This is a genomic window from Pseudomonas sp. NBRC 111124 (assembly GCF_001320245.1).
In the GTDB taxonomy this organism is placed as follows: domain Bacteria; phylum Pseudomonadota; class Gammaproteobacteria; order Pseudomonadales; family Pseudomonadaceae; genus Aquipseudomonas.
Window position 1 is genome coordinate 1 of sequence record NZ_BCBA01000014.1, and the last position, 56,679, is coordinate 56,679.

Here is a 56,679-nt window from a genome sequence, read left to right on the forward strand (position 1 = left end):
GTTACCACTGGTTGGCTTGAAGCAGCCTTGCAATCAAAGCCACTTCAAAAATGGTGGACTCAGCAGGATTCGAACCTGCGACCGCTCGGTTCGTAGCCGAGTACTCTATCCAGCTGAGCTATGAGTCCAGTCTTGCCGCGCATGATAGTTCGCTGAAACATTTTTGCAAGAACTTTTTCGTTTAACTTCAACGACTTAGCGTTCTTACTGCTTACAGCGCCCTACGCAAATAATGGCGGTGAAGGGGGGATTCGAACCCCCGATACCCTTATGAGGTATACTCCCTTAGCAGGGGAGCGCCTTCGGCCACTCGGCCACCTCACCGCAACACGAGGCGAATATTAAACAGGCTCTTCCTCGTTTGCAACCCTTTTTTTGAAAAAAACTTCAAAAAAATTAAAGGCTTGGCTCTTCGTCCTTCTCTTTCTTGATCCGCAGGTAGATTTCTTCGCGGTGAACGGCCACTTCCTTAGGGGCGCTGACGCCAATACGCACCTGGTTGCCTTTCACGCCGAGCACCGTCACGGTGATCTCGCCGTCTCCAATGATCAGGCTCTCGGCGCACCGACGAGTCAGAATCAACATAGCTTTCTCCTTACACCAAACATTCAGGGATAACAGTCTTGGGATGTCAGGGCCTTGCCGTGGACGACGGCACAGGACCTGGATGATCGCCCCGCTGGCAGGCCAGGGCCTGCGTGGCGACCAGAAACGCGAAGGGCGCGGCTAAGCCGCGCCCTCCGGGCAACGCCTTACTCGCCCTGTCGGGCCGGAGCGTCGAGTTCGAACGCGGTGTGCAGCGCGCGTACGGCAAGCTCCAGGTACTTCTCTTCGATAACGACCGAGACCTTGATCTCGGAGGTGGAGATCATCTGGATATTGATGCTCTCCTTGGCCAGGGCTTCGAACATGCGGCTGGCAACGCCCGCGTGGGAGCGCATGCCAACACCGACGATCGATACCTTGGCGATCTTGGTGTCGCCGATCACTTCACGGGCACCGATTTCACGCGCGGTGTTTTCCAGCACGCTGTAGGCCTTCTCGTACTCGTTGCGGTGTACGGTGAAGGTGAAGTCGGTGGTGTTATCGTGCGAAACGTTCTGCACGATCATGTCCACTTCGATGTTCGAAGCGCTGATCGGGCCGAGGATCTTGAAAGCAACGCCCGGGGTGTCCGGCACGCCGCGAATGGTCAGCTTGGCCTCATCACGGTTGAAGGCGATACCGGAAATGATCGGCTGTTCCATGGATTCCTCTTCATCAATGGTAATGAGGGTACCTGGACCCTCCTTGAAGCTGTGCAGCACGCGCAGCGGAACGTTGTACTTGCCGGCGAACTCCACCGAGCGGATCTGCAGCACCTTGGAACCGAGGCTGGCCATTTCCAGCATCTCTTCAAAGGTGATCTTCTCCAGGCGGCGGGCCTGTGGCACAACGCGCGGGTCGGTGGTGTAGACGCCATCGACGTCGGTGTAGATCTGGCACTCGTCAGCCTTCAGCGCAGCCGCCAGGGCCACGCCGGTGGTGTCGGAGCCACCACGGCCGAGGGTGGTGATGCTGCCGTGCTCGTCGACACCCTGGAAACCGGCTACCACAACCACGCGACCTTCCTTGAGGTCGGCACGGATCTTCTGGTCGTCGATCTGCAGGATGCGCGCCTTGTTGTGCGCGCTGTCGGTGAGGATGCGCACCTGGTTGCCCGTATAGGACACCGCTGGCACACCGCGCTTGATCAAGGCCATGGTCAGCAGGGCAATGGTGACCTGCTCACCGGTCGACACGATCACATCCAGTTCACGCGGAACCGGTTGATCGGTGATCTGCTTGGCCAGATCGATCAGGCGATTGGTTTCACCGCTCATGGCCGAGAGCACAACCACCAGGTCGTCGCCCGCTTCACGGTGTTTCTTGACCTTTTCGGCTACCTGCTCGATCCGTTCGATGGAACCGACAGAGGTGCCGCCAAATTTCTGTACGATCAACGCCATTTCAATGGTGCCTCAGCCCGTACCGGGCCTCAAAAAAACCATCCAACATGAAGGAGCCGGCGACTAGACCGCCGGCCCCTTCATCTCAAAGTCCCTGCTCTGCGAACGGCACGGCCAGCGCCAGGGCCTGGTCCAGTGCAGCGACGTCGACGCCACCACCCTGAGCCATGTCCGGACGGCCACCGCCCTTGCCGCCCACTACCGCAGCGGCTTGTTTCATCAGGTCACCAGCCTTGAGTTGGCTGGAGAGGTCCTTGGTCACGCCGGCCACCAGCACGACCTTGCCCTCATGCTCGCTGCCCAGCAGGATCACTGCGTGGCCGAGCTTGTTCTTCAGCTGATCGACCAGGGCCAGCAGGGCCTTGCCATCCTGCCCATCCAGGCGGGCGGCAAGCACCTTGGCTCCCTTGACCTCAACGGCCGCATTGGAGAGATCGTCCCCGGCGGCGCTGGCGGCCTTGGCCTGCAGCTGCTCGAGCTGCTTTTCCAGCTGGCGGTTGCGCTCGAGCACAGCCGACAGCTTGTCGATCAGGTTGTCACGGTTGCCCTTGACCAGCTGCGCGGCTTCCTTGACCTGCTCTTCGGCAGCGTTCAGGTAGGCCAGTGCAGCGGCACCGGTCACCGCTTCGATACGGCGCACGCCCGAGGCCACGCCGCCTTCGCTGATGATCTTGAACAGGCTGATATCGCCGGTGCGCTTGGCGTGGATACCGCCACACAGTTCGACGGAGAAATCGCCGCCCATGCTCAGCACGCGCACGGTATCACCGTACTTCTCGCCAAACAGGGCCATGGCGCCCTTGGCCTTGGCGGTTTCGATATCGGTCAGCTCGGTTTCAACCGGAGTGTTCTTGCGCACTTCACGGTTGACGATGTCTTCGAGGGCCTTGATCTGCTCCGGTTTCACCGCTTCGAAGTGGCTGAAGTCGAAACGCAGGCGCTGACTGTCGACCAGCGAGCCCTTCTGCTGTACGTGCTCGCCCAGTACCTGACGCAGTGCTTCGTGCAGCAGGTGAGTGGCCGAGTGGTTCAGCGAGGTGGCGTGCTGCACGTCGGCATCGACCTTGGCCTCGACGGGCGAGCCGATGACCAGCGGACCGCTGGCGACTACGCCGTGGTGCAGGAAGGCACCGCCGGTCTTCGTGGTGTCGCGCACGTCGAAGCGCGCAGCGCCGGCCTGCAGGAAGCCACTGTCACCGACCTGGCCACCGGATTCGGCGTAGAACGGGGTGCGGTCGAGGACCACCACGCCCTGCTCGCCTTCACCCAGCTGGTCGACGGACTGGCCGTCCTTGTACAGGGCGATGATCTTGCCCTGGCCTTCGGTGGCGTCATAACCGAGGAACTCGGTGGCGCTGTCGACCTTGACCAGGCTGTTGTAGTCCATGCCGAAGCTGCTGGCGGAACGGGCACGCTCACGCTGAGCTTCCATTTCACGCTCGAAGCCGGCTTCGTCGATGGTCAGCTCGCGCTCGCGGGCGATGTCGGCGGTCAGGTCCATCGGGAAGCCGTAGGTGTCGTACAGTTTGAACACCACGTCGCCCGGCACCACGTCGCCTTTCAGCTGGGCCAGGTCCTGCTCGAGGATGCGCAGGCCTTGCTCCAGGGTCTTGGCGAACTGCTCTTCTTCAGCCTTGAGCACGCGCTCGATGTGCGCCTGCTGGTTCTTCAGCTCTGGGAAGGCCTCGCCCATCTCGGCCGCCAGGGCGGCGACGATCTGGTAGAAGAAGCTGCCCTTGGCGCCCAGCTTGTTACCGTGGCGGCAAGCGCGGCGGATGATGCGGCGCAGCACGTAGCCACGACCCTCGTTGGACGGCAGCACGCCGTCGGCAATCAGGAAGCCGCAGGAGCGGATGTGGTCGGCAACCACTTTCAGCGAAGCCTGGCCGTCATTGCTGCAACCGATGGCCTTGGCCGCAGCAGACAGCAGGTTCTGGAACAGGTCGATCTCGTAGTTCGAGTGCACGTGCTGCATGACCGCACTGATGCGCTCCAGGCCCATGCCGGTGTCCACCGACGGCGCTGGCAGCGGGTGCAGCACGCCGTCGGCGGTGCGGTTGAACTGCATGAAGACGTTGTTCCAGATCTCGATGTAACGGTCGCCGTCTTCTTCCGGCGAACCGGGTGGGCCGCCCCAGATGTCGGCGCCGTGATCGTAGAAGATCTCGGTGCACGGGCCGCAGGGGCCGGTGTCGCCCATGGTCCAGAAATTGTCGGAGGCGTACGGGGCGCCTTTGTTGTCGCCGATGCGCACCATGCGCTCGGCCGGCACGCCGACTTCCTTGGTCCAGATGTCGTAGGCTTCGTCGTCAGACGCGTAGACGGTGACCCAGAGCTTTTCCTTGGGCAGGTTCAGCCACTTGTCGGACGTCAGGAAGGTCCAGGCGAAGGTGATCGCGTCGCGCTTGAAGTAGTCGCCGAAGCTGAAGTTGCCCAGCATTTCGAAGAAGGTGTGGTGGCGCGCGGTATAGCCGACGTTTTCCAGGTCGTTGTGCTTGCCACCGGCACGCACGCACTTCTGGCTGCTGACAGCGCGGGTGTACGCGCGCTTCTCGGCACCGAGGAAGCAGTCCTTGAACTGGTTCATGCCTGCGTTGGTGAACAGCAGGGTCGGGTCGTTGTTCGGGATCAGCGAACTGGAGGCGACTCGGGTATGGCCCTGCTCTTCGAAGAAGCGAAGGAAGGCTTCACGGATTTCTGCGCTTTTCATAGGTTCTTCCACGGAAACGGCGGCCCTTGGGGGCAAACACGTCGACGAAACGACGGCAAAGGGCCGCATTATATCGGTCCTGCAAGCAAGGTGCAGTGTGTTTATGCGATAGAAAGCGTCGATTGGACGGCTTTTAAGGCGCTTGCAAACGAAAATGACATGAGCGGATGCTAATTGCAGCCTTTCGCCACTGGCAAGCCAATTACCGCCCAAGGGAAGGGAAAATGGAACAGGCGGTGAATTAAAAGGTTTTCATCCGGGATCGGATCCGAAAAACAGCCGCCGCTTTCAGCGGCGGCTGCGGTTTCAGCCCAGGCGCTGGCCCGAATCAGGCACGATCAGGATGCCGGCGCGCAGGCCATTCTTGACCCTGGGATTGGGGAAAATGATCCGCGCGCCCTCCTCCTCGACCACCCAGCGCATTTCGGCCAGGTCCTCGGCCAGCAGGTAACCCTTGCTCAGCTCGGAGAAGTTTTCGATGTCCGCCGGCAGGTGCAGGTGGAAGCTGTCACTGTGCTTGATGATCTCGCGGGCGACGCTGAACAGCTTCAAGCCGTCCAGCGAGTCGTCGATCTCGGGCTCGGTACCTTCGATGATGTGGATCAGGCGCTCTTCGAGCTTGTCCAGGTTGACCTGCTCGTTCTGCCCGAACGGCCGCGCCTTGCCCAGCTCCAGCGTAAATGCCTCGGCACCCAACTGTTCGTAGGTGAAGGCACTGAAGGTGATCGACGACTTGCTCTGCAGCAGCACCGCCTCCATACCGGCTGCCGCCAGGCGGGCCAGTTCGCGGCGAGAATGCTGGCGCCCCTCTTTATAGGGGTACAGGGCGAACTGCTCGATTTTCGAACCGCGGATGGCGGTATGCAGGTCGTAATGCAGGCGAGTGCGCTCTGGCTTGCTGAAGAACACCCGGGCGAACTGCTCCAGCTCAGCCGCACGCAGCGCCTCGAAGCCACTGGTGAGTTCGTGACGGCCGTTGAACAGCCGGTTGATATCCTGCTCGACGAAACGCTCACCCTTGCGGATCGCTACCGGGTTGCCAAACAGGAACAGAATGCGCGCACGCGGCTTGATCTTGCCGTTGGCCACACCATGCAGCAGCCGTTCGAGCAATTCGATCGGCGCCGTCTCGTTGCCGTGAATACCGGCCGACAGCAGCAGGTCCTGCCCACAATCTTCGTTTTCGGGCGGCCGCACTTCCAGTGCGCCCTCCCCCAGCCAGCGCAACCGCGCGCCCTTGGGTGTCACTTGAGTCTTCTCGGCCGGCTCGTGATCGGTCAGGGTCAGCTCGAGCAATTTGCCAAGGGCGAGCATAGGCGCTTCCTTAGTGGTGGTGGCCGCAGTCGGGGCCATGAACGTGATCGTCATCTTCGCCGACTTCTGCCGGCTCCATTTCCAGCTGCAGGCTGACCAGATTGGTGGCCATCGGGCGCAGCAGCAGGTTGGCGTATTCAGCATCGCCTTCCTCGACATCCACGCCGATCAGCAGCTGGCCACGGCCGTCCTGCTGAACCCACACTTCCTTGCCTTGCCAGACGATGGCAAAACGGGTGCAGGAGGTTTCCAGCTGGGTGCCGTCTACATCTTCGAGGATCAGGCGCAGGGCGTCGGTCATTGCAAATTCTCTCTTCAAGGTTGGCGTTGGAACGGGTACACCGAGCCCAACTTCAGGATCTGGGTCAATTCATCCAGTGCGGTACGGCACTCCAGCAACAGCTGCGGGTCGGCAAGGTCGGCTTCGCCAAGGCGATCGCGGTAATGCTTGTCGACCCACTGCACCAGGGTGTCGTACAGCGGGGCGGTCATGATAACGCCTTGATTGACCGCCGCCAGTTCCGATTCCTTCAATGCCACGCGCAAACGCAGACAAGCCGGGCCACCGCCGTTCTGCATGCTCTGCTTGAGGTCGAACACCTTGACCTCCTTCACCGCGCCACCCTGGGCGGTCAGCTGGCCCAGGTAGGCCCAGACCCGCTCGTTGTTGCGGCACTCTTCCGGCACCACCAGCAGCATCGAACCATCGTCGCGGCTGAGCAGCTGGCTGTTGAACAGGTAGGAACGCACTGCATCCTCTACCGCTACCGCCGCGCGAGGCACACGGATAGCCTGGAAGTTGCCGCCCTTGCTGGCCAGTTTAGCCTGCAGTTGGCCAAGCACCGCGTCAGTCTCGAGGAAAGCGTCCTCGTGGTAGAACAGCACTTCACCATTACCGACCGAAATCACATCGTTGTGGAACACCCCCTGGTCGATCACCGCCGGGTTCTGTTGAGCGTAGACCACACCGTCATCGCTCAGGCCGTGCAGCCTGGCCACGGCCTGGGAGGCCTCCAGGGTCTGCCGCGCCGGGTACTTCTGCGGTGCGGGGTAGCGGCTGTCGAACGCGCTGCGGCCATAGACGAAGAACTCCACCCCGGCCTCACCGTATTCGCGGCAGAAGCGTGTGTGGTTGGCTGCGCCCTCGTCGCCGAACTGTGCCACGGCTGGAAGTGCCTCGTGGTGGGCAAAGTGTTTCTCGTTGTTGAACATCGCCGCCAGCACGCGGCTGGTGGTCGGGTGCTCAATGCTGCGGTGGTACTTGCAGTTGAGGTTGGCGGCGGTGAAATGCACGCGGCCATCGGCGGTGTCGGCACTCGGGCTGACGGTGGCGGCGTTGGCCACCCACATGCTTGAGGCCGAGCAACTGGCGACCAGTAGTGGCATGGCCTCCTTGGCGGCACGCTGGATCACCTCGGCATCGCTGCCGCTGAAGCCCAGGCGGCGCAAGGCAGCCACATCAGGGCGCTCCTGCGGCGCCAGTACGCCCTGCTTGAAGCCCATGTCGGCCAGCGCCTTCATCTTGGCCAGGCCCTGGCGCGCCGCTTCTCGTGGGTTGGACCCTTGCTGGCTGTTGCTCTGCGAAGCCACGTTACCGTAGGACAGGCCGCCGTAGTTGTGGGTAGGCCCCACCAGGCCATCAAAATTCACTTCATAGGATTTCATCGGCTAGGCTCCGTGACCTGTTGTTATAGGGTAACGCCCGGCGTCAGGGTCGCCGGCAAGGCAAGGCTGGCGGTCTCCAGCGAAGCCACGGGATAAGCGCAGTAGTCGGCTGCGTAATAGGCACTGGCGCGGTGGTTGCCACTGTTGCCCACGCCACCGAACGGCGCACTGCTGGCGGCGCCGGTCAGCTGCTTGTTCCAGTTAACGATGCCAGCGCGGCTGCGCAGCCAGAAGTACTGGTAGCGGGCACGGGAATCGGACAACAGGCCGGCGGCCAGGCCGTACTGGGTGTTGTTGGCCTCGTCGATGGCGGCATCGAAGTCGGCGTAGCGGATTACCTGCAGCAGCGGACCAAAGAACTCTTCGTCCGGGCGCTCGGCCACGGCAGTGACGTCGAGAATGCCGGGCGTCAGCAGCGCGGCGTCGGCCTGAGGCTGCCTCATTTCCAGCAGCTTCACGGCACCTTTGGCCAACAGTTCGGCCTGGGCGGCGATCAGTGCCTGCGCTGCTTGCAGCGAGATCACCGAGCCCATGAACGGTGCCGGCTGTTGATCGAAGGCGCCGACGGTGATGCTCTGGCACACCTCGACCAACCGCGCGACCAGCGCATCGCCCCATGCACCTTGCGGCACCAGGAGACGACGCGCACAGGTGCAGCGCTGGCCGGCAGAAATGAACGCCGACTGGATGATGGTGTACACGGCAGCATCGAGGTCCTTGACCTCATCGACCACCAGCGGGTTGTTGCCGCCCATTTCCAGGGCGAGGATCTTGTCCGGGCGACCGGCGAACTGTTGGTGCAGCAGGTTGCCAGTGCGGCTGGAACCGGTGAAGAACAGGCCGTCGATCCCCGGGTTGGCAGCCAGCGCCACGCCGGTTTCACGGGCGCCCTGCACCAGGTTCAGCACACCGGCCGGCAGGCCGGCGGCGACCCAGCAATTGACCGTCAGTTCGGCGACCTTGGGGGTCAGCTCGCTGGGCTTGAACACCACGCAGTTGCCCGCCAACAGCGCCGGGACGATATGGCCATTGGGTAAATGGCCGGGGAAGTTGTACGGGCCGAACACCGCCACCACACCATGGGGCTTGTGCCGCAGCACCGCCGTGGCATCGGCCAGCGGGCCGCTTTTCTCGCCGGTACGCTCGCGGTAGCTCTGCACCGAGATCGCCACCTTGTTGACCATGCTGGTCACTTCCGTGGCCGACTCCCACAGCGGCTTGCCGGTTTCCTCACCGATGCAGTGGGCCAGCGCCTCGGCATGTTGCTTGAGTTGCTCGGCGAATTTTTCCAGCACGTCGATACGCGCTTCCAGGCTCAGTTGCGCCCAGGCCGGGAATGCCTGGCGGGCCGCCTTGATGGCTGAATCAACCTGACCGGCGTCGGCACCCTGCCCTTGCCAGACAACGGCTTGGGTTACCGGATTGAGCGACTGCAGGGCTTCGCCCTGGCCAGCCTGCCAGTTGCCTGCGATGTAATGCGTGGTCATTTTACTGGGCCTCCCGGCTTGCCGACAGCGGCACGGCGCGCACGTTGTCGCCGGCGCCCATGCGCAGGCGCTTGGCGGTCTGCGGGTCGACCACCAGGGTACCGGCGGCCAGGCGCGCAGGTGCGGCGGTAATGCGGCAGTCGTCGCGCTTGCGGTTGTGGATGATGTAAGGGGTGGCGTCATCACCTGGTGTGCCCACGGCCAGCACCAAGGTCTCGCTCTCGCGCACGGCGCGGATCTTCGAGGTTTCGCATTCGATGGCCGGGCCGGCGTCGAAGATGTCGACATAGCCCTGATAGCTGAAGCCCTCCTGCTTCAGCATCGCCAGCGCAGGCTCCGTGTCGGTGTGCACGCGGCCGATGACGTTGCGCGCGGCTTCGGACAGGAAGCAGGTGTACAGCGGGAACTTGGGCATCAGCTCGGCGATGAACGACTTATTGCCCACGCCGGTGAGGTAGTCGGCCTGACTGAACTCCATCTTGAAGAAATGCCGGCCCAGGCTTTCCCAGAATGGCGAACGGCCTTGCTCGTCGGACATGCCGCGCATTTCAGCGATGATCTTGTTGCCGAACAGTTCGGGGAACTCGGCAATGAACAGCATGCGCGCTCGCGACAGCAGGCGGCCGTTGACCCCGGAACGGTAGTCGCTGCGCAGGAACAACGAGCACAGCTCGGAGTTGCCGGTCAGGTCGTTGGCCAGGAACAGCGTAGGGATTTCGCGGTAGATCTTCAGCTCTTGGGAGGCGCTGACCGTCAGGCCGACCCGGTAGTTGTACCAGGGCTCACGCAGGCCAACGGCCCCAGCGATAGCGCTGATGCCGACCACCAGGCCTTCGTCGTTTTCCAGCACGAACAGGTAATCGGTGTCGCCACGCTCGGCTTCGCCACGGAAGCTCTTCTCGGCCCAGCCGACACGGTGACCGAGGCGCTCTTCGTTGGCTGGCAGGGTCGTCAGCCCGGTGGTGCCGGTGCTGCGGGCCAATTCGATCAGCGCGGGTAAATCGCTGCTGCGTACAGGACGAACGATCATGCTATCTCCTTGTGCGGCGGCCAGTGCCTGCCGCGAAACTCAACGTTCCGGCGGGTGCGCCGACGCTCAGGCAGCAACCAGGCGCACGCTGGCACCTTCGCCTACACCCAGAGCCTCGGCCGCCTGGCTGCTCAGGCTGACCGGCTTGCCCGGCACCCAGTCCAGCTCCAGCAGCACTGCGCGGTAGTCCTGCAATTGGCCGTTGCACACCAGGTACGGGCGCCCGCCTTTGACCGGGGTGTCGTCCACCTTGACCGGCACCACGCGGCTCTGGGCGATCGAGCGGATGCCCGAGGCACGCGCATGCAGGGTCGGCCCGCCGTCGAAGATGTCGATGTAATGCTCGGTCTCGAAGCCTTCGCGCATGAGGATGTCGAAGGTGATCTGCGCCCGCGGATGCACCTGACCCATGGCTTCCTGGGCCTCATCGGGCAACAGCGGCACGTAGATCGGGTAGTGCGGCATCAGCTCAGCGAGGAAGGTGCGGCTCTTCAGGCCGCACAGACGCTCGGCGTGGGCGTAGTTGAGGTCGAAGAAGTTGCGACCGATGGCATCCCAGAACGGCGATTCACCCTGCTCGTCGCTGTAGCCGACGATTTCGGTGACTACCGAATCGGCGAAGCGCTCCGGGTGCGAGGCCATGAACAGCAGGCGGCCACGGGAGTTGAGCTCGGCCCAGCCACTGTTCACCAGCTCCGGCAACACATAGAAGCTGGTCAGCAGGCTGTTGCCGGTGAGGTCGTGGCACAGCGACAGGACATGGATCTTGTTATGGATCTTCAGCTCGCGCGAGGCGTGCACGAAGGTCTCGTTACGGAAGCTGTAGAACGGCTCGGAGTAGCCAGCCGAGGCGACAATGGCCGAGCAGCCGGCGAGCTGGCCGGTTTCGCTGTCTTCGAGCACGAAGAAGTAGCTCTCCTCACCGTTGAAGCTGACCTCAGCGGCAAAAGAGGTTTCCGACGCGGCAATCTTGTCGCCCAGGCGGGCGGCATCGTCCGGCAGCGAGGTGACACCAACGGGGCTGTCGGCAGCCATGCGCTGCACTTCGTTCAGATCAGCCATTTGCGCGGGGCGCATCACCAGCATGGTGTCACTCCTTTGGAAAAACGGGCCATTCAGGACGGCACGGAAAAACGGCGGGCGCAGCGGCACCCGCACTGGAATTCGGGTTTCACCGGCCCGGCGCCTCAAGGCATGCGGACCGGTGAAAGGACTGCGGGCCGATCAGCCCTTGGTCAGTTGCGCTACAGCGCGCTCGAAGCGATCCAGCCCTTGGTCGATGTCGGCATCTTCGACCACCAGGCTTGGGGCGAAGCGGACCACGTCAGGGCCGGCCTGCAACACCATCACGCCTTCTTTTTCAGCGGCGTTGAGCACGTCCTTGGCCTTGCCCTTCCAGGCTTCGGTCAGCACGCAGCCGATCAGCAGGCCGACGCCACGCACCTGGCTGAACAGGCCGTACTGCTGGCCGATCTTTTCCAGGCGGGACTTGAAGCGCTCGTGCTTGGCCTTGATACCAGCCAGGGTTTCCGGCGTGTTGACCACGTCCAGCACGGCGCAGGCGACGGCGCAGCCCAGCGGGTTACCGCCGTAGGTGGTGCCGTGGGTGCCGACGGCCAGGTGCTTGGCGATGTCAGTGGTGGTCAGCATGGCGCCGATCGGGAACCCGCCGCCCAGGCTCTTGGCGCTGGTCAGGATGTCCGGGGTCACACCGTAATGCTGGTAGGCATACAGCGAACCGGTACGGCCAACGCCAGTCTGCACTTCGTCGAAGATGAGCAGGGCATTGTGCTCGTCACACAGCTTGCGTGCGCCTTCCAGGTAGGCCTTGTCGGCCGGTACCACACCGCTCTCGCCCTGGATCGGTTCGATCACCACGGCGCAGGTCTTGTCGGAAATCTGTGCCTTCAGCGCTTCCAGATCGTTGTAGGGCACGTGGCTGATGCCGGTGATCTTCGGGCCGAAGCCGTCGGAGTACTTCGGCTGACCACCAACGCTGACGGTGAACAAGGTGCGACCGTGGAAGCTGTTCACGGTAGCGATGATCTCGTGCTTCTCAGGGCCGAAGCGGTCGTGGGCGACGCGACGGGCCAGCTTGAAGGCGGCCTCGTTGGACTCGGCGCCGGAGTTGCAGAAGAACGCACGGTCGGCAAAGGTGGCGTCGACCAGCTTGTGCGCCAGGCGCAGGGCCGGCTCGTTGGTGAAGACGTTGGAGACGTGCCAGAGGGTGTTGGCCTGCTCGGTCAGGGCCTTGACCAGTGCCGGGTGGCAATGGCCCAGGGCGTTCACCGCGATACCGCCGGCAAAGTCGATGAGCTCGCGGCCCGACTGGTCCCAGACGCGGGAACCCTCGCCTCGCACAGGAATGAAGGCCGCCGGAGAATAGTTGGGGACCATGACCTGGTCGAAATCGGCACGTTGCACCGGGGCTTGCTCAACGGACATCTGAGTCTCCTGAAGAGGAACGCTGGCCTGGAAGTGGCGAGCGATGGGGGGATTGTAAGGACTGATCCGCGCCTGTCCTTGCGGCCAAGCGACAACTTGTTACAGCGCAAAACCCAGTTTTACCAAGGCTTTCGGCAATGCGACAAACACTGTCGCAATCGCGCAGTGTACGGGAGAGAGGGGGCTGGGTGAACGGGTGTGCACATTAACAAGAAGGCAGCCTGTACCGGCCTCTTCGCGGGCACGCCCGCTCCCACAGGATCGGTGCAGGGCTTGAAGCTTGTGCAATACCTGTGGGAGCGGGCATGCCCGCGAAGAGGCCGGTACAGGAGGTAGTAGAATCAGCCTTTTTCGGCAGGCGCCGAGCTCAGTTCGAACGGGCTGCTGCTGCGCCGCTGGTTGCGGTCTTCCCGCGGCGTGGCGCCGAAGAAGTTGCGATAGGCGCTGGAGAAATGCGGCCCCGAGGAGAAGCCACAGGACAAGCCGATCTGGATGATCGACTTGCTGGTCTGCATCAGCATCTGCCGCGCCTTGTTCAGCCGCAGCTCCAGGTAATACTGGCTCGGCACGCGGTTCAGGTACTGCTTGAAGATCCGCTCCAGCTGCCGGCGCGATACGCACACGTGCTGGGCAATCTCGTCCGTGGTCAGCGGCTCTTCGATATTGGCTTCCATCAGCAGCACAGCCTGGGTCAGCTTCGGATGGCTCGAACCAAGGCGGTTCTGCAATGGAATGCGCTGGCGCTCGCCCCCTTCGCGAATGCGCTCTACCACCAGCTCCTCGGACACCGCCCCCGCCAGCTCGGCCCCGTGATCGCGGGCCAGCACCGCCAGCAGCAGGTCGGTCACGGCCATGCCGCCACAGGCGGTGAGGCGGTCACGGTCCCAGTCGAACAAGTGGCTGGTTGCGATCACCTTGGGGAAACGCTCGGCAAAGTCGTCCTGCCAGCGCCAATGCACCGCAGCGCGATAACCATCAAGCAGACCGAGCATGGCCAACGGGTACACCCCCGCGGACAGGCCACCGATCATGCAGCCACTGCGCGCCAGCTGCTTTAGCGCCGCCGACAGCGCCGAACCCACCGCCTGGGGCAGATCATCGGCCAGCAGGAACAGTTTGTGAAAACCCTCCATTCGCCCATTCCACGGCTCGCCCGGCAGGCGCCAGGCGCCCTCTTCGGCCGGTTCCGCCTGGAGGAAGGCCAGTTCGTAGACCACTTCCGGATGCACCCGCTGGGCCACCTGCAACACTTCCTCCGCCAGCGCCAGGGTCAAAGGCTTGGTGCTTGGCCAGATGAGAAAACCGATTCGCTGGGTGGTCATAGGGTGCGGTCCGAAACCTTGGGATCGTTCGAGTCTGAGGCGCCAGGGCAGGCTGCGCTCGCTGCGCAGCATGCCCTATTCTGGTGCAAAGGTGCAGCCTTTTACTTCAGGCTGCCGGAGAGAAACTGCTTGAGCCGCTCCGATTGCGGGTTGGCCAGCACTTCACGCGGGCAACCGGTTTCTTCGACCAGGCCCTTGTGCAGGAACACCAGCTGGTTCGACACTTCGCGGGCAAAGCCCATCTCGTGAGTCACCACCACCATGGTGCGGCCTTCCTGGGCCAGCGCCTGCATGACCTTGAGCACATCACCCACCAGCTCAGGGTCGAGCGCCGAGGTCGGCTCGTCGAACAGCATGACCTCTGGCTCCATGGCCAGCGCACGGGCAATGGCCACACGTTGTTGCTCACCGCCGGACATGTGCCCGGGGAAGGCGTCCTTGCGATGCGCCACACCCACCTTGGCCAGGTAGTGCTCAGCCTTCTCCAGCGCTTCTTTCTTGTTCATGCCCAGCACGTGCACCGGGGCTTCGATGATGTTCTCCAGCGCAGTCATGTGCGACCACAGGTTGAAATGCTGGAACACCATCGACAGGCGCGAGCGCATGCGCTGCAACTGGCGCGGGTCGGAGGCCTTGAGCGCACCGTCCTTGCCAGGCACCAGCTTGAGCGCTTCATTGTTGAGCAGGATCTTGCCCGCGTGCGGCTGCTCGAGCAGATTGATGCAGCGCAGGAAGGTCGACTTGCCCGAACCGCTGGAGCCGATGATGCTGATCACGTCGCCTGCCTTGGCCGCCAGGGACACGCCCTTGAGCACTTCATGGCTGCCGTAGCGCTTGTGCAGGTCTTGGACTTCGAGTTTGTACATGCTGTCGGTTCTCACAGAGCGTTCAGTGCTTGCGCGGCGCCAGGTAGCCGAGCCAGCGGCGTTCGGCCATCTTGAACAGGCGCACGAGGATGAAGGTCAGGCACAGGTAAAACACGCCCGCCGTGATATAGGCCTCGAAAGGCAGGTAGTACTGGGCATTGACCGTGCGCGCGGCGCCAGTGATGTCGATCAGGGTGACGATCGACGCCAGGCTGGTGGTCTGCAGCATCATGATCACTTCGTTGCTGTACTGCGGCAGCGCACGGCGCAGGGCCGACGGCAGCAGAATGCGGCGGTACATCTTCATGCGCGACATGCCCATGGCCTTGGCCGCCTCGATCTCGCCATGGGGCGTGGCCTTGAGGCTGCCGGCGATGATCTCTGCGGTGTAGGCGCTGGTGTTGACGGCGAAAGCCAGGCAGGCGCAGAAGGTGGCGCTGGACAGCCACGGCCAGAAGATACTCTCGCGCACCGCCTCGAACTGGGCCAGGCCGTAGTAGATCAGGAACAGCTGCACCAGCATCGGCGTGCCACGGATCACATAGGTGTACAACCAGGCACTCAGGTTCACCAGCGGTTGCTTGGACACGCGCATCAGGCCCAGCGGAATGGCCGCCAGCAGGCCGAACAGCAGCGACAGCGCCAGCAGCTTGAGGGTGGTCAGCAGGCCGCCAATGTACAGCGGCATGGCCTCCCAGACGACGTTGTAGTCGAAGATCATAGTTCAGCCACCTTGACGCCTACCGAATACCGGCGCTCGAGATACTTCAGCGCCAGCAGCGAAATACTGGTGATCACCAGGTACAGCGCGGCCACCGCCAGGAAGAAGGTGAACGGTTCGCGGGTGGCATCGGCTGCCTGCTTGGCCTTGAACATCATGTCCTGCAGGCCGACCACCGAAATCAGTGCCGTGGCCTTGGTCAGCACCAGCCAGTTGTTGGTAAAGCCAGGGATGGCCAGGCGGATCATCTGCGGCACCTGGATGCGGAAGAACACCTGGCGCGCGCTCATGCCATAGGCCACGCCTGCTTCGGCCTGGCCCTTGGGGATACCGAGGAACGCTCCACGGAAGGTTTCCGACAGGTATGCACCAAAAATGAAGCCCAGCGTACCGATACCGGCCACCAGCGGGTTCAGGTCGATGTAGTCGTCATAACCGAGCAGCGGCGCCACCCGGTTGATGATGTCCTGGCCGCCGTAGAAAATCAGCAGGATCAGGACCAGGTCGGGGATGCCACGGATCACCGTGGAATACAGATCCCCCAGCCAGGCCAGCCAGCGCACCGGCGACAAACGCAGCGCCACGCCGATCAGGCCGAGGACGATGGCCAGGGCCATCGACGACAGGGCGAGCTGTAGCGTCAGCCACGCCCCGTCGAGGATGACTGCCCCATAGCCTTTCAACATGATTCGGATTCCTCAGGGCTTGGGAATGAAAAATGGTGCAAACCTCAGAGCCTCTGCTGTTTGCACCATTGCACAGGTGAAACTCGATGTCTTAGTTCGAGTCTGGACCGTAGATGTCGAAGTTGAAGTACTTCTTCTCGATTTCTTTGTACTTGCCGTTGGCGCGGATGGCGTCGATGGCCTTGTTGATGCGCTCGCGGTTGGCGTCGTCGCCCTTGCGCACGGCGATGCCGACGCCGTCACCGAAGTACTTCACGTCGGTGAACGATGGGCCGACGAAAGCGAAGCCCTTGCCGGCGTCGGTTTTCAGGAAGCCGTCTTCGAGCAGCGTGGCATCAGCCACGGTACCGTCCAGGCGGCCGGCCGCGACGTCCAGGTAGATTTCGTTCTGGGTGCCGTACGGCACCACGGTGGCGCCTTTCGGAGCCAGCACTTCCTTGGCGAAGCGGTCGTGGATCGAGCCGCGCTGCACGCCGATCTTCTTGCCCTTGAGCTCGTCGAGGCTTTCGCTGACGGTGGTGCCTTCCTTCATGACCAGGCGCGCCGGGGTCAGGTAGTAGCGCTTGCTGAAATCGACCGACTTCTTGCGATCATCGGTGATCGACATGGACGACAGGATGGCGTCGATCTTGCGCACTTTCAGCGCCGGGATCAGGCCGTCGAACTCTTGCTCGACCCAGGTGCACTTGGCCTTCATCTCTTCACACAGGGCGTTGCCGATGTCGTAGTCGAAACCGGCGATGCTGCCGTCCGGCTGCTTGAAGGCGAACGGTGGGTAGGCAGCCTCGATGCCGATCTTCAGCGGTTTTTCATCGGCCTGCGATACCAGGGAAAACACGGAAAGCGCCAGGGCGCCAAGCAGTGCGAGCTTCTTCATCAGGTAACTCCATCGGTACGGGGCAATACGAGGCAGGGGTAACAGCTGCCCGATATGCGAATGGGTACAACGCGAGCCGCGCAGGGTTCGACCTAGGCCGCAGACCACGAGCGAGTGAGTGGCATTTTAACGACAGCCCGGTAGTCGATATTTCTTCAAAGCGACAACTACTTACAGAAGCGCTTGAAATCGCGGCGGGCGATGTTGACAGCTTTTGCAAATCATGCAAGAGCTCGAGAGAAATAACCTGTAAGCCAAGCAATTACCGGGCCTATTATTGGCAAAGCCTTGCCGTACAGCAAGTGCAGCGTTTCACCTTGCTGAAAATGCCCACGCGATCGCACCACAAGCGATCAGAAATGTTTCCTTGCGCCCCGATCCTGTGCGAAATCGGTGACAGAAGAGTTACCGATGATTGTCGGGTAACAGTAAAGCAAAAACCCCGCCGGTTGCCCTGGCGGGGTTTTGCACCATCCTTGACTCGGGATTATCAGGCCGACGCCAGGCTCATCGCCTTGTGGGTATCGATCAGGTGTTGCACCACGCCTGGATCGGCCAGGGTCGAGATGTCACCCAGGGCATCGTACTCGGCCGTGGCGATCTTGCGCAGGATACGCCGCATGATCTTGCCCGAACGGGTCTTGGGCAGCCCCGGCGCCCACTGGATCACATCCGGCGAGGCAATCGGGCCGATCTCCTTGCGCACCCAGTTCTTCAGCTCCAGGCGCAGCTGTTCACTCGGCTCGATACCGGCATTGAGGGTGACATAGACGTAGATGCCCTGGCCCTTGATGTCGTGCGGCACGCCGACCACCGCGGCCTCCGCCACCTTGGCGTGGGCGACCATGGCGCTTTCGATCTCGGCGGTACCCATGCGGTGGCCGGACACGTTGAGCACGTCGTCAACGCGACCGGTGATCCAGTAGTAGCCATCCTCGTCACGACGGGCGCCGTCACCGGTGAAGTACATGCCACGGAAGGTCTTGAAGTAGGTGTCGACAAAGCGGTCGTGGTCGCCATACAGCGAACGCGACTGCCCCGGCCAGGAATCGAGGATCACCAGGTTGCCTTCGGCGGCGCCCTCGATCAGGTTGCCCAGGTTGTCGACCAGCGCCGGCACCACGCCGAAGAACGGCCGGGTCGCCGAGCCTGGCTTGAGGGCCGTGGCACCCGGCAACGGGCTGATCAGCACGCCCCCGGTCTCGGTCTGCCACCAGGTGTCGACGATCGGGCAACGCTCCTTGCCGACGGTCTTGTAGTACCAGTTCCAAGCCTCGGGGTTGATCGGCTCGCCCACTGACCCCAGCAGGCGCAGGCTCGAGCCGTCGGCGCCGGCAACGGCAGCCTGTCCTTCGGCCATCATGGCGCGGATGGCGGTCGGTGCGGTGTAGAGGATGTTGACCTTGTGCTTGTCAACGATCTTGGACACGCGGGTGATGTCCGGGTAGTTCGGCACGCCTTCGAACAGCAGCGTAGTGGCGCCGTTGGCCAGCGGACCGTAGACGATGTAGCTGTGGCCGGTGACCCAGCCGACGTCGGCGGTGCACCAGTAGACTTCGCCCGGGCGGTAGTCGAACACGCGCTCATGGGTCAGTGCGGCGTACACCAGGTAGCCACCGGTGGTGTGCAGCACGCCCTTGGGCTTGCCGGTGGAGCCGGAGGTATAAAGGATGAACAGCGGCTCTTCAGCGCCCATTTCCTTCGGCGCGCAATGGCTGGAGGCAACCTTCATCAGGTCTTCGTACCAGATGTCGCGGTGCTGGTGCCAGGCGATGTCGCCACCGGTGCGCTTGCACACGATGATCTTCTGCACGCTGTTGGTTTCCGGGTTGGTCAGCGCCAGGTCGACGTTACCCTTGAGCGGGGTGCGTCGGCCGCCACGCAGGCCTTCGTCAGCGGTGATGACGACCTTGGACTTGCAGTCAATGATCCGACCGGCCAGTGCTTCCGGCGAGAAGCCACCGAATACCACCGAGTGGATCGCGCCGATGCGGGCGCACGCCAGCATGGCCACCACAGCTTCGGGGATCATCGGCATGTAGATGGTCACCACATCGCCACGGTGCACGTCCTGGCCGCGCAGCGCGTTGGCGAACTTGCAGACCTGCTCGTGCAGCTCGCGGTAAGTGATGTTGCGGTGCTCGGAAGGGTCGTCGCCCTCCCAGATGATTGCCAGCTGATCGCCGCGCTCTTCGAGGTGGCGGTCCAGGCAGTTGGAGGAAACGTTCAGAGTGCCGTCGGCAAACCATTTGATGTCGACATGGTGGTCGTCGAACGAGGTCTGCTTGACCTTGGTGAACGGCTTGATCCAGTCCAGACGCTGGGCCTGCTCACGCCAGAAGCCGTCCGGGTTGATCACCGATTGCTGGTACATGGCCTTGTAGGTGGCCTCGTCGGTCAGGGTAGTGGCCGCAACCTCGGGACGAACGGGATACAGTGGAGCCGCACTCATCTGTGTTACCTCGGTGTAATAGTTGTTTTTGTATGGAATCGTTTGTAACTGTACCAGAGCGGGAAAAACCATACGACGATGGTAGTAGCGTGACGGGAAAATCTTCATGTGAACGGTGCGGAAGGCTCTAGCCCGGCGCCGCCAGCCCGGCGAGGGAAAAATACGATCACCCCTGAAGGGGGATTGTTACAGAATTTGGAAAAAGGCAAAAAAACTTTATCAAAACGCCATCTGTTTCCCTTAGTTGCTCAGGCATAAGATTCACCTCGCCAGCAACGGCAAGGCGATTAACTAATGGAAACAGCCCCCACGAAGGCAATCGGTTAATCCCCCTCTAATCCCGATAGTTGAACTTTGGCAGTACTCGCGGCGCCACAAGTGCCGCGTGCCCCCTCACGACCTTAGACAGGTAAAATGAAAATGAAAGCTTTACTGGTATTGGTACTTGGCAGTCTTTGCGGCGCGGCGATGGCCGGCGAAGCAAACAATGTCGAGCAGATTCCGGTTGAACAGTACAGTTACTCGCAGCACCTGGACATTGCCCGCGTCATCTCCATGAGCGAAGTGCCCAACGTCTGCGAAGTCGTGCCCGCCCGCATGACCTACGAGGACTCCAAGGGCCAGAAGCACATTCTCGAATATCGCGTGATGGGGAACGGCTGCTCCAACGGCTGATACCTTGAATCGGGGCCCTTGTGGGCCCCATTCGCGTTCTTGCCCGCTCACAACTTTCGAACCGCCATCAACGTTAACGGGCCATTAAATAACCGCTATTAATCCGCTGACTTGCCAAGGGAATAATCCCGCAACTTGTTGGCAATCGTCGTATGGGAAACGCCCAGGCGTTTACCCAATGCCCGGCTACTTGGAAACTCGCCCATCAAACTTTCCAGTACCGCCTTTTCAAAGCGTCCGACAATCTGCGCAAGATCCCCGTCCAGCGAAAACTCGCCCAACGGCTGGCGCACGCCATAGTCCGGCAGACGGATATGCTCGCTTTTCACCACCCCGCCTTCGCATAACGAAACCGCCTGGAACAACACGTTCTCCAGCTGCCGCACATTACCCGGCCAGTGATACTGGCTGAGCTTGTCCATGGCCGCTGGCGCCAGGCGCGGCATGGCGCAGCCAATCTGCCGGCTGGCCTGGTCGAGGAAGTGCTGCACCAGGCCTTCCAGCCCGTCCATACACTCGCGCAGCGGCGGAATGTGCAGCGACAGCACGTTGAGCCGGTGATACAGATCCTGGCGGAACTCGCCACGGGCGCACAGCTCGGACAGGTCGACCTGGGTGGCGCAGATCACCCGCACATCCAGATACACCTCTTCATCACTGCCGACGCGGCGGAAGCAACCGTCCTGCAGGAAGCGCAGCAACTTCACCTGCAGGCGCGGGCTCATCTCACCTACCCCATCCAGGAACAAGGTACCGCCCGCCGTCAGCTCCAGCAGCCCCAGCTTGCCCTCGGCACGCGCCCCTTCGAATGCCCCCGGGCCATACCCGAACAGCTCGGTTTCGGCCATCGACTCTGGCAGGCCGGCACAATTGAGGGCCATCAAGGGCGACTGGCCACGCGGGCTGGCCAGGTGGCAGGCGCGGGCCAGCAGCTCCTTGCCGGTGCCCGTCTCGCCTTCGATCAGCAGGGGTGCATCCAGCGGCGCCATGCGCCGTGCCTCGCGCACCACCGCCGCCATCACCCGCGAACTCTGGAAGATGCTGTCGAAGCCGCGCAACTCCTGCTTGCGCACGTTATAGATGCGCTCACCGATGCGGTCAGCGCGGTGCAGAGTCAGCACGGCACCGGCCAGGGCCTCGCTGTCGTCGTGCTCGGATTGCAGCGGCGCGATATCGGCCAGGAACACATCGCCCTTGACCTTGACGCGCAGGCCGTTGATGCGTGACTTGTTGGCCCGCACCAGCTCCGGCAGATCGAAATCCTCGACATAGCGCGCCAGTGGCATCCCGGGCACTTCGTCGACCCGCACCCCGAGCAACTGCGCTGCAGTGCGGTTGGCGGCGACGATGCTGCCGCCCATGTCGATCGACAGCACCGGGAAATCCAGCGCACCGAGCAACGCATTGAGCTCCATGTGCCGGCGCTCGCTGGGCATCAGGCCGACGCGCTTGACCCCGAATACGCCGGCAATCGACTCGAACTTGGGCCGCAATGCCTGGAACTGCAGATTGATCAAGTTCGGGCAGTGCAGGTAGATGGCGTTGCCATGGTCACCTCCCACCTCACCGCGCAGCACGTTGATGCCGTACTCCACCAGCAGGTTGAGAATGTCGCGAAGGATGCCGATGCGGTTCTGGCAGTGCACTTTGATACGCATGGATGCTCTCTAAGCGGCGAAGTTTTTCAACCTCGCACAGAAAAGTCGTAAAGATAAGCTGACAAAAACGCTACAAGGGGCAGCTTGATGAGCCGGATTTTCCGGCATGCCGCGCATTTTGTAAAATTATCGTTACGCAAGACAGGTCAAACGGCCCCCCGCCAGCAGGGCCTGCCCCCGTGCAAATAAACCGCTGTAGGGATATTCCTAAGCCATGTCGTGGACATAACAAGAAAAGCCCTCACCAGGAGAGCCACATGAAACAGACGCAATACGTGGCACGCGAGCCCGATGCGCACGGTTTTATCGATTACCCGCAGCAAGAGCATGCGGTATGGAACACCCTGATCACGCGCCAGCTGAAAGTCATCGAAGGCCGTGCGTGCCAGGAGTACCTGGACGGCATCGACCAGCTCAAGCTGCCCCATGACCGCATTCCGCAGCTGGGCGAAGTCAACAAGGTGCTGGGCGCCACCACCGGCTGGCAAGTTGCCCGGGTACCGGCACTGATCCCCTTCCAGACCTTCTTCGAACTGCTGGCGAGCAAGCGCTTCCCGGTGGCCACCTTCATCCGCACCCCGGAAGAGCTGGACTACCTGCAGGAACCGGACATCTTCCACGAGATCTTCGGCCACTGCCCGCTGCTGACCAACCCGTTCTTCGCCGAATTCACCCACACCTACGGCAAGCTAGGCCTGGCGGCGACCAAGGAACAACGCGTGTACCTGGCGCGCCTGTACTGGATGACCATCGAGTTCGGCCTGATGGAAACCGCCCAGGGTCGCAAGATCTATGGCGGCGGCATCCTCTCCTCGCCGAAGGAGACCGTCTACAGTCTGTCTGGCGAACCTGAGCACCAGGCCTTCGACCCGATCGAGTGCATGCGCACGCCGTACCGTATCGACATCCTGCAGCCGCTGTACTTCGTGCTGCCGAACATGAAGCGCCTGTTCGACCTGGCCCATGAAGACATCATGGCCATGGTCCAGCAAGCCCAGCAGCTGGGGCTGCACGCACCCAAATTTCCACCCAAGGTCGCCGCCTGAGCGCCTTGCCGATAACAACTCGAAGCGGAAAACACACCATGAATGCCTTGAACCAAGCCCACTGCGAAGCCTGCCGCGCTGACGCACCCAAGGTCACCGACGAGGAACTGGCGGAACTGATCCGCGAGATCCCGGACTGGAACATCGAAGTCCGCGACGGCCACATGGAACTGGAGCGCGTGTTCCTGTTCAAGAACTTCAAGCAGGCCCTGGCATTCACCAATGCCGTGGGCGAGATCGCCGAAGCCGAAGGCCACCACCCTGGCCTGATGACCGAATGGGGCAAGGTCACCGTGACCTGGTGGAGCCACTCGATCAAGGGCCTGCACCGCAATGACTTCATCATGTGCGCGCGCACCGACAAGGTCGCCGAGACGGCTGAAGGTCGTAAGTAAGCACCAGAAACAGGGCCTCAAGGCCCTGTTTTTTTGCCTGTTTTTTACCTGAAATTTGTCCGGTATCCGCCCGCAAAACCGACAAGCGACCGGGAAAAGTTACAAACTGTCATCCAGACTTGTGTATCCTGCCCCCAGCTTTGCGAAGCTTCGAACGCGCCTGGCGCAGACTTTTCACTCACACTTGCGAGGAACGACGAGATGCATGAAATCCCGAATCTTCCCTTCCCAAGCCTGAACCCAGAAGAGCCAACCGTTACCGTCCATGCCGAACCGACGCCTGCCGTCGATCAGGATGGTGACGATCAATCCAGCGCTGACCAGGAATAAACTGCGCACCCCTCCGACTGTGTGAAAACGGCTGACCTGCGGGCTACCCCGTCATCACGTTTTCACACCGTCACGAACCTCTGCCACGAAGACCCCCATGCCTGACTCACCGCGCCCTCTTGCGGTCACCCTGCAAGTCGTTTCCATCGTCCTCTTCACCTTCATCGGTTACCTGAACATCGGCATCCCCCTTGCTGTGTTGCCTGGCTATGTGCACAACGAACTCGGTTTCAGTGCCGTGATCGCCGGCCTGGTGATCAGCGTGCAGTACCTCGCCACCCTGCTCAGCCGCCCCACCGCCAGCCGCATCATCGACAACCACGGCAGCAAGAAAGCGGTCATGATCGGCCTCGCCGGTTGCGGCCTGAGCGGTGTATTCATGCTCGCCTGCGCCTTCCTAACCCAGCTGCCTTGGGTCAGCCTGGCCTGCCTGCTGGTCGGTCGTCTGGTGCTGGGCAGCGCCGAGAGCCTGGTGGGTTCCGGCTCGATCGGCTGGGGTATTGGCCGGGTCGGTGCCGAGCACACGGCCAAGGTCATTTCCTGGAACGGCATCGCCAGCTATGGCGCGCTGGCCATCGGTGCACCGGTGGGCGTGCTGATGGTCAAGAGCCTGGGGCTGTGGAGCATGGGGGTGAGCATCCTCCTGCTGTGCGGCCTCGGCCTGCTGCTGGCCTGGCCGAAGCGCGCAGCGCCTGTGGTCAGCGGCAAGCGCCTGCCATTCATGCAAGTGCTGGGCAAGGTGTTCCCCCACGGCTCGGGACTCGCCTTGGGGTCGATCGGTTTTGGCACCATCGCCACCTTCATCACCCTGTATTACGCCAGCCGCGGCTGGGCCAACGCGGCGCTGACCCTGAGCCTGTTCGGTGCCAGCTTCATCTGTGCGCGGCTGCTGTTCGGTAACCTGATCAACCGGATTGGCGGGTTCAGGGTGGCAATCGTCTGCCTGTCGGTGGAAACACTGGGGCTGCTGATGCTGTGGCTGGCGCCGAATGCCGAGCTGGCGCTGGCAGGCGCTGCGCTGAGCGGGTTTGGCTTCTCGCTGGTGTTCCCGGCACTGGGCGTGGAAGCGGTGAATCAGGTGTCGGCGGCCAACCGCGGGGCGGCGGTGGGGGCGTATTCGCTGTTCATCGATCTGTCGCTGGGCATTACCGGGCCGCTGGTGGGTGCGGTGGCGTCGGGGTTCGGGTTTGCGTCGATGTTTCTGTTTGCGGCTGCGGCGGCTTGCTGTGGGCTGGTGTTGAGCTTGTACCTGTACCGGCAGACTCACCCGCGTCGGGAAAGCTGAGCTTCACTGACTGTGAAGGCCTCTTCGCGGGGCAAGCCCGCTCCTACAGGGGTATCATCACCCTTGGCCGTACAAAATCCCTGTAGGAGCGGGCTTGCCCCGCGAAAGGGCTGCAAAGCAGCCCCGGGGCCTTGTCAGCGCTTGGCGTACTGCAACACCACCTCAAGCGGGTGGCGCATCTGCCGCTCGGTCATGCGCTTGACCTGGCTGCGGCACGAGTAGCCCGTCGCCAGCGCCTCGCCTTCCTTGTCCAGCTTGGTCGCCCACGACTGCTCGAAGATGGTCCGTGACGTCTCTTGGTTGCGCGCCTCGTGCCCGTAAGTGCCGGACATGCCGCAGCACCCCGTCGCCTCGGTCACCAACTTCAGACCCAGGCGGGCAAACACCTGCTCCCACTGCCGGGTACTGGCCGGCACGTTGGTCTTCTCGGTGCAGTGCGCCATCAGGCGGAAGTTACCCGGCGCAGTCGGCACCTGCTCCGGCAGCACATCCATCAACCACTCCTGTGGCAGCAGCACGTTCGGGCACTGCTCCAGGCCCGGCACCTTCTGGTACTCCTGGCGGTAGACCAAGGTCATCGCCGGGTCCAGGCCCACCAGTGGCACGCCGCAGTCAGCCAGGGCCTTGAGCTGGGTCGCGTTGCGGATCGCCGCCTTGGCGAAGGCGCCGAGGAAGCCCTGCACGTGCAACGGCTTGCCGTTGGCGCTGTAAGGCGCCAGGAACACCCGGTGGCCCAGGCGATGGGCCAACTCGATGAACGCGGCCAGCAACGGCGTCTCGAAGTAGCGAGTAAAGGCATCCTGCACCAGCACGATGCTGCGCTCGCGCTGGGCCGGGGTCAGCTCGCGCAGGGCCGGCACGCTGGCCACGCCGACACGGCAGCGGGTCAGGGTCGACTGGAAGTTGAAGCGGCTGATCAGCGGGCTGTCGACCATGCCGACCTTGTCCGCCAGCAGCTTGCTCACCCACTTCGAGCCCATCACCGCGTTGTAGAGCCCCGGTGCATGGGCCAGGTACGGGATGGTGAACTCCAGCGAGCCGATCAGGTAGTCACGCAGTGGGCGCTGGTAACGGCCGTGGTACAGCTCGAGGAAGCGCGAGCGGAAGTCCGGCACGTTGACCTTGATCGGGCACTGCCCTGCGCACGACTTGCACGCCAGGCAACCGGACATGGCGTCGTACACTTCATGGGAGAAGTCTTCCTGCCCCTGATTGCGCGCGCGGTTGTTGCGCAGCCGCACCGGCAGGCCCTTGAGCCAGGACACCTTGTTGCGCGCTGCCGCCAGCACGTCGATGTTGGCCTCGCCCTGCAGGCGCAGCCATTCGCGCATCAGCGAGGCACGGCCCTTGGGCGAATGCTGGCGCTCGCGGGTGGCCTTCCATGACGGGCACATGGCGTCGTTGGGGTCGTAGTTGTAGCAGGCGCCGTTGCCATTGCAGTGCACGGCGCTGGGGAAGTCCTGCCACACGCGCTCGTCAATGGTACGGTCGAGGTCGCCACGCAGGGTCACGCCGTCGACCTTGGTCAGGCCCTCTGCGCTGTCCGGTGGCGTGCAGATCTTGCCCGGGTTGAGCTGGTTGTGCGGGTCGAAGGCGCCCTTCAGGCGCTGCAGCGCCGGGTACAGCTCACCGAAGTATTCCGGCACGTACTCCGAGCGCAGACCCTTGCCGTGCTCGCCCCACAGCAGGCCGCCGTAGCTTTTGGTCAGCGCCGCCACGGCATCGGAAATCGGTTTGACCAGCGCGGCCTGGGCCGGGTCTTTCATGTCCAACGCGGGGCGCACGTGCAGTACGCCGGCATCGACGTGGCCGAACATGCCGTAGGCCAGGCCGTAGCCGTCGAGCAGCGCGCGGAAGTCAGCGATGTAGTCGGCCAGTTGCTCCGGCGGCACGGCGGTGTCTTCAACGAACGGCTGCGGGCGCACCTCACCCTCGACGTTGCCGAGCAGGCCCACCGAACGCTTGCGCATGGTATAGACGCGGGTCACCGCCTCGGCGCCCTCGGCCAAGGTGTGGCCGAGGCGCTCGACGCTGGTGTCGCTCTGCAGGTGGTCGATGAACGCCTGGACCCGGGCGTTGACCTCGGCCGGCTCGTCGCCGCAGAACTCCACCAGGTTGATGCCCAGGGTCGGGCGCTCGGGGTCGGCGGGGAAGTACTCGGCAACGCTGTGCCAGACGATGTCCTTCATTGCCAGCATCAGCACCTTGGAGTCGACCGTCTCGATCGACAGCGGCTTGAGCGCCATCAGCGCGTTGGCGTCGCGCAGGGCGTCCATGAAGCTGGTGTAGCGCACGTTTACCAGCACCGCGTACTTCGGGATCGGCAACACATTGAGCTTGGCTTCGACCACATAGCCCAGCGAACCTTCGGCGCCGCACAGCACGCTGTTGAGGTTGAAGCGGCCCTGCTCGTCACGCAGGTGCGCCAGGTCATAGCCGGTCAGGCAGCGGTTGAGCTTGGGGAACGTCGTCTCGATCAGCTCGGCCTGGGTTTCCTGGATCTCCCGGGCCATGCGGTACACCTCGCCGACCCGGCCTGGCGTGGCGCAGGCCTGTTCCAGCGCGGCGTCGTCGATCGGCAGGCTGTGCAAGCGCTCGCCGCCGAGCAGCACGCTGTGCAGTTCCAGCACGTGGTCGCGGGTCTTGCCGTAGGTGCAGCTGCCCTGACCGCTGGCGTCGGTGTTGATCATGCCGCCGACGGTGGCGCGGTTGGAAGTGGACAGCTCAGGGGCGAAGAACAGGCCGTGGGGCTTGAGCGCGGCGTTGAGCTGGTCCTTGACCGTACCGGCCTGGACTCGCACCCAGCGCTCCTCGACGTTGATTTCGAGGATCTGATTCATGTGCCGCGACAAGTCGACAACGATGCCATCGGTCAGCGACTGGCCATTGGTGCCGGTGCCGCCGCCACGCGGGGTGAGCTTGACCTCCTTGAAGCGTGGCTCGCCCATCAGCGTGGCAACCCGCGCCACGTCATCGGCGTCCAGCGGGAACACCGCCGCCTGGGGCAGACGCTGGTAAATCGAGTTATCGGTGGCCAGCACCGTGCGGGTGCCGTAGTCGGCACTGATCTGGCCACGGAAGCCACTGTTGCGCAGGGCTTCGAGGAATTCGGGGTAACCGGCGCTTGGCGCAAGGGTCGGCAGCTGGGCGATCATCGAAGGATGGCCTCTTGATATGGGCTAATTCACGGGAATCCTGTCGTCCCGGCATGCATTACTTCATGCAGGGATGACGTATAGGCCAATGTTCCTGTAGTTTCGCTTCAGGGGCAAACGGATAATCCTGCCGCTATCAATGACTTTTATGAATGAATTACCGCCACCTGACGCCATCGATGTCACTGCTGCTGGCTTTCGAAGCCGCCGCCCGGCATGAAAGTTACACCCGCGCCGCCGCCGAGCTGTCGCTGACCCAGAGTGCGGTCAGCCGACAGGTGCAAGCGCTGGAGCAGCAGCTGGGCCTGACCCTGTTCCGCCGCGAGGGCCGCCAGGTGCAACTGACCGACGTCGGCCGGCTGTACCAGCGCGAGCTGAGCGAAGCACTGGGGCGCATCCGCAGCGCCACCTTGCAGGCGCTGGCCTACCAGTCCGGGGTCGGCACCCTGCGCCTGGCCACCCTGCCCACCTTCGGCTCGAAGTGGCTGCTGCCGCGCCTGCATGCGTTCTACAGCGCCCACCCTGGCATGCTGGTGCACATTCATTCACGCATCGAAGCGATTAACTTCGACACCAGCGAGATCGACGCCGCCATCGGCGTGGCCAGTCATGACCTGCCGGGTTTGATCTGCCACCGCTTGCATGCCGAAGAGCTGGTGGTGATCCTGCCGCCTGAGGCGGGTGGCGATGCCCAGGGTTGGGGCCCGGCGAGGGTCAGTGAAGAGGTGCTGTTGAATGTGGCCAACAACCCGCATGCCTGGGGCGAGTGGTTTTCCCACCACGGCCTGCCACACCGGGCGATGCGCCTTGGGCCGAGCTTCGAACTGACCTCGCACCTGATCCAGGCGGTACGGGCCGGGATCGGCATCGGGCTGGTGCCGAGGATTCTGGTGGAGGAAGAGCTGGCCAAGGGTGAGCTGTTCAGCCCGGGGGCGGCGTTTGCCAGCCAGCGCAGTTACTACCTGATCTATCCGCCGCGCAATGAGGCTTTGCCTTCGCTCAGGGCATTTCGCAGCTGGTTGCTGGCGCAGATCTGAGGTCGGAACAGGCACTAAAAAACCCGATGCCAGTTACCTGGCATCGGGTTTCTTCAAGCAGCCAGGGATTTACTTGGCCACGTTACCGGCAGGGCCATTGGCCAGCGGCCGACGACGGCCCTTGGCCAGGTACGCCAGCAGCATCGCCGCCAGCCACACCGGGATCGCATACACCGACACCTGGATGCCCGGGATCATCAGCATGATGCCCAGGATCAGCACCACGAAGGCCAGTACTACGTAGTTGCCGTAGGGGTACCACAGCGCCTTGAACAGCGGCTTCTGGCCAACGCGGTCAAGGTGCTGGCGGAACTTCAGGTGCGAGTAGCTGATCATCGCCCAGTTGATCACGAGGGTCGCGACCACCAGCGACATCAGCAGCTCCAGTGCATTCTGCGGCATCAGGTAGTTGAGCAGCACGGCGATCAGGGTCACCGCTGCCGACACCAGGATCGCACGCACCGGTACGCCACGCTTGTCGACCTTGGCCAGCGAGGCCGGGGCATCACCTTGCTCGGCCATGCCCAGCAGCATGCGTGCGTTGCAGTAGGTGCCACTGTTGTACACCGACAGCGCTGCGGTCAGGACCACGAAGTTCAGCAGGTTGGCCGCCACGTCGCTGCCCAGCAGCGAGAACACCTGAACGAACGGGCTGCTGCCGTAGCTGCCGCCGGACGCATCGATGCTGGCGACCAGGTTGTCCCATGGGGTCAGCGACAGCAGCACGATCAGGGCACCCACATAGAAGATCAGGATGCGGTAGATGACTTGGTTGATCGCTTTCGGAATCACGGTCTTCGGCTTGTCGGCCTCGGCAGCGGTGAAACCGAGCATTTCCAGGCCACCGAACGAGAACATGATGAATGCCAAGGCCATCACCAGGCCGCTGACACCATGCGGGAAGAAGCCGCCGTGGCTCCACAAGTTGCTCACCGAAGCATCCGGGCCGCCGTTGCCGCTGGTCAGCAGGTAGGCACCCAGGCCGATCATGCTGACGATCGCCACGACCTTGATGATGGCGAACCAGAATTCGGCCTCACCGAAAAACTTCACGTTCATCAGGTTGATGGCGTTGATCAGCACGAAGAACGCTGCCGCCGTGACCCAGGTCGGGATCTCCGGCCACCAGTAGTGCACGTACTTGCCCACCGCCGACAGTTCCGACATGCCCACCAGGATGTACAGCACCCAGCAGTTCCAGCCCGACAGGAAGCCGGCGAAGCCGCCCCAGTAGGTGTGCGCAAAGTGGCTGAACGAGCCGGCCACCGGCTCTTCGACGATCATCTCACCGAGCTGGCGCATGATCATGAAGGCGATGAAGCCGCAGATGGCGTAACCGAGGATCATCGACGGGCCGGCGGATTTCATCACGCCTGCCGAACCGAGGAACAGGCCGGTACCAATCGCACCGCCGAGGGCGATCAACTGGATGTGGCGGTTCTTCAGGCCCCGCTTGAGCTCGCCTGAATGCATGTTTTGTCCACTCATGAACGAAGTCACCTGCATTGTTTTTATCTGTGACGGAATCGGACCCACCGCGCTCGTGGCGCAGCGGAATGGCAAGGTGGTTACCTTGGGTTTCCTGCCAACGGATGCCGCCGGGGCGGATCAGCCAGGTGTGGGCAGGAGTGCGCGGTACGCAAGAGGGTCACAGGTAAAACGCGGCGCACTGTATACCCCTGCAAACGCGCAGGCGTCAACGCGTTGCATCGTTTCCCTGGGAAAAAACGCAGCGATCCTGTGGTAGATGCCTGAAAAGGCGAAGTGATCGGCGTACATGGCGCCTCCATTTGTTGTTCTGTTGGCCCGGCTCTGTGGACGGGCTTTTGCACACGGCAATGACCGCTATATCACCGTGGTACGGGGGTTTGAGCAATATGGGGCGGTGTGAAGGCAGGAGCTTTGCGGTGGGTGGCGCGGCAAGTTCTGTTTACACGAACAGGAAAAATCCGAATTACAGGCTGAATTCGGGCTGTTCTGTATAAATTTCTTTACGGTGTGGTTTGTAAACTTGCCAGTCGTCCGAAAATTTCTTTTTCTTCAATATCTTGGGGCCGCTTTGCGGCCCCAAATTCTCACAGGCATAAAAAAACCAGCCCGAAGGCTGGCTTTCATAACCGCTCTGACTAATCAGCCACGCGGCTTGCCGCGACCACGGCCGGCCGGCTTGTCACCGTCTGGCTTGCCTGGACGCTTGCGCATTTCGCTCGGGCGCTCGGCCACCGCGCTGCCACGGTTACCTTTGCGCGGTGCTTCGTCACGCGACTGGCGTGCTGGGCGCTCACCCGAGGTATCGCGCGGCTGACGTGCAGGGCGCTCAGCGGCGGCACCACCTTCCTGGGCCGGGCGCAGGCTGCGCACGCGCTCGTTGCGGCCCATTGGGCGGCTCGATTTGCGCTGCAGGCGCTCCATCTTGTCCTTGGCCTTGAGGTTCAGGGTCGGCAGCGCTACCGGCTGCAGGCCCACTTCAGCGGCCAGGATGTCGATTTCGCCCTGGGTCATTTCACGCCAGCGGCCCATCGGCAGGTCGGAGTTGAGGAACACCGGGCCAAAACGCACGCGCTTCAGGCGGCTGACGACCATGCCCTGGGATTCCCACAGGCGACGCACTTCGCGGTTACGGCCTTCCATTACCACGCAGTGGTACCAGTGGTTGAAGCCTTCGCCACCCGGCGCCTTCTGGATGTCGGTGAACTTGGCCGGGCCGTCTTCGAGCATCACGCCCGCCTTCAGGCGATCGATCATCTCGTCGTCGACTTCACCGCGCACACGCACGGCGTATTCGCGGTCCATCTCGTAGGACGGGTGCATCAGGCGGTTGGCCAGTTCACCGTCGGTGGTGAACAGCAGCAGGCCGGTGGTGTTGATATCCAGGCGGCCGATGTTGATCCAGCGGCCTTCCTTCGGACGCGGCAGGCGGTCGAACACGGTCGGGCGGCCTTCCGGGTCGTCACGGGTGCAGATCTCGCCATCGGGCTTGTTGTACATGATCACCCGGCGCGTGGCCTCGGCGGCCTCTTCGCGCTTGATCAGCTTGCCATCGACGGTGATGGCGTCGTGCAGGTCGACGCGCAGGCCGAGGGTGGCCTCGACGCCGTTGACCTTGATACGGCCCTGGCTGATCCAGGCTTCGACGTCACGGCGCGAACCGACGCCAATGCGTGCCAGCACTTTCTGCAGCTTTTCGCCGGCTGGCGGGGTGATTTCGGTATTTTGCAGGTCTTGCTCACTCATCTGGGCACCTCCCGGTGTAGGAATGAAAACAGGGTCTTGGCGACGAACGCGCCAAAGGGCCGCGCATCATACGCGGTTCGCTGGGGGAACGCACTGGAGGGTAGAGGGTTTTGTGGGCTTTGGCAGTGAATTCTGCCTAATGGTGATGCGTGGGCAGTTCCGGCCCTTTCGCGGGGCAAGCCCGCTCCTACAAGGATCTCCATGCCCCCGGCGAACTGCATCCCCTGTAGGAGCGGGCTTGTCCCGCGAAGAGGCCCGCCCAGGTAAAATCAGGGCTCCAGCTTACCCTCTTCCTCCACCGAGGCTTCGGGTTCCTCTTCACGCAGGTCATCAAAGTCGGTCTTCAGCCCTTCTTCCATCTGGTCCAGCTCCACTAACAGGCTGCGGAAGCTGGTCTCCTGTTTCGGCTCGCCGGCGGCTTCCTCTTCGCCCAGGCTGGCATCGGCCAAGGCCTGTATGTGCGCTGGCACCGGGGCATCATCCGGATCCAGTACCGGTTCCGGCTCCATCTCGCGCAGTTCGGCCAACGCTGGCAGCTCGTCCAGGCTCTTGAGGTTGAAGTGATCGAGAAACGCCTTGGTGGTGGCGAACATCGCCGGGCGGCCGGGCACCTCGCGGTGGCCGACCACGCGAATCCACTCACGCTCCATCAGCGTCTTGATGATGTTGCTGTTGACCGCCACACCCCGCACATCCTCGATCTCGCCACGGGTGATGGGCTGACGGTAGGCGATCAAGGCCATGGTTTCGAGCAGCGCACGGGAATACCGCTGCGGGCGCTCCTCCCACAGCCGGCCGACCCAGGGCGCGAAGTCTTCGCGAATCTGCAGGCGGTAACCGGTGGCCACTTCCTTGAGCTCGAAAGCCCGCCCGGCGCAGGACTTGCCGAGCACTTCCAGGGCCTTCTTGAACACTTTCGGCTCGGGGCGCTCGGCCTCTTCGAACAGTTCATAGAGGCGTTCGAGCGATTGCGGCTTGCCCGAGGCGAGCAGGAAGGCTTCGATCAGCGACGCCAGGTCGCGGGGTTCATTCAAATTCATCAGGTTCTTCGACAGACTCGGGGCGCAGCCGCACATGGATCGGCGCGAAGGGCTCATTCTGCACCAGTTCGACCAGCGATTCCTTCACCAGCTCGAGGATCGCCATGAAGGTCACCACCACGCCAAGCTTGCCTTCCTCGGGGGTGAACAGCTCGACAAACGGCACGAAGGCGCCGCCTTTGAGGCGCTCCAGCACGTCGCTCATGCGCTCGCGGGTGGACAGCGTCTCGCGGGTGATCTGGTGGCTTTCGAACAGGTCGTTGCGGCGCATGACCTCGGCCATGGACACCAGCAGCTCCTCCAGGCTGACCTGCGGCAGCAGCTTGCGCACCTTGGCCTGCGGTGCCTCCAGGCGCGGTACGACGATCTCGCGGCCCACCCGCGGCAGCTCGTCGATGCCCTCGGCGGCGGCCTTGAAGCGCTCGTACTCCTGCAGGCGGCGGATCAGTTCGGCGCGTGGGTCGCCCTCCTCTTCCTCGACCGTTGTCGAGCGCGGCAGCAGCATGCGCGACTTGATCTCGGCGAGCATGGCTGCCATCACCAGGTATTCGGCAGCCAGCTCAAGGCGCACGCTCTTCATCAGCTCGACGTAGCCCATGTACTGGCGGGTGATCTCCGCCACGGGGATGTCGAGGATGTCGATGTTCTGCTTGCGGATCAGGTACAGCAGCAGGTCCAGCGGGCCCTCGAAGGCTTCGAGGATGACTTCCAGGGCATCCGGCGGGATGTACAGGTCCAGCGGCATTTCGGTCAGCGCTTCGCCGTAGACCAGGGCCAGCTGCAACTGCTGGGGTGGCGGCTCTTGTTGCACGCCGGCTTCTTCGGCCGGCGCCTCGGGTGCTTCCACCTGGCTCACGCGTTGACCATGAACGGCGTGGGGTCGCCGCAGCCTTCGCGGATCAGCTCAGGTTCATCGCCCGACAGGTCGATGATGGTCGAGGCCTTGAGGTCGCCGAAGCCACCATCGATGACCAGGTCAACATGGTGCTCCAGTCGCCCGCGGATCTCGTAGGGGTCGGTCATCGGCTCGGTGTCGCCCGGCAGGATCAGGCTCACGCTCATCAGTGGCTCGCCCAACTCGGCCAGCAGCGCCAGGGTGATGGCGTGGTCCGGCACGCGCAGGCCGATGGTGCGGCGTTTTTCGTGCAGCAGCAGGCGCGGCACTTCGCGGGTACCGTTGAGGATGAAGGTATACGGCCCTGGCACATGGGCCTTTAGCAGGCGGAAGGTGCCGGTGTCGACCTTGGCATACAGCCCCAGCTGCGACATGTCGCAGCACATCAGGGTGAAGTTGTGGGTCTTGTCCAGGCCGCGCAGGCGGCGCACTCGCTCGATCGCCGCCTTGTCTCCGATCTGGCAACCCAGGGCGTAGGCCGAGTCGGTCGGGTAGACCACCACGCCACCCTTGCGGATGATCTCCACCGCCTGGCGGATCAGGCGCGGCTGTGGGTTCTCCGGATGAATCTGGAAAAATTGGCTCACGAAGTCATCCTGTTCATAGCGCCATAGGCTGTTCATGGCTGAATCGACGCCACAGAGGTGGCAAGTCCTCGGGCAATGGCCGGTAGGCACCGATCTCGCCCCAGGTGCCGGGGCCGTGGAAGTCGCTGCCAGCGCTTGCCAGCAGGCCGAACTCACGGGTAAGGATGGACATCGTGCCCACCTGCTCGGCTGGCATCATCCCGTTGACCACTTCAAGTGCCTGCCCGCCTGCCTGAATATAGTCGGCAATCAGCCGCCTGCGCTTGCTGCGGGTCAGATCGTAGTGCATGGGGTGTGCAAGGCTCACCCATGCGTTGGACTGGCGCAACGTGGCGACAGTTTCCTCGAGCGTTGGCCAGTGCTGCTTGACGTCGCCCAACTTGCCGGCCCCCAGCCACTTGCGGAAGGCCTCCCCGCGGTCCTTGGCATGCCCGGCGCGCACCAGGAATTCGGCAAAATGCGGCCGCGCCGGGGCGTTGCCGCTGTCGCCCAGTTCCTGTTGCACGGCCCGCGCGCCATCGAGGGCACCGGGCATGCCCTTGGCCGCCAACCGTTTGTCGATTTCTTCGGCGCGCAACCAGCGGCCGCGGTGCAACGCCTCGATGGCCTTGAGCAACGGCGGCGCGTCGAGCGGGAAGTTGTAGCCCAGCACGTGGATGGTCGCGCCACCCCAGGTGCACGACAGTTCTACCCCGCTGACCCAGCGCATACCGCGCGCCTGGCAGGCCTGGCGCGCCTCGGGCAGGCCTTCGAGGGTGTCGTGGTCGGTCAGTGCCAGCGTTTGCACCCCGTGCTCATGGGCCCGGGCGACCAGGTCCGTGGGCGACAGGGCGCCGTCGGAGGCCGTGCTGTGACAGTGCAGATCAACATTCATGGAGGAGCGCTTTCGCTGGAATCGATGTTTGTTATTATGCCGTCACATCCCGATTCTGGCTGCCATTGTGAAACAATTCATCGATTTCATCCCGCTGCTGCTGTTCTTCATCGTCTACAAGCTCGACCCGCGCCCGGTGGAGGTCGCAGGCCACAGCTTCGAATTCGGCGGCATCTACAGCGCCACGGCGATGCTGATCATCAGCTCGCTGGTGGTGTACGGCGCGCTGTTCCTGCGCCAGCGCAAGCTGGAGAAGGGTCAGTGGCTGACCTTGGTCGCCTGCCTGGTGTTCGGCGGCCTGACCCTGACCTTCCACAGCGAAACCTTCCTCAAGTGGAAGGCGCCGGTGGTCAACTGGCTGTTCGCCCTGGGCTTTGCCGGCAGCCACTTCATCGGCGATCGGGTGCTGATCAAGCGCATCATGGGCCACGCCCTGACCCTGCCCGATGCCATCTGGTCGCGCCTGAACGTGGCGTGGATCGCTTTCTTCATATTCTGCGGCGCCGCCAACCTGTTCGTCGCCTTCACCTTCCAGAGCTTCTGGGTGGACTTCAAGGTGTTCGGCAGCCTCGGCATGACCGTGATCTTCCTGGTGGCGCAGGGCGTGTACCTGTCGCGTCACCTGCACGACGACCCTTCCACCTCCAAACCCAAGGATTGACATGCTCTACGCCATCATCGCCAGCGACGTCGCGAACTCCCTGGAAAAACGCCTGGCTGCACGCCCGGCGCACATTGAGCGCCTGCAACAGCTCAAGGCCGAAGGCCGCGTGGTGCTGGCCGGCCCGCACCCTGCCATCGACAGCAACGACCCAGGTGATGCCGGCTTCAGCGGCAGCCTGATCGTCGCCGAGTTCGACTCCCTGGCCGCCGCCCAGGCCTGGGCCGATGCCGACCCGTACATCGCCGCAGGCGTGTACGACAAAGTCGTCGTCAAGCCGTTCAAGCAAGTCCTGCCTTGATGTGCAACCGCGTCGCCGACCGAGCCGGCGACGCGGCCTGCCCTGCGCTAATTGCACGCTCGCCCTCAGTCTGCGGTATCTTTGCCGCTGGCGGACACAGAAGACGCCGTCAATGGTTGAATTGAGTGAGTCATGAGCGAGCTGTTACTGATTGATGATGACCAGGAACTCTGCGAGCTGCTCGGCAGCTGGCTGACCCAGGAAGGGTTTGCGGTACGCGCCTGCCACGACGGCCAGAGCGCGCGCCAGGCATTGGCCGAGCATGCCCCGGCGGCCGTGGTGCTAGATGTGATGCTGCCCGACGGCAGCGGCCTGGAGCTGCTCAAGCAGCTGCGCAGCGAACATGCCGAACTGCCGGTGCTGATGCTGTCGGCCCGAGGCGAGCCACTGGACCGCATCCTCGGCCTGGAGCTGGGCGCTGACGACTACCTGGCCAAACCCTGCGACCCCCGTGAGCTCACTGCCCGCCTGCGCGCCGTGCTGCGCCGCAGCCACCCCACCGCCACCACTACCCAGCTGGAGATCGGTGACCTGGCGTTCAGCCCGGTGCGTGGCGTGGTCAGCATCGATGGCCGCGACATGAGCCTGACCCTGTCCGAAAGCCGCATACTCGAGGCGCTGCTGCGCCAGCCGGGCGAGCCGCTGGACAAGCAGGAACTGGCGCAGATCGCCCTGGGGCGCAAGCTGACCCTGTACGACCGCAGCCTGGACATGCACGTCAGCAACCTGCGTAAAAAAGTCGGCCCACACCCTGATGGACGGCCGCGGATCGTGGCATTGCGCAGCCGCGGTTACTACTACAGCCTGTAAGCCTGCATGGGGCCGCGTGCGCCCCATCTTTACCCTGCCTTTACGCTGCGCTGACTGCGCTTGACCTTGATCTCCCTAGACTGGGCTCATCCGGTAAACACCGGCCCATGACAGGAGAGACACCATGCGCAAGACCCTTATCGCCCTGATGTTCGCCGCCGCCCTGCCAACCGTGGCCATGGCCATGCCTGAAGGCGGCCCGCGTCACGACGGCCCGCATCACCGCGGTGATGCGCCTTTCGCCCAACTGGACCTGAGCCGCGACCAGCGCCAGCAGATCGGCCACCTGATGGGTGAGCAGATGAAACAGCGTCACGAGATCACCGAACGCTACCTGAACAAGCTGCCGGCAGCCGACCAGAAGGCCATGAAAGACGAACTCAAGGCCAGCCACGACAAGACCGACAGCCAGGTTCGCGCGCTGCTCAAGCCTGAGCAGCAGAAGAAGTTCGACGAACTGCAGAAGGAACGCGAAGCCCGCAAGGCTGAATGGCAAGAGTTCCAAGCCTGGAAAGCTGCAAAAGCCGCCAAGGCCCAGTAAGCTGCCTGCTCAGTGCCCGGCCCGCCTCCAGCGGGCCGGGCTTTTCCCGTTTTCAGGAGGTGCTCTTGCGTTCTCTGTTCTGGCGCATCCTGGCCAGCTTCTGGCTGGCTATCACCCTGGTCGCGGGCCTGTCGATTCTGCTCGGCCATATGCTCAACCAGGACGCCTGGATCCTCAGCCGTCACCCGGGCCTCCAGTCCATGGCCAGCCATTGGGCCAAGCATTATGAGCAAGAGGGCCTGGAGTCTGCCCAGGCGTTTCTGGAGCGACGCAAAGAGCGCTACAAGATCGACGTGCAGGTGCTCGACGACAGTGGCGATGCCGTGGTGCCTGGCACGTTCCCGCGTCGCGCGGCAGCCTTCGAGGCGCGTCAGCACAATGACGAGCGCCGCCTGCCCTGGCGCCGGTTGACCGAGGAATACACCAGCCCCGACAGCGGCAACACTTACCTGCTGATCTACCGCATCCCGCACCCGGAACTGGACGCCTGGCACCGCGAGAGCCTGCTGTGGCCGTTGAGCGCACTGGGCATCGCGTTGGTGGTGCTGACCGTGTTCAGCCTCTTGGTAACCCTGTCGATCACCCGCCCGCTCAGCCGCCTGCGCGGCGCCGTGCATGACCTAGGCCAGGCCACCTACCAGCAGAACAGCCTGGCCCGCCTGGCCGCTCGGCGTGACGAGTTCGGCGTGCTGGCCAAGGACTTCAACAAGATGGGTGCACGCCTGCAGAGCCTGATCGGCAGCCAGCGCCAGCTACTGCGCGACGTGTCCCACGAGCTGCGCTCACCGCTGGCCCGCCTGCGCATTGCCCTGGCCCTCGCCGAGCGCGCCGAAACCGAACAGCGCCAGGCGTTGTGGCCACGGCTGACCCGGGAATGCGACCGCCTTGAAGACTTGATCAGCGAAATCCTGACCTTGGCCAGGGTCGACGCCGAGCAGGCCCATGCCGAGCCTGTCGACCTCAACGCGCTGCTGGGCAGCGTGCGCAAGGACGCTCAGCTCAGCGCACCAGAGCAGGAAGTGAAGCTCGAGGCGCAGCCCGGGCTGGCGCTGCAAGGTTGGCCGACGCTGATCGAGCGTGCCGTGGACAACCTGGTGCGCAATGCCCTGCGCTTCAACCCGGAGGGGCAACCGATCGAGATCAGCGCGCAGCGCGAGCAAGAGAAGATCGTGTTGAGCGTGCGCGATCATGGGCCGGGGGCGGCGCCGGAGCATCTGGCGCAGTTGGGCGAGCCGTTCTTCCGGGCACCGGGGCAGGAAGCGGCTGGGCATGGCCTGGGGCTGGCGATCGCGCGCAAGGCGGCGGAGCGGCATGGCGGGAGTCTGGTGCTGGTGAACCACCCGCAGGGTGGGTTCGTGGCCCGCTTGGAGTTGCCGCTGGGGGTTGTGACTGGCAGTTAAGTCGTGCTGGGCTTACCGGCCCTTTCGCGGGGCAAGCCCGCTCCTACAGGGTTTCGCGGTTGCTTGTAAGAGCGGGCTTGCCCCGCGAAGAAGCCAGCGCGTTATTCGCCCCAGACGCTGACGTACTCGGCAGTTTCGAGGATAGGCGCCGTACGCGGCTCGGCCATCGGTGTACCGACATACAGGTAACCGATCAGCTCTTCATTCTCGGCCAGGCCCAAACCCTTGTGCACATGGGCATCAAAGGCCATGTCGCCCGTGCGCCAGACCGCGCCAATGCCCTGGGCATGGGCCGCAATCAGGATGCCGTGGGCCGCGCACCCCGCCGCCAGGCGCTGCTCGGACTTGGGCACCTTGAAGTGGTCCTGCAACTTGGCGATCACCACGATCAGCAACGGCGCACGCAGCGGCATCGCCCGTGCCTTGTCCAGCGCCGCCTGGCTGGCGTCGCCCTTGTGCTGCAGCGCTTCAGCGAACAGTTCACCGAGCTTGTCGCGGCCCTGACCTTCGATGGTCAGGAAGCGCCACGGCCGCAGCTGGCCGTGGTCCGGTGCGCGCAGGGCGGCCTGGAACAGCGCCTCGCGCTGGGCCTGGTTGGGCGCGGGGTCGGTCAGGCGCGGCACGGAAACACGGTTGAGCAATGCGTCGAGAGCCTCCATCGGCTACCCTCCTGGCAGGTAAATGTGCGGCCATTCTAGCGTTTACATCACCAGACCCATAGGTAGAATGGCGCCCTTCCGTTTCGAGTCAGAGCAGATCACATGGCGTTGCCGACCTTAAGGATCATTGGTTTCATCATCGGCATCTTCCTGATTACCCTCGCCGTCGGCATGGCCGTGCCCATGGCGACCCTGGTGATCTTCGAACGCACCGGCGACCTGCCGTCGTTCCTCTGGTCCAGCCTGATCACCTTCATCGCCGGCCTGGCCATGGTTGTTCAGGGGCGCCCCGAGCACGTCCACCTGCGCCCGCGCGACATGTACCTGCTGACCGTCAGCAGTTGGGTAGTGGTGTGCATCTTCGCCGCCCTGCCCTTCCTGCTGACACAGCACATCAGCTACACCGACGCCTTCTTCGAAAGCATGTCCGGCATCACCGCCACCGGCGCCACGGTGCTCAGCGGGCTCGACACCATGTCACCGGGCATCCTGATGTGGCGCTCGATGCTGCACTGGCTCGGCGGCATCGGCTTCATCGCCATGGCGGTGGCGATCCTGCCGCTGCTGCGCATCGGTGGCATGCGCCTGTTTCAGACCGAGTCGTCAGACCGCTCGGAAAAGGTCATGCCGCGCTCGCACATGGTCGCCAAGTCGATCGTCGGCGTGTATGTCGGCTTCTCGATTTTTGGTGCACTGGCCTTCTGGTGGGCCGGCATGAGCCCGTTCGATGCCATCAACCATGCCATGTCGGCGATCTCCACCGGCGGGTTCTCCACCTCTGACCAGTCCCTGGCAAAATGGGACATTCCTGCCGTGCACTGGGTCGCAGTGGTGGTCATGATCCTCGGCAGCCTGCCCTTCACGCTGTACGTGGCGACCCTGCGTGGCAACCGCAAGGCCCTTTTCCGCGACCAGCAGGTGCAAGGTTTGCTGGGCATGCTGGTGGTGACCTGGATCGTGCTCGGCACCTGGTACTGGTACACCACCAACCTGCATTGGCTCGACGCCCTGCGCCACGTGGCGCTGAACGTGACCTCGGTGGTCACCACCACCGGCTTTGCCCTCGGCGACTACAGCCTGTGGGGCAACTTCTCGCTGATGCTGTTCTTCTACCTGGGCTTCGTCGGTGGCTGCTCTGGCTCGACGGCCGGTGGCATCAAGATCTTCCGTTTCCAGGTGGCCTACATCCTGCTCAAGGCCAGCCTCAACCAACTGATCCACCCCCGCGCGGTGATCAAGCAGAAGTACAACGGCCATCGCCTGGACGAAGAGATCGTGCGTTCGATCCTGACTTTCTCGTTCTTCTTCGCCATCACCATCTGCGTGATGGCGCTGCTGCTGTCGCTGCTGGGCGTGGACTGGATGACTGCACTGACCGGCGCTGCCGGCACGGTGTCAGGCGTCGGCCCGGGCCTGGGCGAAGTGGTCGGGCCGTCGGGCAACTACTCGACGCTGCCGGATGCCGCCAAATGGGTCCTGTCGACCGGCATGCTGCTCGGCCGCCTGGAGATCATCACGGTGCTGGTGTTGTGTATGCCGGCGTTCTGGCGTCATTGATCTCGCCGGGTTCCGCACCCAGCCGGGCGCGATACTCGCTGGGGGTCTCATCGAACCAGCGGCGGAATGCCCGGTAGAAGTTGCTCGGGTCGGCAAAACCCAGCAGGTAGGCGGTTTCCAGCAAGGTCATGCCTGGCTGGGCCAGGTACTGCTCGGCGAGCTCGCGGCGGGTGTCGTCGAGCAAGGTCTGGAAGCTGGTGCCCTCTTCCTGTAAACGGCGCTGCAAGGTGCGCTGGGACAGGTGCAGGGCCTGGGCCAGGGTTTCGCGCTTGGGTTCGCCTTGCGGCAAGATGCGGCACAGCACTTGGCGCACCCGGTGCGTGACGCGGCTTTCCGAGAAGCGCGCGAGGTACTCACCGGCAAAGCGGTCATGCAGGATGGCCATGGCCTCATTGGCAGTGGGCAACGGTGCTTCCATGTCGGCCCGCTCGAACACCAGGGCATCGTGCGGTGCGCCGAAAATCAGCGGGGAATGGAAGGCCACCTTGTACGGCTCGATATCCTTCGGCTGCGGCCCTTGCACCAGCACCCGTCGCGGCTGAACCGGCCGGCCACTGAGCCATTTGCACAAAGCCAGGGCGCAGGCCAGCGACGCTTCGGCGCTGTGCCGGGTGGGTGGCAGGTGGTCACCATGCACGGTAAGAATCAGCGAATAGCCTTCAGGGCCCAGGGTGAAACTCAGGTCGGAGCTTTCAGCAATGATCCGCTGGTAGCGCACCAGCCGCTCGAAACCTTCGGCCAGGGTGCGGCTGGACATCAACGCGTAGCCCACCACATGGAACGATGCCGGGCGTACCACCCGTGCCATGTTCAGGCCAATGGCCTCGTTGCCCGAAAGTTCGACCGCCAGCTGCCAGAGGCGCGTCATGGCGTCCTGCGGAAAGCGTGCATCAGGGTCGTCGAGTGCGGCGAAATCCAGCCCCAGCTGCTTGAACATGGCCGGGCAGTCGAGCCCTTCCAGCTCCAGCGCCTTGACAATCCCTGATGCCCAGCTGGCTGACGTGGTTCTTTCACTCATGGCAGGCTTCTTATACTGACCGCTGCATGCGGTGAACCCCAAGGATACTTATTTGGCGCCTATTGTCACTGGCCGGCCCCGCCAATGACTCTAGACTCGAATCAGGCTCCACGCCGTGTATCCTGTCCAAAAGTGATAATCCCGGAGCACTGCCCATGACCAGCACCGTGCAGTTTCGCAGTTTTGCCGAGTTCTATCCGTATTACCTGGGCGAACACAACAACCCCACCTGCCGACGCCTGCATTTTGTCGGCACCAGCCTGGTGATCGCCTTGCTGGCCTACACCCTTGGCAGTGGCAAGTGGATGCTGCTGCTGGCAGTACCGCTCTGCGGATACGGCTTCGCCTGGGTGGGGCATTTCTTTTTCGAAAAGAACCGGCCGGCGACCTTCAGCCACCCCTGGTACAGCCTGGTCGGTGACTTCGCCATGTTCCGCGACATCCTGCTCGGCAGGATCAGCCTCTAGCCTGCAGGTGGGGCTGGCTCATGCCGGCGCGCGCAACGCAGCAGCCTCCTCGGCCAGTCGGGCCTGGGCATCAGCCAGCCGATACAACTCGATGCTGCCATCCAAATGCTCGATCAACGCCGTGCACGATTCCACCCAATCGCCGCAGTTGAGGTATTCCACCTCCCCCACCTGGCGAATCTCGGCATGGTGGATGTGCCCGCACACTACCCCGTGAAAGCCGCGACGGGTGCATTCGTGGGCAATCGCATCCTCGAAGTCGCTGATGAAGTTCACCGCGCCTTTCACCTTGTGCTTGAGGTACGCCGACAGCGACCAGTAGCCATACCCGTAGCGCGCACGCCAATGGTTGAGCCAGCGGTTGAGCACTAACGTGAACTCGTAAGCACGGTCGCCAAGGAAGGCCAGCCAGCGGTGATACCGGGTAATCACGTCGAACTGGTCGCCATGGATTACCAACAGCCGACGGCCATCGGCGGTCAGGTGCTCGGCCTCGTCCACCAGTTGGATGTTGCCCAGCATCAGCTTCGAGTAGCGGCGCAAGAACTCGTCATGGTTGCCGGTGACGTAGATCACCTCGGTGCCGCGCTTGCTCATGGTCAACAGGCGGCGAATGACATTGGTGTGGGCTTGCGGCCAAAAGATGCCGCCGCGCAGCTTCCAGCCATCGATGATGTCGCCGACCAGGTAGATGCGGTCAGCCTGGTAGCCCTTGAGGAACTGCGACAGGTGTTCGGCCTGGCAATCACGGGTGCCCAGGTGCACGTCGGATATCCACAACGTGCGCACGCGCAGCTTGCGTGACGGGCGAGAGAGTTCGACATGTGTCATGGGCAGGCTCCGGCGCTGTTTGCTGGAGACTGGCAGGCCCAGGTGACAGGTTGGTGGCAGGCATGTGACGAGTGATGGTCTGCCGCGGATGCGGCACAATGGCGTGCAGCCCCACGAGGACGCCCCATGCCCGGCCCGATACTTTCCTTGCGCCACTACCGCGATGAGCTGATCGCCCACAGCCACGAGCACCCGCAACTGGTGTTCGGCCTGCACGGCCGCCTGGACTTCGAGGTGCAGGGCCAAGGTGCCAAGGTCGCCCGCCAAGGACTGGTGGTGGTCCCCGCTGGCGCCCATCACACCTGCGGCAGTGACGTTGGCAGCGATTGCCTGGTGCTGGATGTCCCCAGTGAGCACTGGCTGCACGAGCAGCTGGGGGCGCATGCCGATGCCAGCCGACGCCTGCTCGACCAGCCCGGCGCACGGGGGCTGGATGGTCGCCAGCAGCAACTGGTGGACTGGCTGGCGGCTAGCCCCATGGACGACCCGCTGATTGCCGGGCAAGGCGCCGTGCTGTTGCTGGCCAGCCTCAACCCCGGCGCCTCGGCCATCGTCACGCCCAGCCAGCGCCTGCCCTATGCCGCGTTCGATGCGCACATCGAGCAGAACGCCGCATACCCCTTGCAGGTGGCCGACCTGGCGCGCATAGCGGGTTTGTCCAGCGCGCGACTGCATGCACGGTTCACCTTCGAGTGCGGCATGACGCCGATGGACTACATCCGTCAGCGGCGCCTGCTCAAGGCAAGGCGGCTGGTTACACAGACCTTATTGCCCATGGGGGAAATTGCGGCGCAGGTGGGGTATAGCTCGCAGAGTGCATTTTCGGCAGCGATGCTGCGGGCGTTCGGTTGCTCGCCGCTGGCGATGCGGCGAGAGCCTGGCGACAACTGACGGCAGGATGGCGACAGAACCTGTTGGCCTGTGGCTTTACACTTTGCAGTGCCGGCCCTTTCGCGGGTAAGCCCGCTCCCACAGGTACCGTGTTGCTCTGAAGGGCAGTGATATTCCTGTGGGAGCGGGTTTACCCGCGAAAGGGCCGCCACAGCCAGTAAAGAATTAAAGGACTTTCAATGAACCACCGCACCGCCCTCGGCGCCCTGCACATCGGCGCGTTGTTCTTCGGCCTGACCGGCGTCTTCGGCAAGCTGGCCGCCAGCGCCAGCCCGGCGATCATCGTCTTCGGCCGCGCCGCCTTCGCCGTGCTGGCCCTGGCACTGTTCGCCAGCCTCACCGGCCCCGGCTGGCGCCGCCTGAGCGGCCAGGACATGCGCCGCCTGCTGCTCGGTGGCGTGCTGCTGGCCGGCCATTGGGTCAGCTTCTTCATCGCCGTGAAGGTCGGCGGCGTGGCCATCGCCACCCTGGGCTTTGCCAGCTTCCCGGCTTTCACGGTAATGCTCGAAGGCCTGCTGTTCCGCGAGCGCATCCGCCGCAACGAAGGCGTGCTGGTGGTGCTGGTCAGCATCGGCCTGATACTGGTCACCCCGGCATTCGACCTGGCTAGCCAGGCCACCGGCGGCCTGCTCTGGGCCTTGCTCTCCGGCTTGCTGTTCTCGCTGCTGTCGCTGACCAACCGTGCCGGTTCCGGGCGTTTGCCGGCCGTGCAGGCGGCGCTGTGGCAGAACCTGGTGGTTGGCGTGTGCCTGCTGCCCTTCGCCGGCCCGGGCCTGAGCCAGGTGGCCAGCGTGGACTGGCTATGGATCGCCCTGCTCGGGGTCTTCTGCACCGGTGTCGCCCACAGCCTGTTCGTGGCCAGCCTGTCGGTGATCAAGGCGCGCACCGCCGCCGTGGTGTTCGCCATGGAGCCGATCTACGGCATCGCGGTGGCTTGGGCGGTATTTGCCGAAACGCCAACCCTGCGCATGCTGCTGGGCGGCGTGCTGATCATTTTTGCCATCGTACTGTCCAGCCGCATGGCTGCCGAGCAACCGCCCCGGCACAAGGCTGTGGCCGAGGGCGGGTGATCAGCGATCGTTGTGGCCCAAGTCGCGCTGCGGGTCGATCTGGTCGCGCACGCGCTGCTTGAGCACCTTGGCCTCGGGGAAGCCACCGTCGGCCTTGCGCTCCCAGATCTGCACGCCATTGCAGGTGATGCGGAAGATCCCACCGGTGCCCGGCTCCAGCGCCACCCGACCGAGGTCGTCGGCGAACGTGCTGAGCAGTTCCTGGGCCAGCCAGGCGGCACGCAGCAGCCATTGGCACTGCGTGCAATATGTGATGACGATTTCCGGCTTGTTGTCGGCCATGCTAAGCATCTCCAGATGAGGGGCCGCTTATACTAGCGGTCTTTAGCCTTCGGTTTGAGACTCACGATGCGCCGCCTGCTGCTCTGCTTTTTGCTGACGCTCACCGCCCTCACTGCCTTAGCCGCCGAGCCTGCCCGCCCCAAGGTCGGCCTGGTGCTGTCTGGCGGAGCGGCCCGTGGCCTGGCCCATATCGGCGTGCTCAAGGCCCTGGAGGAACAGGGCGTGCACATCGACGCCATCGCCGGCACCAGCATGGGCGCGGTGGTGGGCGGGCTGTATGCCTCCGGCTACAGCGTCGAAGAGCTGGAAAAACTCGCCACCACGCTGGACTGGCAGCAGGCGCTGTCCGATGCTCCGCCGCGCAAGGATGTGCCGTTCCGGCGCAAACAGGATGACCGCGACTTCCTGGTCAAGCAGAAGCTGAGCTTTCGCGACGACGGCAGCCTCGGCCTGCCCCTCGGGGTGATCCAGGGCCAGAACCTGGCACTGCTGCTGGAAAGCAAACTGGCCCACACCGCCGACACCCGCGACTTCGACAAGCTGCCGATCCCCTTCCGTGCCGTGGCCACCGACATCGCCAGCGGCGAAAAGGTGGTGTTCAGCCGTGGCCACCTGCCACAAGTGATTCGCGCGAGCATGTCGATCCCTGCCGTGTTCGCCCCGGTCGAGCTGGATGGCCGCCTGCTGGTGGACGGCGGGATGACCGACAACATCCCGCTCGACGTGGCCCGGGCAATGGGCGTAGATCTGGCCATCGTCGTCGACATCGGCACCCCGCTGCGCGACCGCAAGCAACTGGCCACGGTGGTCGACGTGCTCAATCAGTCGATCACCCTGATGACCCGGCGCAACTCCGAAGAGCAGCTGGCCAGCCTGCACCGCGACGATATCCTCATCCAGCCGCAGCTGGCCGCTTTCGGCGTGACCGACTTCGGCCGTGCCCAGGACATGATCGACGCCGGCTACCGGGCCACCCGCCTGCTCGACACGCGCCTGGCCGTACTGCGCCAACCCGAGCGCGACGCTGGCCTGGCCGTGGCCCGCTCGCCAGGCCAGCGCACACCAGTGATAACCGCCATCCGGATCGAGAACGACTCCAAGGTCAGCGACGACGTGATCCGCTACTACATCCGCCAGCCCATCGGTGAGCCGCTGGCGCTCGACCGCCTGCAGACCGACATGGGCACCCTGTATGGCCTGGACTACTTCGACCGGGTGCAGTACCGCGTGGTACACAAGGGCGATGACAACACCTTGGTGATCAATGCCCGCGGCAAGCGCGGCGGCACCGACTACCTGCGCCTGGGCCTGAACCTGTCCGACGACCTGCGCGGCGACAGTGCCTTCAACCTTGGTGCCAGTTACCGCATGAACGGCATCAACCGACTGGGCGCGGAATGGCTTACCCGCGCCCAGATCGGCGATCAGCAGGAGCTGTACAGCGAGTTCTACCAGCCGTTGGACGTAGGTTCACGCTACTTCGTCGCACCTTACCTGGACCTTGGCTCGCAGAATATCGAAGCGACCCTGGACAACGACCCGGTCGCCGAATACCGCCTGGAACGCTATGGCTTCGGACTCAACGTCGGCCGCCAGATCGGCACGTCCGGCGAAGTCCGCCTGGGCGTCGGCAAGGCCTGGGGCGAGGCCGAAGTGCGTATTGGCGACCAGGATCTGCCCTCGGTCAGCTTCAACGAAGGTTTCTACGAGCTGAAGTATTCGTTCGACACCCTCGACAACGTGTACTTCCCGCACCGTGGTGAGGACATCAGCCTGACGATGCGCAAGTACGACAAGTCGCTGGATTCGGACGATGACTACCGGCAGTGGCTGCTGAACCTGGACAAGGCCTTCAGCGTCGGGGCGAACACCTTTGTGCTGGGTGGGCGCTACGGGCGCACGCTGGACGCTACCGAGGTGGTGACCTCAAGTTTCGTGCTGGGGGGCGCAAGGGAGTTGTCGGGCTTCCGCCAGGACTCGGTATCAGGGCAGAACATCAGCCTGCTGCGGATGGTGTACTACCGGCGCCTGACGCCACGGGCCTATCTGCCGCTGGACTTCCCGCTGTACATCGGTGGGTCACTGGAACGTGGGCGGGCGTGGAACAACGACAATGAGTTCGACAGTGGCTACATCAATGCGGCGAGCATCTTCCTGGGGCTGGAGACGCCGTTGGGCCCGTTAAATCTGAGTTATGGGGCCAACACTGCAAATGAGCAGGCGGTGTACCTGAACCTGGGGCATACCTTCTAGAGTGCCGGGGCCGCTTTGCGGCCCTTTCGCGACACAAGGCCGCTCCTACAGCCGTACGCGTTTCCCTGTAGGAGCGGCCTTGTGTCGCGAAAGGGCTGCAAAGCAGCCCCAGAAAATTCAGGACTTTTCGAGGTTGGCGAGGATCTTGGCATGCACCCGCATGCACACTTCCAGGTCCGCCTCGTCCACGCCCGTGAACAGCTCCAGGCGCAGGGCATTGGCTATGGTCTCGATCTGCTCGATCAACGGCTTGGCGGGTGGGCATAGCAGGATCTTCTTCGCTCGCCGATCCTCCAGCACGGCCTGCCGGCGCACCAGCCCCTGGCCTTCCAGGCTGTCCAGCAGCCGCGCCAGAGTCGGGCCTTCTACACCCACGCTTTGCGCCAGCTCGCGCTGGGTGGGCGCCTCATCGAAGCGGGCCAGGTGCAACAACACCAGCCAGCGCGCCTGGGACAGGTTGAGCCCAGCCAGGCGGCGGTCAAGCTCGGCGCGCCAGCCACGGGACATCTGCGCCAGCTGCATGCCGAAGCGGTGTTGGTTGTCGGTCAGGGGCATAAGCAACTCATAGACTAGAACTAATTATTAGCCAGCTAATCATGCTCCGGGGCGTCAGGCAAGGCTGCCCGCCCCGGAAACGTCCGATAATCGTCAAAAAGGATGACAAACATCAGCAGTTGACTGAAATGCCGCCCGTCAGAGCTCGAACTCCGCCGCCAGTGCCGCACGTATGCAATACAGCACGCCTTCTGGCACCCGTGCGCCGAACAACGGCGCAATCGCCGATACCGGCGGCAGTTCGCCCTCGCCGTCGAGGAAGGCGTCCTGTACCTCCATCATCAGGTCTTCGGGCAAGTCCAGCGCCTGCTCCAGGCTAAGCTCTTGGCGGCCAAGGGCCTCGGCCAGCAGGCTATAGACGTTTTTCTCGCTGCAGTTGAGCTGCCCGGCGATCTGCGCCGGGGTCATGCCGGCGCGGGCCAGGCTGACCAGTTCGTGGCGCAGGTCGAGCACTACCTTCGGCGCTTCCTCGGTGCCACCGGCACCATTGAGCACTTCGAGGAAGGCTTGGCCATAGCGCTCCAGCTTGCGCGCCCCCACGCCACTGACCTGGCCCATGTCGCTGAGGCTGGCCGGCTGGCTGCGGAGCATTTCCAGCAGGGTGGAATCGGGGAAGATGACATAGGGCGGCACGCTGTGCTCTTCGGCCAGCTTGCGCCGCAGGGTGCGCAGCGCCTCCCACAGTTCGCGCTCCTCGGCACGCACCAGCTGGCTGGCCGGACTACCGCCGCTGGAGGACGCCTTGGCCACGGTTTGTGGCTTGAGGTCGCGGCGCAGCTGCAGGTTCACCTCGCCGCGCAGCAGCGGCCGGCAGCTGTCGGACAGGCGCAGGCCGCCATAGCCTTCCAGGTCGATGTCGACCAGGCCGCGCGCCACCAGCTGGCGGAACAGCGAACGCCATTCGGCCTCGGCCAGGCCCTTGCCGACGCCGAAGACCGAAAGCTTTTCGTGGCCAAAGTTGCGCACCTTCTCGGTGTCCTTGCCCAGCAGCACGTCGACCAAGTGGCCAACACCGTAGCGCTGACCGGTGCGGAACACGGCCGACAATGCCTGGCGGGCAGGCTCGGTGGCGTCCCAGGTCTGGACCTGGTCGACGCAGTTGTCGCAGTGGCCGCAGGGTTGTTCAAGGGTTTCGTCGAAATAGGCCAGCAGCGACTGGCGGCGGCAGCGGGTTTCTTCGCACAGGGCCAGCATGGCGTCGAGCTTGTGCTGTTCGATGCGTTTATGGCGCTCGTCACCTTCGGAATTCTGCAGCATCTGCTTGAGCATCACCATGTCCTGCAGGCCGTAGGCCATCCAGGCATCCGATGGCAGGCCGTCACGGCCGGCACGGCCGGTTTCCTGGTAATAGGCCTCCAGCGACTTGGGCAGGTCGAGGTGGGCGACAAAGCGCACGTTGGGCTTGTCGATGCCCATGCCGAAGGCAATGGTTGCAACCATGATCAGCCCCTCCTCGTTGAGGAAGCGGTGCTGGTTGGCGGCGCGGGTTTCCGCGGCCAGGCCAGCGTGGTAGGGCAGCGCCGGGAAGCCTTGCTCGCAAAGGAACGCAGCGGTTTCATCGACCTTCTTGCGCGACAGGCAGTAGACAATGCCGGCGTTGCCACGGCGCTCGCCAAGGAAGGCCATCAGCTGCTTGCGTGGCGCTTCCTTGGGCACGATGCGGTAGAAGATGTTCGGCCGGTCGAAACTCGACAGGAAGCGCTCGGCGCCCTGCAGGTGCAGGCGCTGGACGATCTCCTCGCGGGTGCGCATGTCGGCGGTGGCGGTCAGGGCGATACGTGGCACATGGGGGAACAGTTCGGCCAGCTGCCCCAGTTGCAGGTATTCAGGGCGGAAGTCATGGCCCCATTGCGACACACAGTGGGCTTCGTCAATGGCGAACAGCGAGATATCGAGGTCGCGCAGGAAGTCCAGCATGCGGGGCTGCACCAGGCGCTCCGGCGCCAGGTAGAGCATTTTAACCTCGCCCCGGCGCAGACGCCCGGCCAGCTCACGCTGCTGCTCCGGGCTCAGGGTGGAATTCAGCGCGGCTGCGGCAACGCCCAGTTCGTCGAGGGTGGCGACCTGGTCGTCCATCAGCGCGATCAGCGGCGACACCACCACCGTCAGGCCCGGGCGCAACAAGCCAGGCACCTGGAAGCAGAGGGATTTGCCGCCACCGGTAGGCATCAGCACCAGGGCATCGCCGCCATTGGCCACGCATTCGATGATCGCTGCCTGGCGCCCACGGAAACTGTCGTAACCGAAGATGTCCTTGAGAACGCGCTGAGCCTGTTCGAGCATGTGCAACTCCACAAATCGCCGTACCATCCTGGACACAGGCTGGACGAAAAACCCGCTCCGCACACGCCAAAAGCGTAAGCGGCTTTTGCCAGATGGCCGGGAAAACCCGCCCCTGGATGAAAAACGGCGGAGTATACCGCAGTGACGGCCCGCACAGGATGCCCGGTGACAGACGTTCCCTTTGCCCCGCTGCCGCCGCAAGGTGCTAGAATTCACTATCGTTTATTCCCCAAGGTAGCCCTGTAATGTCCTTCGCCGAGCAACTGACCCGCCTGCAAGCCTTCCTCGACGCCGATGAGCTGCACGAAGAAGCGCTGGACTACGTCGCCGCACACGGCTACCTGACCGCGCTGTCGATCTGCTCCGAGGACGTCCCCGAGCGTGAATGGATCGACGCGCTGTTCGCCGAAGAGCCCCATTACGCCAGCGATGCCCAGCGCACCGAAATCGAAGCGACGCTGGTGGCCCTCAAAGGCCACATCGCCCGCCAATTGGCCAGTGACGAAGAATTCGACCTGCCCTGTGAGCTGGACCTGACCGACGAGCCGGACGATTCCGACCTGCGCGGCTGGTGCATCGGCTTCATGGAGGGCGTGTTCCTGCGTGAAGAGGCCTGGTTCGAGAACGCCGAGGAAGAAGTCAGCGAGATGCTGCTGCCGATCATGGTCGGTTCCGGCCTGTTCGACGAACAACCCGAGTTTGCCGACATTGCCAGCAACGCCAACCTGCAGGACGACATGATCGTGCAGATCCCGGAAGCGCTGAGCGCGCTGTTCCTGCTGCTGCATGCTCCAGACGAGAAGCCGGCGCTGCTCAAGCCACGCCACCACTGAGTCGGCCGTGCGCTACCTGCTGCTGGCCATCGGCTGGCTCAGTGTTGCGCTGGGGGTGCTGGGGATCTTCCTGCCAGTGTTGCCCACCACCCCGTTCCTGCTGCTGGCGGCGGCCTGCTTCGCCCGCAGCTCACCGCGCTTTCACGATTGGCTGGTCAACCACCCCAAGCTCGGGCCGTGGATCCGTGACTACCTGGGTGGCGAGGGCATTCCACTCAAGGGCAAGGTCTACGCCATCGGCCTGATGTGGGCGAGTATCGGCCTGTCCTGCTACCTGGTGCCGCTGTTCTGGGCCAGGGCCTTCATGCTCACCAGTGCGGTGCTGGTGAGCCTGTACATCCTCAAGCAGAAGACCCTGCGTCGCTCGGGTTGAACTTTGCTATCGCCTGTTGCGGCCTCTTCGCGGCTAAAGCCGCTCCTACAGGGGCCATGCAGCCCTTGAAAGCTGCACAGTACCTGTGACGAAGAGGCCGGACCAGGCAACTCAGACCGTATCCACCTTCAAGGAATGGTCATTGATCATCCCGGTGATGATGGTCGCCGTATCATGCCCCGCCGAAATTACTCCACCCGCCCCCGCAGTTACCCCGTAATGCTGGGCCAGGTCGACCCCCGCCAGGTCGATGGTCTGGGTCGGCGCCGCCCCCGCCACGCTGCTGACCTCAATGGTCGAGACCACATGGGTGCCGCTGCCGCTGACCTTGAAGTGCAGGTAATCATCCAGCGAAGCCGGCGTGGCATTCTCCCCCTGCAGCAGCTGCGACAGGTCCAGGTGGTCGCTGCCGGGGGTGAAATCGGTCACCGTGTCGTGGCCGGTGTCGCCCTTCTGCCAGACGAAGGTGTCATCGCCGTTGCCTCCGGTCATGATGTCGTTGCCAGGGCCGCCGATGAGGATGTCGTTGCCATCACCGCCCTTGAGCACATCGTTGCCCAGGCCGCCGTTGAGCACGTTGTCACCGGCATCACCGATCAAGGTGTCATCGTAGTCGGAGCCGATCAGGTTCTCGATGCCAGTCAAGGTGTCGATGCCGGCGGCACCTGTATTCTGTGGGCCGGCCAGGCTGAGGTCGACCGTCACCCCGCCGGTGGCCGAGGCATAACTGGCGGTATCGATGCCCGCCCCGCCATCGAGCAGGTCGTTGCCAAGGCCGCCAATCAAAAGGTCATTGCCACTGCCGCCGTACAGGGTGTCGTTGCCTGCGCCGCCCACCAGCACATCATGGCCGTCACCACCCATTAGGAGGGTGTCGACGTTGCTTGCCATCAATACATCATTGCCTGCCGTGCCGTTCAGGGTGCCGCCGGCGTGGTAAGTGATATCCACCGCGCCAACTGCACTTCCGCCATGGCCATCGGTGACCGTGTAGCTGGCCTGATGCACTTCGTTCATGGCATTGCTGTAATCGACCACCAGGCTCAGCTTGTAGTTTTCGGCGGCGTTGCTGTGGTCCGACGGGTTGGCCTGATTGGCCACACGGATGCTGTATACCCCGTCATGGTTGGCGGTGAAGCTGCTGCCCTCGGCAATGGGCTGGTAGCTGCCGTTGGCATCCTTCCATTCCAGGCTCAGGTTACCGTCGGGGCGGTCATGATCCAGCTGCAGGGTCTCGCCCTTGCGCAGGCTGACGGTAATCACGTCCTCGCCATTGGCGTTGCTGCTGCTGATGTCGCCGAGGTAGCCGAGCACTACCAACGCTGCGGTCATGCTGCCGGCGGCAGTGGTGAAGGCGCTGCGGTCCAAGGCCTTGAACTGATTGTCGAGCGTGTTGCCATGGCCATCGAAGGTGATGTTCGGCACGCTATTGCCGAGGGTGAAGCCGGCCCCCTTGTCGGCAAAGTGGGTGTTGACGGTTATCGGCGCTGCACTCAAATGGTCATTGTCGATATCACTGTCATTGGTCAGCAGCACTTCAGATGGCAAGGTGATATTGGCGCCGGTGATGTTGGTGATGACATGGTCAGCCACCGCCACTGGTGCGTGGTTGCCATTGATCATTATCAGCAGGTCGGCACTGCTGGTATCGCCGTCATTGTCGCTGACCATGAAGCCGAAACGCTCGGGCGGGCTACTGGTATTGCCGCTGGGTGGCGTGTAGATGAACTCGCCGCTGTCCATGTTCACCATCAGGCTGCCGCCCAGGCTGGTCTTGATGGCGAGCGTGTTGCCCGTGGTATCGAAGCTGGCGTTGTCGGCGCCACCGCTGGCCAGGTATCCGCCCTGCCCCGCGTTGGCTTTCGGGTCGTAGGTATAGGTGGTGCCGTCCACCAGCAGTGCCTTGATGAAGCCGCCATCGGCACCGAAGGTGCCATCGCTGAGGAGGCTGCCGGTAATCGGCGAACCCTGCACGGTGCCCGACAGCACGCCATAAAGCTGGTTGAAGTCGTTGACGATCACCGCATTGGTGTCGGTATGGCTGCTGCCATCATAGGCCAACGGGTTCAGGTTGCCCGCGTTGATATCCTTGCCCAGGCCGATGGCGTAGGACTTGATGCCATTGCTGTCGAGGAACGTCTCCCAAGAGGTTTCGCGGGACGCGGTCATGGCATGCCCGGAGCTAGGCTCGCCATCGGAGAAGAAGTAGCTGACATTCTGCGCACCGGCCAGCTTGCCATTCTGCTCGAAGGCCGTCTGGGCAGCAGTCGCCGCGCTGTCATAGTAGGTCGATCCACCGGCGTGCAGGCCGTTGACGATCGACTTGGCGGCGTCGATGCTGACCCACTGCGCCGACTGGATCTGCGCACCGCCGCTGAAGGTGACGATCTGCACCTTGATGTCGCCCATGCTGTCGTACTTGTCGAGCAGCGCAGCGATGGCCTGTTTGGCAGCGTCCAGCCGGGTCAGGCCGGGTATGCCGGAAGCAGAATCCATGCTGCCAGACACATCGATTACCATCAGGATGTTGGAATCCAGCTTGCCCGCTGTGATGCTGCGCTCGGCGCAGACCGCATTGGGCACATCGTCGACAATGGTGATGGCGATGTTGCTGGTGATGCTGTGGCCCAGCGAGTCGGTGGCCTTGTAGGTGAAGTATTCGACCGTCGAATCGGCACCCGGGGTATTGGCTGGCGAGGTCAGCGTATACGTGTAGCTGCCGTCAGGGTTGACGCTGATCTGCCCGTACTGGCCGACCGCGTTGCCCACCAGGCTGTAGGTCAGCGCACCCACGCCACCGGAAACCGACCCCACCAGCGAGCCGGACGCCGTTTCGCCGGTCGAGGCTGGATCGCTGCCGGTGGTGCTGCCCGCAGCCAGGTCGTTGCCATCCTTGTGCAGGTCGAGGGCTTTCTCGAACACCGTGACATCGCGGTCCACGCAAGCCACGAGGGTTGCGTCGTGCACATTGATGGTCAAGGTCGTGGTGCTTTCGTCGCCATCGGCATCGCGGAGGGTGTAGACGAAGGTGTCGACGGCATCCCGCGGTGACACCACGTCCGGGTTGGAGTGGTAGACCGCATTGCCCTTTTCGTCGAGGGTCAGGTAGCCGTACTGGCCAATCACCTGGCTGTTCAAGTGGCCGATGGCCGAACTGCTGGTGTCGCTACCGGCGCGTACACCGACCACGTAATTGCCGTCACTGCGCACGTCGGCACCGACCACGTCGTTGTACATCACATTGCCACGCACCTCGTCGCCTTTGTACACGCTGACGAAATCGCAATGGGCCTGGGGCACGTCGTCGACAATGGAAATGACGATGGTGCTGATGGCCGAATGGCCATACGCGTCCTGGACCTGATAGGTAAAGGACTCAGTTACGGTGTTGGCGCCGTCGTTGGCATGGGTGGGCGAGCTGGCCGGAGACGTCAGGGTATAGCTGTAGCTGCCGTCGGCGTTCAGGTGAATCTGGCCGTACTGCCCGACAGCATTACTGACCAAGCTGTAGGACAAGGCGCCTATGCCACCACTGGCCAGGCCGACCAGGCTGCCAGAGGCCGTTTCGAGGGGTGATGTCGGGTCGCTGCCGGTGACCGTGCCTGCGGCGAGGTCGCTGCCGTCCTTGCTCAAGTCCAGGGCTTTTTCGAACACCGTGACGCCGCCATCCATGCACACTTCGATGCGCGGGTCGTGCACGTTGATGGTGATTGTCGTGGTGCTTTCGTCACCATCGGCATCGCGGAGGGTGTAGACGAAGGTGTCCACGGCATCTCGCGGCGACACCACATCCGGGTTGGAGTGATAGACCGCGTTGCCTTTTTCGTCGAGGGTCAGATAGCCGTACTGGCCATTGACCTGAGTGTTCAACTGGCCGATGGCCGAGGTACTGGTGTCATTACCGGCACGCACACCGACCACGTAGTTGCCGTCGCTGCGCACATCAGCCCCGACCACGTCGTTGTACAGCACATTGCCGCGCACCTCGTCGCCCTTGTACACACTGGTGTAATCGCTATGGGCTTGCGGCACGTCGTCGACGATGGTGATGACAATGGTGCTGGTGGTCGAATTGCCGACCGAATCTTTCACCTGGTAGGTGAAGGTTTCGGTGACGGTG

General features: G+C 63.3%; 49 protein-coding genes and 2 tRNA genes. 18 read left to right on the forward strand and 33 right to left on the reverse strand.

The window, feature by feature from the left end; translation table 11 throughout:
• Positions 1-51: 51 nt before the first annotated feature.
• From APH28_RS07755 to acs, 18 genes are all read right to left on the reverse strand, one after another.
• A tRNA-Arg gene (locus APH28_RS07755) sits at positions 52-128 on the reverse strand.
• 105 nt (positions 129-233) lie between these two features.
• A tRNA-Ser gene (locus APH28_RS07760) sits at positions 234-324 on the reverse strand.
• Positions 325-396: 72 nt separating this feature from the next.
• Entirely contained in the window at positions 397-585 is a 189-nt protein-coding gene (csrA, locus tag APH28_RS07765; RefSeq protein ID WP_003254503.1) for a carbon storage regulator CsrA, read from the reverse strand.
• Positions 586-752: 167 nt separating this feature from the next.
• On the reverse strand, positions 753-1,988 hold the full coding sequence (locus APH28_RS07770; RefSeq protein ID WP_027921100.1) for an aspartate kinase: 1,236 nt from the start codon (positions 1,986-1,988) through the stop codon (positions 753-755).
• Between the two features lie 85 nt (positions 1,989-2,073).
• Positions 2,074-4,698, reverse strand: a complete 2,625-nt coding sequence (gene alaS / locus APH28_RS07775) for an alanine--tRNA ligase (RefSeq protein ID WP_060508376.1) — start codon at positions 4,696-4,698, stop codon at positions 2,074-2,076.
• A gap of 306 nt (positions 4,699-5,004) precedes the next feature.
• The gene (gene astE / locus APH28_RS07780) at positions 5,005-6,012 is read right to left on the reverse strand and encodes a succinylglutamate desuccinylase (RefSeq protein WP_060508377.1); all 1,008 of its coding nucleotides are present in this window, start codon (positions 6,010-6,012) and stop codon (positions 5,005-5,007) included.
• A gap of 10 nt (positions 6,013-6,022) precedes the next feature.
• On the reverse strand, positions 6,023-6,313 hold the full coding sequence (locus APH28_RS07785) for a hypothetical protein (RefSeq protein ID WP_027921097.1): 291 nt from the start codon (positions 6,311-6,313) through the stop codon (positions 6,023-6,025).
• A 14-nt stretch (positions 6,314-6,327) separates the two neighbouring features.
• Positions 6,328-7,677, reverse strand: a complete 1,350-nt coding sequence (astB, locus tag APH28_RS07790; protein ID WP_060508378.1) for an N-succinylarginine dihydrolase — start codon at positions 7,675-7,677, stop codon at positions 6,328-6,330.
• 23 nt (positions 7,678-7,700) lie between these two features.
• Positions 7,701-9,164: a succinylglutamate-semialdehyde dehydrogenase gene (astD, locus tag APH28_RS07795; protein ID WP_060508379.1), complete on the reverse strand. Its 1,464-nt coding sequence runs from the start codon at positions 9,162-9,164 to the stop codon at positions 7,701-7,703.
• Position 9,165: 1 nt separating this feature from the next.
• Complete coding sequence (gene astA, locus APH28_RS07800) at positions 9,166-10,194, reverse strand: arginine N-succinyltransferase (RefSeq protein WP_060508380.1); 1,029 nt, start codon at positions 10,192-10,194, stop codon at positions 9,166-9,168.
• A 66-nt stretch (positions 10,195-10,260) separates the two neighbouring features.
• On the reverse strand, positions 10,261-11,280 hold the full coding sequence (gene aruF / locus APH28_RS07805; protein ID WP_060508381.1) for an arginine/ornithine succinyltransferase subunit alpha: 1,020 nt from the start codon (positions 11,278-11,280) through the stop codon (positions 10,261-10,263).
• Between the two features lie 138 nt (positions 11,281-11,418).
• Positions 11,419-12,639, reverse strand: a complete 1,221-nt coding sequence (locus tag APH28_RS07810; protein ID WP_060508382.1) for an aspartate aminotransferase family protein — start codon at positions 12,637-12,639, stop codon at positions 11,419-11,421.
• Positions 12,640-12,980: 341 nt separating this feature from the next.
• On the reverse strand, positions 12,981-13,961 hold the full coding sequence (gene argR, locus APH28_RS07815; RefSeq protein ID WP_060508414.1) for a transcriptional regulator ArgR: 981 nt from the start codon (positions 13,959-13,961) through the stop codon (positions 12,981-12,983).
• Between the two features lie 101 nt (positions 13,962-14,062).
• The gene (locus APH28_RS07820) at positions 14,063-14,827 is read right to left on the reverse strand and encodes an ABC transporter ATP-binding protein (RefSeq protein WP_060508383.1); all 765 of its coding nucleotides are present in this window, start codon (positions 14,825-14,827) and stop codon (positions 14,063-14,065) included.
• A 22-nt stretch (positions 14,828-14,849) separates the two neighbouring features.
• Positions 14,850-15,548 (reverse strand): ABC transporter permease, encoded by a 699-nt coding sequence (locus APH28_RS07825; RefSeq protein ID WP_060508384.1) that lies wholly within the window; start codon positions 15,546-15,548, stop codon positions 14,850-14,852.
• Positions 15,545-16,234, reverse strand: coding sequence for an ABC transporter permease (locus APH28_RS07830; RefSeq protein WP_027921088.1), 690 nt, complete (start codon positions 16,232-16,234; stop codon positions 15,545-15,547). Before APH28_RS07830 ends, APH28_RS07825 begins: the two co-directional genes overlap by 4 nt.
• Positions 16,235-16,325: 91 nt before the next feature.
• Positions 16,326-17,111: an ABC transporter substrate-binding protein gene (locus APH28_RS07835; protein WP_060508385.1), complete on the reverse strand. Its 786-nt coding sequence runs from the start codon at positions 17,109-17,111 to the stop codon at positions 16,326-16,328.
• Between the two features lie 490 nt (positions 17,112-17,601).
• On the reverse strand, positions 17,602-19,563 hold the full coding sequence (gene acs / locus APH28_RS07840) for an acetate--CoA ligase (RefSeq protein WP_060508386.1): 1,962 nt from the start codon (positions 19,561-19,563) through the stop codon (positions 17,602-17,604).
• 420 nt (positions 19,564-19,983) lie between these two features.
• On the opposite strand from acs, the gene APH28_RS07845 reads away from it, so the two are divergent.
• Positions 19,984-20,238, forward strand: a complete 255-nt coding sequence (locus APH28_RS07845; RefSeq protein ID WP_027921085.1) for a DUF2790 domain-containing protein — start codon at positions 19,984-19,986, stop codon at positions 20,236-20,238.
• Positions 20,239-20,336: 98 nt separating this feature from the next.
• On the opposite strand, the gene APH28_RS07850 is transcribed toward APH28_RS07845, so the two are convergent.
• Positions 20,337-21,896, reverse strand: a complete 1,560-nt coding sequence (locus APH28_RS07850) for a sigma-54-dependent transcriptional regulator (RefSeq protein WP_060508387.1) — start codon at positions 21,894-21,896, stop codon at positions 20,337-20,339.
• 257 nt (positions 21,897-22,153) lie between these two features.
• Between APH28_RS07850 and phhA the strand changes: the two genes are divergently transcribed.
• The 4 genes from phhA to APH28_RS07865 all read left to right on the forward strand — a co-directional run bounded on the left by phhA (position 22,154) and on the right by APH28_RS07865 (position 24,952).
• On the forward strand, positions 22,154-22,942 hold the full coding sequence (phhA, locus tag APH28_RS07855; protein WP_060508388.1) for a phenylalanine 4-monooxygenase: 789 nt from the start codon (positions 22,154-22,156) through the stop codon (positions 22,940-22,942).
• Between the two features lie 38 nt (positions 22,943-22,980).
• Positions 22,981-23,337 carry a 4a-hydroxytetrahydrobiopterin dehydratase gene (locus APH28_RS07860; protein ID WP_060508389.1) on the forward strand — a complete coding sequence of 119 codons (357 nt, stop codon included), beginning with the start codon at positions 22,981-22,983 and terminating at the stop codon, positions 23,335-23,337.
• A 201-nt stretch (positions 23,338-23,538) separates the two neighbouring features.
• The gene (locus tag APH28_RS29105; RefSeq protein ID WP_256208154.1) at positions 23,539-23,667 is read left to right on the forward strand and encodes a hypothetical protein; all 129 of its coding nucleotides are present in this window, start codon (positions 23,539-23,541) and stop codon (positions 23,665-23,667) included.
• A gap of 97 nt (positions 23,668-23,764) precedes the next feature.
• Positions 23,765-24,952, forward strand: coding sequence for an MFS transporter (locus APH28_RS07865; RefSeq protein WP_060508390.1), 1,188 nt, complete (start codon positions 23,765-23,767; stop codon positions 24,950-24,952).
• A gap of 134 nt (positions 24,953-25,086) precedes the next feature.
• On the opposite strand, the gene APH28_RS07870 is transcribed toward APH28_RS07865, so the two are convergent.
• Positions 25,087-28,107 carry an FAD-binding and (Fe-S)-binding domain-containing protein gene (locus APH28_RS07870; RefSeq protein WP_060508391.1) on the reverse strand — a complete coding sequence of 1,007 codons (3,021 nt, stop codon included), beginning with the start codon at positions 28,105-28,107 and terminating at the stop codon, positions 25,087-25,089.
• A 152-nt stretch (positions 28,108-28,259) separates the two neighbouring features.
• Between APH28_RS07870 and APH28_RS07875 the strand changes: the two genes are divergently transcribed.
• Positions 28,260-29,144, forward strand: a complete 885-nt coding sequence (locus tag APH28_RS07875) for a LysR substrate-binding domain-containing protein (RefSeq protein WP_060508392.1) — start codon at positions 28,260-28,262, stop codon at positions 29,142-29,144.
• Between the two features lie 69 nt (positions 29,145-29,213).
• On the opposite strand, the gene APH28_RS07880 is transcribed toward APH28_RS07875, so the two are convergent.
• From APH28_RS07880 to APH28_RS07905, 6 genes are all read right to left on the reverse strand, one after another.
• Entirely contained in the window at positions 29,214-30,632 is a 1,419-nt protein-coding gene (locus APH28_RS07880) for an amino acid permease (RefSeq protein ID WP_177334238.1), read from the reverse strand.
• A gap of 642 nt (positions 30,633-31,274) precedes the next feature.
• A complete protein-coding gene (gene rluB, locus APH28_RS07885; protein ID WP_060508394.1) occupies positions 31,275-32,378 on the reverse strand; it encodes a 23S rRNA pseudouridine(2605) synthase RluB in 1,104 nt (367 codons plus the stop codon).
• A 269-nt stretch (positions 32,379-32,647) separates the two neighbouring features.
• Positions 32,648-33,418 (reverse strand): SMC-Scp complex subunit ScpB, encoded by a 771-nt coding sequence (gene scpB / locus APH28_RS07890; protein ID WP_060508395.1) that lies wholly within the window; start codon positions 33,416-33,418, stop codon positions 32,648-32,650.
• Positions 33,405-34,130, reverse strand: a complete 726-nt coding sequence (locus APH28_RS07895) for a ScpA family protein (protein WP_177334241.1) — start codon at positions 34,128-34,130, stop codon at positions 33,405-33,407. The genes scpB and APH28_RS07895 overlap by 14 nt, the downstream gene beginning before the upstream one ends.
• A gap of 140 nt (positions 34,131-34,270) precedes the next feature.
• Positions 34,271-34,900, reverse strand: a complete 630-nt coding sequence (locus APH28_RS07900; RefSeq protein WP_060508415.1) for an L-threonylcarbamoyladenylate synthase — start codon at positions 34,898-34,900, stop codon at positions 34,271-34,273.
• A 13-nt stretch (positions 34,901-34,913) separates the two neighbouring features.
• The gene (locus tag APH28_RS07905) at positions 34,914-35,774 is read right to left on the reverse strand and encodes a PHP domain-containing protein (RefSeq protein WP_060508397.1); all 861 of its coding nucleotides are present in this window, start codon (positions 35,772-35,774) and stop codon (positions 34,914-34,916) included.
• Positions 35,775-35,841: 67 nt separating this feature from the next.
• Between APH28_RS07905 and APH28_RS07910 the strand changes: the two genes are divergently transcribed.
• From APH28_RS07910 to APH28_RS07930, 5 genes are all read left to right on the forward strand, one after another.
• On the forward strand, positions 35,842-36,435 hold the full coding sequence (locus tag APH28_RS07910; protein WP_060508398.1) for a septation protein A: 594 nt from the start codon (positions 35,842-35,844) through the stop codon (positions 36,433-36,435).
• Position 36,436: 1 nt separating this feature from the next.
• A complete protein-coding gene (locus APH28_RS07915) occupies positions 36,437-36,736 on the forward strand; it encodes a YciI family protein (RefSeq protein ID WP_060508399.1) in 300 nt (99 codons plus the stop codon).
• A gap of 132 nt (positions 36,737-36,868) precedes the next feature.
• Complete coding sequence (locus tag APH28_RS07920) at positions 36,869-37,546, forward strand: response regulator transcription factor (RefSeq protein ID WP_060508400.1); 678 nt, start codon at positions 36,869-36,871, stop codon at positions 37,544-37,546.
• A gap of 124 nt (positions 37,547-37,670) precedes the next feature.
• Positions 37,671-38,087 (forward strand): Spy/CpxP family protein refolding chaperone, encoded by a 417-nt coding sequence (locus APH28_RS07925; RefSeq protein WP_060508401.1) that lies wholly within the window; start codon positions 37,671-37,673, stop codon positions 38,085-38,087.
• A 59-nt stretch (positions 38,088-38,146) separates the two neighbouring features.
• On the forward strand, positions 38,147-39,487 hold the full coding sequence (locus APH28_RS07930; RefSeq protein WP_060508402.1) for a HAMP domain-containing sensor histidine kinase: 1,341 nt from the start codon (positions 38,147-38,149) through the stop codon (positions 39,485-39,487).
• 101 nt (positions 39,488-39,588) lie between these two features.
• Here APH28_RS07930 and APH28_RS07935 read toward each other — a convergent pair whose 3' ends face one another.
• The gene (locus tag APH28_RS07935) at positions 39,589-40,146 is read right to left on the reverse strand and encodes a nitroreductase family protein (RefSeq protein ID WP_060508403.1); all 558 of its coding nucleotides are present in this window, start codon (positions 40,144-40,146) and stop codon (positions 39,589-39,591) included.
• Between the two features lie 102 nt (positions 40,147-40,248).
• On the opposite strand from APH28_RS07935, the gene APH28_RS07940 reads away from it, so the two are divergent.
• Entirely contained in the window at positions 40,249-41,703 is a 1,455-nt protein-coding gene (locus tag APH28_RS07940) for a TrkH family potassium uptake protein (RefSeq protein ID WP_060508404.1), read from the forward strand.
• Here APH28_RS07940 and APH28_RS07945 read toward each other — a convergent pair.
• Positions 41,660-42,721, reverse strand: coding sequence for an AraC family transcriptional regulator (locus APH28_RS07945; protein WP_060508405.1), 1,062 nt, complete (start codon positions 42,719-42,721; stop codon positions 41,660-41,662). The genes APH28_RS07940 and APH28_RS07945 overlap by 44 nt on opposite strands.
• A gap of 155 nt (positions 42,722-42,876) precedes the next feature.
• Here APH28_RS07945 and APH28_RS07950 point away from each other — a divergent pair, with 155 nt between their 5' ends.
• Entirely contained in the window at positions 42,877-43,188 is a 312-nt protein-coding gene (locus APH28_RS07950) for a DUF962 domain-containing protein (protein ID WP_060508406.1), read from the forward strand.
• A gap of 18 nt (positions 43,189-43,206) precedes the next feature.
• On the opposite strand, the gene APH28_RS07955 is transcribed toward APH28_RS07950, so the two are convergent.
• Positions 43,207-44,019, reverse strand: coding sequence for a UDP-2,3-diacylglucosamine diphosphatase (locus APH28_RS07955; protein ID WP_060508407.1), 813 nt, complete (start codon positions 44,017-44,019; stop codon positions 43,207-43,209).
• Positions 44,020-44,145: 126 nt separating this feature from the next.
• Between APH28_RS07955 and APH28_RS07960 the strand changes: the two genes are divergently transcribed.
• Both APH28_RS07960 and APH28_RS07965 read left to right on the forward strand, forming a co-directional pair.
• Positions 44,146-44,910 carry an AraC family transcriptional regulator gene (locus APH28_RS07960; protein WP_060508408.1) on the forward strand — a complete coding sequence of 255 codons (765 nt, stop codon included), beginning with the start codon at positions 44,146-44,148 and terminating at the stop codon, positions 44,908-44,910.
• Between the two features lie 179 nt (positions 44,911-45,089).
• A complete protein-coding gene (locus APH28_RS07965; RefSeq protein ID WP_060508409.1) occupies positions 45,090-45,980 on the forward strand; it encodes a DMT family transporter in 891 nt (296 codons plus the stop codon).
• Here the strand turns inward: APH28_RS07965 and APH28_RS07970 are convergent, their stop codons facing one another.
• Positions 45,981-46,262, reverse strand: coding sequence for a SelT/SelW/SelH family protein (locus APH28_RS07970; RefSeq protein ID WP_043201632.1), 282 nt, complete (start codon positions 46,260-46,262; stop codon positions 45,981-45,983).
• Between the two features lie 66 nt (positions 46,263-46,328).
• Between APH28_RS07970 and APH28_RS07975 the strand changes: the two genes are divergently transcribed.
• Complete coding sequence (locus APH28_RS07975) at positions 46,329-48,515, forward strand: patatin-like phospholipase family protein (protein WP_060508410.1); 2,187 nt, start codon at positions 46,329-46,331, stop codon at positions 48,513-48,515.
• A 117-nt stretch (positions 48,516-48,632) separates the two neighbouring features.
• Here APH28_RS07975 and APH28_RS07980 read toward each other — a convergent pair whose 3' ends face one another.
• On the reverse strand, positions 48,633-49,070 hold the full coding sequence (locus tag APH28_RS07980; RefSeq protein WP_060508411.1) for a MarR family transcriptional regulator: 438 nt from the start codon (positions 49,068-49,070) through the stop codon (positions 48,633-48,635).
• Positions 49,071-49,208: 138 nt separating this feature from the next.
• Positions 49,209-51,353 (reverse strand): DNA helicase RecQ, encoded by a 2,145-nt coding sequence (recQ, locus tag APH28_RS07985; protein WP_060508412.1) that lies wholly within the window; start codon positions 51,351-51,353, stop codon positions 49,209-49,211.
• A 245-nt stretch (positions 51,354-51,598) separates the two neighbouring features.
• Between recQ and APH28_RS07990 the strand changes: the two genes are divergently transcribed.
• Both APH28_RS07990 and APH28_RS07995 read left to right on the forward strand, forming a co-directional pair.
• Complete coding sequence (locus tag APH28_RS07990; RefSeq protein ID WP_039602166.1) at positions 51,599-52,186, forward strand: YecA family protein; 588 nt, start codon at positions 51,599-51,601, stop codon at positions 52,184-52,186.
• Positions 52,140-52,559, forward strand: a complete 420-nt coding sequence (locus APH28_RS07995; protein WP_177334240.1) for a YbaN family protein — start codon at positions 52,140-52,142, stop codon at positions 52,557-52,559. The genes APH28_RS07990 and APH28_RS07995 overlap by 47 nt, the downstream gene beginning before the upstream one ends.
• A 111-nt stretch (positions 52,560-52,670) precedes the next feature.
• Here the strand turns inward: APH28_RS07995 and APH28_RS08000 are convergent.
• A partial coding sequence (locus APH28_RS08000) for an Ig-like domain-containing protein (RefSeq protein ID WP_156340871.1) occupies positions 52,671-56,679 on the reverse strand: 4,009 nt, incomplete at its 5' end.

Bases quoted from the DNA above. Each gene is read 5' to 3' on its own strand.
- APH28_RS07970 (WP_043201632.1), bottom strand. From the start codon at position 46,262: ATGGCCGACAACAAGCCGGAAATCGTCATCACATATTGCACGCAGTGC.
- APH28_RS07955 (WP_060508407.1), bottom strand. From the start codon at position 44,019: ATGACACATGTCGAACTCTCTCGCCCGTCACGCAAGCTGCGCGTGCGC.
- APH28_RS07915 (WP_060508399.1), top strand. From the start codon at position 36,437: ATGCTCTACGCCATCATCGCCAGCGACGTCGCGAACTCCCTGGAAAAA.
- APH28_RS29105 (WP_256208154.1), top strand. From the start codon at position 23,539: ATGCATGAAATCCCGAATCTTCCCTTCCCAAGCCTGAACCCAGAAGAG.
- APH28_RS07980 (WP_060508411.1), bottom strand. From the start codon at position 49,070: ATGCCCCTGACCGACAACCAACACCGCTTCGGCATGCAGCTGGCGCAG.
- argR (WP_060508414.1), bottom strand. From the start codon at position 13,961: ATGACCACCCAGCGAATCGGTTTTCTCATCTGGCCAAGCACCAAGCCT.
- APH28_RS07925 (WP_060508401.1), top strand. From the start codon at position 37,671: ATGCGCAAGACCCTTATCGCCCTGATGTTCGCCGCCGCCCTGCCAACC.
- APH28_RS07945 (WP_060508405.1), bottom strand. From the start codon at position 42,721: ATGAGTGAAAGAACCACGTCAGCCAGCTGGGCATCAGGGATTGTCAAG.
- APH28_RS07860 (WP_060508389.1), top strand. From the start codon at position 22,981: ATGAATGCCTTGAACCAAGCCCACTGCGAAGCCTGCCGCGCTGACGCA.
- astD (WP_060508379.1), bottom strand. From the start codon at position 9,164: ATGACCACGCATTACATCGCAGGCAACTGGCAGGCTGGCCAGGGCGAA.
- APH28_RS07785 (WP_027921097.1), bottom strand. From the start codon at position 6,313: ATGACCGACGCCCTGCGCCTGATCCTCGAAGATGTAGACGGCACCCAG.
- APH28_RS07850 (WP_060508387.1), bottom strand. From the start codon at position 21,896: ATGCGTATCAAAGTGCACTGCCAGAACCGCATCGGCATCCTTCGCGAC.
- recQ (WP_060508412.1), bottom strand. From the start codon at position 51,353: ATGCTCGAACAGGCTCAGCGCGTTCTCAAGGACATCTTCGGTTACGAC.
- phhA (WP_060508388.1), top strand. From the start codon at position 22,154: ATGAAACAGACGCAATACGTGGCACGCGAGCCCGATGCGCACGGTTTT.
- APH28_RS07940 (WP_060508404.1), top strand. From the start codon at position 40,249: ATGGCGTTGCCGACCTTAAGGATCATTGGTTTCATCATCGGCATCTTC.
- APH28_RS07835 (WP_060508385.1), bottom strand. From the start codon at position 17,111: ATGAAGAAGCTCGCACTGCTTGGCGCCCTGGCGCTTTCCGTGTTTTCC.
- astB (WP_060508378.1), bottom strand. From the start codon at position 7,677: ATGAAATCCTATGAAGTGAATTTTGATGGCCTGGTGGGGCCTACCCAC.
- APH28_RS07995 (WP_177334240.1), top strand. From the start codon at position 52,140: ATGCTCCAGACGAGAAGCCGGCGCTGCTCAAGCCACGCCACCACTGAG.
- APH28_RS07950 (WP_060508406.1), top strand. From the start codon at position 42,877: ATGACCAGCACCGTGCAGTTTCGCAGTTTTGCCGAGTTCTATCCGTAT.
- APH28_RS07905 (WP_060508397.1), bottom strand. From the start codon at position 35,774: ATGAATGTTGATCTGCACTGTCACAGCACGGCCTCCGACGGCGCCCTG.
- APH28_RS07920 (WP_060508400.1), top strand. From the start codon at position 36,869: ATGAGCGAGCTGTTACTGATTGATGATGACCAGGAACTCTGCGAGCTG.
- APH28_RS07960 (WP_060508408.1), top strand. From the start codon at position 44,146: ATGCCCGGCCCGATACTTTCCTTGCGCCACTACCGCGATGAGCTGATC.
- APH28_RS07990 (WP_039602166.1), top strand. From the start codon at position 51,599: ATGTCCTTCGCCGAGCAACTGACCCGCCTGCAAGCCTTCCTCGACGCC.
- rluB (WP_060508394.1), bottom strand. From the start codon at position 32,378: ATGAGTGAGCAAGACCTGCAAAATACCGAAATCACCCCGCCAGCCGGC.
- aruF (WP_060508381.1), bottom strand. From the start codon at position 11,280: ATGCTGGTGATGCGCCCCGCGCAAATGGCTGATCTGAACGAAGTGCAG.
- APH28_RS07830 (WP_027921088.1), bottom strand. From the start codon at position 16,234: ATGTTGAAAGGCTATGGGGCAGTCATCCTCGACGGGGCGTGGCTGACG.
- csrA (WP_003254503.1), bottom strand. From the start codon at position 585: ATGTTGATTCTGACTCGTCGGTGCGCCGAGAGCCTGATCATTGGAGAC.
- astA (WP_060508380.1), bottom strand. From the start codon at position 10,194: ATGATCGTTCGTCCTGTACGCAGCAGCGATTTACCCGCGCTGATCGAA.
- APH28_RS07810 (WP_060508382.1), bottom strand. From the start codon at position 12,639: ATGTCCGTTGAGCAAGCCCCGGTGCAACGTGCCGATTTCGACCAGGTC.
- APH28_RS07975 (WP_060508410.1), top strand. From the start codon at position 46,329: ATGCGCCGCCTGCTGCTCTGCTTTTTGCTGACGCTCACCGCCCTCACT.
- APH28_RS07965 (WP_060508409.1), top strand. From the start codon at position 45,090: ATGAACCACCGCACCGCCCTCGGCGCCCTGCACATCGGCGCGTTGTTC.
- APH28_RS07865 (WP_060508390.1), top strand. From the start codon at position 23,765: ATGCCTGACTCACCGCGCCCTCTTGCGGTCACCCTGCAAGTCGTTTCC.
- APH28_RS07825 (WP_060508384.1), bottom strand. From the start codon at position 15,548: ATGATCTTCGACTACAACGTCGTCTGGGAGGCCATGCCGCTGTACATT.
- APH28_RS07880 (WP_177334238.1), bottom strand. From the start codon at position 30,632: ATGAGTGGACAAAACATGCATTCAGGCGAGCTCAAGCGGGGCCTGAAG.
- acs (WP_060508386.1), bottom strand. From the start codon at position 19,563: ATGAGTGCGGCTCCACTGTATCCCGTTCGTCCCGAGGTTGCGGCCACT.
- APH28_RS07845 (WP_027921085.1), top strand. From the start codon at position 19,984: ATGAAAGCTTTACTGGTATTGGTACTTGGCAGTCTTTGCGGCGCGGCG.
- APH28_RS07820 (WP_060508383.1), bottom strand. From the start codon at position 14,827: ATGTACAAACTCGAAGTCCAAGACCTGCACAAGCGCTACGGCAGCCAT.
- astE (WP_060508377.1), bottom strand. From the start codon at position 6,012: ATGCTCGCCCTTGGCAAATTGCTCGAGCTGACCCTGACCGATCACGAG.
- alaS (WP_060508376.1), bottom strand. From the start codon at position 4,698: ATGAAAAGCGCAGAAATCCGTGAAGCCTTCCTTCGCTTCTTCGAAGAG.
- APH28_RS07870 (WP_060508391.1), bottom strand. From the start codon at position 28,107: ATGATCGCCCAGCTGCCGACCCTTGCGCCAAGCGCCGGTTACCCCGAA.
- APH28_RS07770 (WP_027921100.1), bottom strand. From the start codon at position 1,988: ATGGCGTTGATCGTACAGAAATTTGGCGGCACCTCTGTCGGTTCCATC.
- APH28_RS07875 (WP_060508392.1), top strand. From the start codon at position 28,260: ATGAATTACCGCCACCTGACGCCATCGATGTCACTGCTGCTGGCTTTC.
- APH28_RS07935 (WP_060508403.1), bottom strand. From the start codon at position 40,146: ATGGAGGCTCTCGACGCATTGCTCAACCGTGTTTCCGTGCCGCGCCTG.
- scpB (WP_060508395.1), bottom strand. From the start codon at position 33,418: ATGAATTTGAATGAACCCCGCGACCTGGCGTCGCTGATCGAAGCCTTC.